57 protein-coding genes and 1 pseudogene (2 of these 58 running past the window's edge) are annotated in these 56,652 nt (G+C 68.5%); 32 read left to right on the top strand and 26 right to left on the bottom strand.

Features of this window, described 5'->3' with window-relative positions; translation table 11 throughout:
* The 5 genes from KO481_RS01405 to KO481_RS01385 form a co-directional block, all read left to right on the top strand.
* A protein-coding gene (locus KO481_RS01405) for a septum formation family protein (protein WP_215915861.1) crosses the window boundary here: on the top strand, positions 1-286 show its final stretch. It extends 830 nt beyond the left edge of the window; 286 of the gene's 1,116 nt are visible here — the last part of the coding sequence; the start codon falls outside the window, past its left edge; it ends in the stop codon at positions 284-286.
* A gap of 12 nt (positions 287-298) precedes the next feature.
* The gene (locus tag KO481_RS01400) at positions 299-652 is read left to right on the top strand and encodes a metallopeptidase family protein (RefSeq protein ID WP_215915088.1); all 354 of its coding nucleotides are present in this window, start codon (positions 299-301) and stop codon (positions 650-652) included.
* Positions 653-820: 168 nt separating this feature from the next.
* Positions 821-1,147: a PE family protein gene (locus tag KO481_RS01395; RefSeq protein WP_215915087.1), complete on the top strand. Its 327-nt coding sequence runs from the start codon at positions 821-823 to the stop codon at positions 1,145-1,147.
* A 35-nt stretch (positions 1,148-1,182) separates the two neighbouring features.
* Entirely contained in the window at positions 1,183-2,352 is a 1,170-nt protein-coding gene (locus KO481_RS01390) for a PPE domain-containing protein (RefSeq protein ID WP_215915086.1), read from the top strand.
* Between the two features lie 33 nt (positions 2,353-2,385).
* Positions 2,386-3,183 carry an ESX secretion-associated protein EspG gene (locus tag KO481_RS01385; RefSeq protein ID WP_245400217.1) on the top strand — a complete coding sequence of 266 codons (798 nt, stop codon included), beginning with the start codon at positions 2,386-2,388 and terminating at the stop codon, positions 3,181-3,183.
* 162 nt (positions 3,184-3,345) lie between these two features.
* Here KO481_RS01385 and KO481_RS01380 read toward each other — a convergent pair whose 3' ends face one another.
* The 3 genes from KO481_RS01380 to KO481_RS01370 form a co-directional block, all read right to left on the bottom strand.
* Complete coding sequence (locus tag KO481_RS01380; RefSeq protein WP_215915084.1) at positions 3,346-4,020, bottom strand: histidine phosphatase family protein; 675 nt, start codon at positions 4,018-4,020, stop codon at positions 3,346-3,348.
* Positions 4,017-4,937 carry a prephenate dehydratase gene (pheA, locus tag KO481_RS01375; RefSeq protein ID WP_215915083.1) on the bottom strand — a complete coding sequence of 307 codons (921 nt, stop codon included), beginning with the start codon at positions 4,935-4,937 and terminating at the stop codon, positions 4,017-4,019. Before pheA ends, KO481_RS01380 begins: the two co-directional genes overlap by 4 nt.
* An 822-nt stretch (positions 4,938-5,759) precedes the next feature.
* Positions 5,760-6,176 carry a hypothetical protein gene (locus KO481_RS01370; RefSeq protein ID WP_215915082.1) on the bottom strand — a complete coding sequence of 139 codons (417 nt, stop codon included), beginning with the start codon at positions 6,174-6,176 and terminating at the stop codon, positions 5,760-5,762.
* A gap of 105 nt (positions 6,177-6,281) precedes the next feature.
* Here KO481_RS01370 and KO481_RS01365 point away from each other — a divergent pair, with 105 nt between their 5' ends.
* Positions 6,282-7,049 (top strand): DUF2470 domain-containing protein, encoded by a 768-nt coding sequence (locus KO481_RS01365; protein WP_215915081.1) that lies wholly within the window; start codon positions 6,282-6,284, stop codon positions 7,047-7,049.
* Between the two features lie 60 nt (positions 7,050-7,109).
* A complete protein-coding gene (locus tag KO481_RS01360) occupies positions 7,110-7,904 on the top strand; it encodes a CPBP family intramembrane glutamic endopeptidase (protein WP_215915080.1) in 795 nt (264 codons plus the stop codon).
* Between the two features lie 52 nt (positions 7,905-7,956).
* Here KO481_RS01360 and KO481_RS01355 read toward each other — a convergent pair whose 3' ends face one another.
* Positions 7,957-8,880, bottom strand: coding sequence for a DUF5926 family protein (locus KO481_RS01355; RefSeq protein WP_215915079.1), 924 nt, complete (start codon positions 8,878-8,880; stop codon positions 7,957-7,959).
* A 148-nt stretch (positions 8,881-9,028) separates the two neighbouring features.
* On the opposite strand from KO481_RS01355, the gene KO481_RS01350 reads away from it, so the two are divergent.
* Positions 9,029-9,385, top strand: a complete 357-nt coding sequence (locus tag KO481_RS01350) for a YrdB family protein (protein WP_215915078.1) — start codon at positions 9,029-9,031, stop codon at positions 9,383-9,385.
* A 37-nt stretch (positions 9,386-9,422) separates the two neighbouring features.
* Entirely contained in the window at positions 9,423-9,677 is a 255-nt protein-coding gene (locus KO481_RS01345; RefSeq protein ID WP_215915077.1) for a hypothetical protein, read from the top strand.
* Between the two features lie 72 nt (positions 9,678-9,749).
* Here KO481_RS01345 and KO481_RS01340 read toward each other — a convergent pair whose 3' ends face one another.
* Genes KO481_RS01340 through KO481_RS01330 form a run of 3 tightly spaced genes read right to left on the bottom strand, consistent with a single transcriptional unit; the run spans position 9,750 to position 11,987 of the window.
* Entirely contained in the window at positions 9,750-10,517 is a 768-nt protein-coding gene (locus KO481_RS01340) for a glycerophosphodiester phosphodiesterase (protein ID WP_215915076.1), read from the bottom strand.
* A complete protein-coding gene (locus tag KO481_RS44245; protein ID WP_308166211.1) occupies positions 10,514-11,611 on the bottom strand; it encodes a DUF4328 domain-containing protein in 1,098 nt (365 codons plus the stop codon). The genes KO481_RS01340 and KO481_RS44245 overlap by 4 nt, the downstream gene beginning before the upstream one ends.
* 19 nt (positions 11,612-11,630) lie before the next feature.
* Positions 11,631-11,987 carry a rhodanese-like domain-containing protein gene (locus tag KO481_RS01330; protein WP_215915075.1) on the bottom strand — a complete coding sequence of 119 codons (357 nt, stop codon included), beginning with the start codon at positions 11,985-11,987 and terminating at the stop codon, positions 11,631-11,633.
* 489 nt (positions 11,988-12,476) lie between these two features.
* Here KO481_RS01330 and KO481_RS01325 point away from each other — a divergent pair, with 489 nt between their 5' ends.
* Positions 12,477-13,088 (top strand): hypothetical protein, encoded by a 612-nt coding sequence (locus KO481_RS01325; RefSeq protein WP_215915074.1) that lies wholly within the window; start codon positions 12,477-12,479, stop codon positions 13,086-13,088.
* A 31-nt stretch (positions 13,089-13,119) separates the two neighbouring features.
* Here KO481_RS01325 and KO481_RS01320 read toward each other — a convergent pair.
* Positions 13,120-13,221, bottom strand: a pseudogene (locus KO481_RS01320) (peptide-methionine (S)-S-oxide reductase); the annotation flags it as partial.
* A 358-nt stretch (positions 13,222-13,579) separates the two neighbouring features.
* Here KO481_RS01320 and KO481_RS01315 point away from each other — a divergent pair.
* From KO481_RS01315 to KO481_RS01305, 3 genes are all read left to right on the top strand, one after another.
* Positions 13,580-14,203 carry a superoxide dismutase gene (locus tag KO481_RS01315; protein WP_215915073.1) on the top strand — a complete coding sequence of 208 codons (624 nt, stop codon included), beginning with the start codon at positions 13,580-13,582 and terminating at the stop codon, positions 14,201-14,203.
* 241 nt (positions 14,204-14,444) lie between these two features.
* A complete protein-coding gene (locus tag KO481_RS01310; RefSeq protein ID WP_215915072.1) occupies positions 14,445-14,972 on the top strand; it encodes a peptidase in 528 nt (175 codons plus the stop codon).
* Between the two features lie 339 nt (positions 14,973-15,311).
* A complete protein-coding gene (locus KO481_RS01305; RefSeq protein WP_215915071.1) occupies positions 15,312-16,058 on the top strand; it encodes a TMEM165/GDT1 family protein in 747 nt (248 codons plus the stop codon).
* A gap of 42 nt (positions 16,059-16,100) precedes the next feature.
* Here KO481_RS01305 and KO481_RS01300 read toward each other — a convergent pair whose 3' ends face one another.
* Positions 16,101-16,802 (bottom strand): TetR/AcrR family transcriptional regulator, encoded by a 702-nt coding sequence (locus KO481_RS01300; protein WP_215915070.1) that lies wholly within the window; start codon positions 16,800-16,802, stop codon positions 16,101-16,103.
* A 161-nt stretch (positions 16,803-16,963) separates the two neighbouring features.
* Here KO481_RS01300 and KO481_RS01295 point away from each other — a divergent pair, with 161 nt between their 5' ends.
* Entirely contained in the window at positions 16,964-17,731 is a 768-nt protein-coding gene (locus KO481_RS01295; protein WP_215915069.1) for an SDR family NAD(P)-dependent oxidoreductase, read from the top strand.
* 295 nt (positions 17,732-18,026) lie between these two features.
* Here KO481_RS01295 and htpG read toward each other — a convergent pair whose 3' ends face one another.
* Both htpG and KO481_RS01285 read right to left on the bottom strand, forming a co-directional pair.
* The gene (gene htpG, locus KO481_RS01290) at positions 18,027-19,979 is read right to left on the bottom strand and encodes a molecular chaperone HtpG (protein WP_215915859.1); all 1,953 of its coding nucleotides are present in this window, start codon (positions 19,977-19,979) and stop codon (positions 18,027-18,029) included.
* A gap of 47 nt (positions 19,980-20,026) precedes the next feature.
* Positions 20,027-21,649, bottom strand: coding sequence for a TM0106 family RecB-like putative nuclease (locus tag KO481_RS01285; RefSeq protein WP_372451917.1), 1,623 nt, complete (start codon positions 21,647-21,649; stop codon positions 20,027-20,029).
* Positions 21,650-21,848: 199 nt separating this feature from the next.
* On the opposite strand from KO481_RS01285, the gene KO481_RS01280 reads away from it, so the two are divergent.
* The 7 genes from KO481_RS01280 to rraA all read left to right on the top strand — a co-directional run bounded on the left by KO481_RS01280 (position 21,849) and on the right by rraA (position 26,475).
* A complete protein-coding gene (locus tag KO481_RS01280) occupies positions 21,849-22,058 on the top strand; it encodes a hypothetical protein (RefSeq protein ID WP_215915068.1) in 210 nt (69 codons plus the stop codon).
* Positions 22,059-22,260: 202 nt separating this feature from the next.
* Positions 22,261-22,902 carry a DUF6474 family protein gene (locus KO481_RS01275; RefSeq protein WP_215915067.1) on the top strand — a complete coding sequence of 214 codons (642 nt, stop codon included), beginning with the start codon at positions 22,261-22,263 and terminating at the stop codon, positions 22,900-22,902.
* 225 nt (positions 22,903-23,127) lie between these two features.
* On the top strand, positions 23,128-23,724 hold the full coding sequence (locus KO481_RS01270; RefSeq protein WP_215915066.1) for a hypothetical protein: 597 nt from the start codon (positions 23,128-23,130) through the stop codon (positions 23,722-23,724).
* A 43-nt stretch (positions 23,725-23,767) separates the two neighbouring features.
* Positions 23,768-24,427 carry a YcnI family copper-binding membrane protein gene (locus tag KO481_RS01265; RefSeq protein WP_215915065.1) on the top strand — a complete coding sequence of 220 codons (660 nt, stop codon included), beginning with the start codon at positions 23,768-23,770 and terminating at the stop codon, positions 24,425-24,427.
* Entirely contained in the window at positions 24,424-24,972 is a 549-nt protein-coding gene (locus KO481_RS01260; RefSeq protein WP_215915064.1) for a copper resistance CopC family protein, read from the top strand. The genes KO481_RS01265 and KO481_RS01260 overlap by 4 nt, the downstream gene beginning before the upstream one ends.
* Positions 24,973-24,984: 12 nt before the next feature.
* Positions 24,985-25,923 (top strand): CopD family protein, encoded by a 939-nt coding sequence (locus tag KO481_RS01255; protein ID WP_215915063.1) that lies wholly within the window; start codon positions 24,985-24,987, stop codon positions 25,921-25,923.
* A gap of 66 nt (positions 25,924-25,989) precedes the next feature.
* On the top strand, positions 25,990-26,475 hold the full coding sequence (rraA, locus tag KO481_RS01250) for a ribonuclease E activity regulator RraA (RefSeq protein ID WP_215915062.1): 486 nt from the start codon (positions 25,990-25,992) through the stop codon (positions 26,473-26,475).
* Positions 26,476-26,481: 6 nt separating this feature from the next.
* On the opposite strand, the gene KO481_RS01245 is transcribed toward rraA, so the two are convergent.
* The gene (locus KO481_RS01245) at positions 26,482-26,706 is read right to left on the bottom strand and encodes an RNA-binding S4 domain-containing protein (RefSeq protein ID WP_215915061.1); all 225 of its coding nucleotides are present in this window, start codon (positions 26,704-26,706) and stop codon (positions 26,482-26,484) included.
* 133 nt (positions 26,707-26,839) lie between these two features.
* Here KO481_RS01245 and lysX point away from each other — a divergent pair, with 133 nt between their 5' ends.
* From lysX to KO481_RS01230, 3 genes are all read left to right on the top strand, one after another.
* Positions 26,840-30,205, top strand: a complete 3,366-nt coding sequence (gene lysX, locus KO481_RS01240) for a bifunctional lysylphosphatidylglycerol synthetase/lysine--tRNA ligase LysX (RefSeq protein WP_308166208.1) — start codon at positions 26,840-26,842, stop codon at positions 30,203-30,205.
* Between the two features lie 100 nt (positions 30,206-30,305).
* Positions 30,306-31,004: a histidine phosphatase family protein gene (locus KO481_RS01235; RefSeq protein WP_215915060.1), complete on the top strand. Its 699-nt coding sequence runs from the start codon at positions 30,306-30,308 to the stop codon at positions 31,002-31,004.
* Between the two features lie 114 nt (positions 31,005-31,118).
* Positions 31,119-31,463: a hypothetical protein gene (locus KO481_RS01230; protein ID WP_215915059.1), complete on the top strand. Its 345-nt coding sequence runs from the start codon at positions 31,119-31,121 to the stop codon at positions 31,461-31,463.
* An 82-nt stretch (positions 31,464-31,545) separates the two neighbouring features.
* On the opposite strand, the gene KO481_RS01225 is transcribed toward KO481_RS01230, so the two are convergent.
* A complete protein-coding gene (locus KO481_RS01225) occupies positions 31,546-32,457 on the bottom strand; it encodes a LysR family transcriptional regulator (RefSeq protein ID WP_215915058.1) in 912 nt (303 codons plus the stop codon).
* A gap of 177 nt (positions 32,458-32,634) precedes the next feature.
* Here KO481_RS01225 and KO481_RS01220 point away from each other — a divergent pair, with 177 nt between their 5' ends.
* Positions 32,635-33,549 (top strand): TIGR03620 family F420-dependent LLM class oxidoreductase, encoded by a 915-nt coding sequence (locus tag KO481_RS01220; protein ID WP_215915057.1) that lies wholly within the window; start codon positions 32,635-32,637, stop codon positions 33,547-33,549.
* A gap of 66 nt (positions 33,550-33,615) precedes the next feature.
* Positions 33,616-33,987: a hypothetical protein gene (locus KO481_RS01215; RefSeq protein WP_245400216.1), complete on the top strand. Its 372-nt coding sequence runs from the start codon at positions 33,616-33,618 to the stop codon at positions 33,985-33,987.
* A 79-nt stretch (positions 33,988-34,066) separates the two neighbouring features.
* On the opposite strand, the gene KO481_RS01210 is transcribed toward KO481_RS01215, so the two are convergent.
* The 4 genes from KO481_RS01210 to aroQ all read right to left on the bottom strand — a co-directional run bounded on the left by KO481_RS01210 (position 34,067) and on the right by aroQ (position 43,104).
* Positions 34,067-34,981 (bottom strand): cutinase family protein, encoded by a 915-nt coding sequence (locus KO481_RS01210; RefSeq protein WP_215915056.1) that lies wholly within the window; start codon positions 34,979-34,981, stop codon positions 34,067-34,069.
* Positions 34,982-35,325: 344 nt separating this feature from the next.
* Positions 35,326-36,795, bottom strand: coding sequence for a glutamate synthase subunit beta (locus tag KO481_RS01205; RefSeq protein ID WP_215915055.1), 1,470 nt, complete (start codon positions 36,793-36,795; stop codon positions 35,326-35,328).
* A 212-nt stretch (positions 36,796-37,007) separates the two neighbouring features.
* Complete coding sequence (gltB, locus tag KO481_RS01200) at positions 37,008-41,690, bottom strand: glutamate synthase large subunit (RefSeq protein ID WP_215915054.1); 4,683 nt, start codon at positions 41,688-41,690, stop codon at positions 37,008-37,010.
* Between the two features lie 862 nt (positions 41,691-42,552).
* On the bottom strand, positions 42,553-43,104 hold the full coding sequence (gene aroQ / locus KO481_RS01195) for a gamma subclass chorismate mutase AroQ (protein WP_215915053.1): 552 nt from the start codon (positions 43,102-43,104) through the stop codon (positions 42,553-42,555).
* A gap of 716 nt (positions 43,105-43,820) precedes the next feature.
* On the opposite strand from aroQ, the gene KO481_RS01190 reads away from it, so the two are divergent.
* Positions 43,821-45,785, top strand: coding sequence for a DUF4407 domain-containing protein (locus KO481_RS01190; RefSeq protein ID WP_215915052.1), 1,965 nt, complete (start codon positions 43,821-43,823; stop codon positions 45,783-45,785).
* Between the two features lie 21 nt (positions 45,786-45,806).
* Here the strand turns inward: KO481_RS01190 and KO481_RS01185 are convergent, their stop codons facing one another.
* On the bottom strand, positions 45,807-46,454 hold the full coding sequence (locus KO481_RS01185; protein ID WP_215915051.1) for a HEAT repeat domain-containing protein: 648 nt from the start codon (positions 46,452-46,454) through the stop codon (positions 45,807-45,809).
* Between the two features lie 239 nt (positions 46,455-46,693).
* Between KO481_RS01185 and KO481_RS01180 the strand changes: the two genes are divergently transcribed.
* The gene (locus tag KO481_RS01180; protein ID WP_215915050.1) at positions 46,694-47,335 is read left to right on the top strand and encodes a PhzF family phenazine biosynthesis protein; all 642 of its coding nucleotides are present in this window, start codon (positions 46,694-46,696) and stop codon (positions 47,333-47,335) included.
* A gap of 151 nt (positions 47,336-47,486) precedes the next feature.
* On the opposite strand, the gene KO481_RS01175 is transcribed toward KO481_RS01180, so the two are convergent.
* The 4 genes from KO481_RS01175 to KO481_RS01160 all read right to left on the bottom strand — a co-directional run bounded on the left by KO481_RS01175 (position 47,487) and on the right by KO481_RS01160 (position 51,283).
* Complete coding sequence (locus tag KO481_RS01175; protein WP_215915049.1) at positions 47,487-48,182, bottom strand: class I SAM-dependent methyltransferase; 696 nt, start codon at positions 48,180-48,182, stop codon at positions 47,487-47,489.
* Between the two features lie 300 nt (positions 48,183-48,482).
* Positions 48,483-49,688 carry a cytochrome P450 gene (locus KO481_RS01170; RefSeq protein WP_215915048.1) on the bottom strand — a complete coding sequence of 402 codons (1,206 nt, stop codon included), beginning with the start codon at positions 49,686-49,688 and terminating at the stop codon, positions 48,483-48,485.
* Positions 49,689-49,719: 31 nt separating this feature from the next.
* Entirely contained in the window at positions 49,720-51,069 is a 1,350-nt protein-coding gene (locus KO481_RS01165) for an NAD(P)/FAD-dependent oxidoreductase (protein ID WP_215915047.1), read from the bottom strand.
* On the bottom strand, positions 51,059-51,283 hold the full coding sequence (locus KO481_RS01160) for a ferredoxin (protein ID WP_215915046.1): 225 nt from the start codon (positions 51,281-51,283) through the stop codon (positions 51,059-51,061). Before KO481_RS01160 ends, KO481_RS01165 begins: the two co-directional genes overlap by 11 nt.
* 134 nt (positions 51,284-51,417) lie before the next feature.
* Between KO481_RS01160 and KO481_RS01155 the strand changes: the two genes are divergently transcribed.
* A complete protein-coding gene (locus KO481_RS01155; RefSeq protein ID WP_215915045.1) occupies positions 51,418-51,885 on the top strand; it encodes a winged helix-turn-helix transcriptional regulator in 468 nt (155 codons plus the stop codon).
* 162 nt (positions 51,886-52,047) lie between these two features.
* Here the strand turns inward: KO481_RS01155 and KO481_RS42650 are convergent, their stop codons facing one another.
* Positions 52,048-52,677 carry a DoxX family protein gene (locus KO481_RS42650; protein WP_215915044.1) on the bottom strand — a complete coding sequence of 210 codons (630 nt, stop codon included), beginning with the start codon at positions 52,675-52,677 and terminating at the stop codon, positions 52,048-52,050.
* 97 nt (positions 52,678-52,774) lie between these two features.
* Between KO481_RS42650 and KO481_RS01145 the strand changes: the two genes are divergently transcribed.
* A complete protein-coding gene (locus KO481_RS01145; RefSeq protein ID WP_215915043.1) occupies positions 52,775-53,635 on the top strand; it encodes a hypothetical protein in 861 nt (286 codons plus the stop codon).
* A 309-nt stretch (positions 53,636-53,944) separates the two neighbouring features.
* Here KO481_RS01145 and KO481_RS01140 read toward each other — a convergent pair whose 3' ends face one another.
* Together KO481_RS01140 and KO481_RS01135 are read right to left on the bottom strand one after the other, a co-directional pair.
* The gene (locus KO481_RS01140) at positions 53,945-54,274 is read right to left on the bottom strand and encodes an immunity protein CdiI family protein (RefSeq protein WP_215915042.1); all 330 of its coding nucleotides are present in this window, start codon (positions 54,272-54,274) and stop codon (positions 53,945-53,947) included.
* A gap of 119 nt (positions 54,275-54,393) precedes the next feature.
* Positions 54,394-54,972: a CGNR zinc finger domain-containing protein gene (locus KO481_RS01135; RefSeq protein WP_215915041.1), complete on the bottom strand. Its 579-nt coding sequence runs from the start codon at positions 54,970-54,972 to the stop codon at positions 54,394-54,396.
* Positions 54,973-55,048: 76 nt separating this feature from the next.
* Here KO481_RS01135 and KO481_RS01130 point away from each other — a divergent pair, with 76 nt between their 5' ends.
* Positions 55,049-55,474 carry a carboxymuconolactone decarboxylase family protein gene (locus tag KO481_RS01130; RefSeq protein WP_215915040.1) on the top strand — a complete coding sequence of 142 codons (426 nt, stop codon included), beginning with the start codon at positions 55,049-55,051 and terminating at the stop codon, positions 55,472-55,474.
* Positions 55,471-56,373, top strand: coding sequence for a phosphotriesterase family protein (locus tag KO481_RS01125; RefSeq protein ID WP_215915039.1), 903 nt, complete (start codon positions 55,471-55,473; stop codon positions 56,371-56,373). Before KO481_RS01130 ends, KO481_RS01125 begins: the two co-directional genes overlap by 4 nt.
* Positions 56,374-56,428: 55 nt before the next feature.
* On the opposite strand, the gene KO481_RS01120 is transcribed toward KO481_RS01125, so the two are convergent.
* On the bottom strand, positions 56,429-56,652 hold the end of the coding sequence (locus KO481_RS01120) for an MFS transporter (protein WP_215915038.1). 1,462 nt of this gene lie beyond the right edge of the window; 224 of the gene's 1,686 nt are visible here — the last part of the coding sequence; its start codon lies beyond the right edge, outside the window; it ends in the stop codon at positions 56,429-56,431.

Here is a 56,652-nt window from a genome sequence, read left to right as displayed (position 1 = left end):
GCAGTGCGCCCGCGTCGCCGCGAGTTACCTCGGCGGGTCGGACGCACTCATCAAGAAGACGCTGACCATCTTCTGGGACAGCATCGACCCGCGCAGCTGGCTGGTCGGCAGCCACCGGCTGAACTGTCTGGTCGGCAAGGGTGCCGCCGAGGGCTTCTCCGCGATCACCGGGGCGGCCAAGGGCAGCATCCTCATCGACGGTCAGGCCCCGGTCGCGCCGCCGAGCTCGGGCCGCTCGACCCCCAGCCCGCTGCCGGGCGCCGCACCCGCCCGGGTGCCGGGGTAGGCCCGGGCCGCGATGCCGGTATCGATGCCCGAGGACCGGTTCGAGGAACTGGTCGGCGACGCCCTGGATCGGATTCCCCCGGGGCTGGCCCACGCCATCGACAACGTGGTGGTTCTGATCGAGCCCCGCGATCGGCGGGATCCGCACCTGCTGGGCCTCTATCACGGCATCGCCCTGACCGACCGGATCGACAGCCAGTACGGCGGCGCACTTCCGGATACCATCACCATCTTTCGCGAGCCGATTCTCGAGATATGTGACACCGCACAGGAAGTGGTCGAAGAGGTGGCGATCACGGTGATCCATGAGATTGCTCACTACTTCGGGATTGACGAAGACCGGCTCCATGAGTTGGGATGGGGTTAGTCTGAACCCGCGAAGCGGGTCAAGGCCCGAAAAACTTTGGACTCGTGGGAACCGGATTGCGTGCCACCGCGTCCAAGAGCTCGTAGGGGGAATTCTCGTGGTTCCACCGAAGGGTCGGCACACGCCGGTCCAACAGTTGTTTAGTTGCCACTAGAAGGAGTTCGAGTCATGGCCGATCTCGTTCATTTCGACGTAGAAATCATTCAGGGGGCCATCGCCGAGTTGCATGCGCTCGCCGGGCGACTCGAGGCCGCCCAGGCCGCCAACAGCCCGGTGACCCACATCGTCGCCCCCTCCGGCGCCGAGGAGGTGTCGTTCCTGGCGATGAACCACTTCAACGAGGGCGCCGCCACGCACGACGCCTCGATCTCGCAAGGCATCGCCGAGTTGTACAACGCCGCACAAACATTGCAAGTGCAGCTCACGGAGTACATGGCCCAGGACGGCCTCCGTGCCGCGGGCATCACCGCCGTCCAGGCCGCCCTCGAGATCTGACTCGGGCCTCACCACTTTCTGACAGGGGATAAGCAATGGTTGCAGGATTTACCGGGGTGGTCTGGGAGGCCCGGCCGGTCGAAATGATGTCGGGTCAGCTCGAAGTCGGCACGCACGCGGTTCCAATGGCGGGAGCGATCGCCGGCTGGACCGGGTTGTCGGCAGCCTGGGTCGACGCCACCGCGACACTGACCCGCATTCTGGCCGAGCTCGGCATCGGCATGCTGGGCGCCAACGGCGTTGCCGCCGCAGCGCAGTTCACCGCCTTCACCGGCTGGTGCGGTGAGCAGACCGCCATGGCTATCGGCATGGCCGCCAAGGCCGAGGCCCACACGGCCGCCTACACGATCGCCTCGTTGGTCATGCCGACCCCGCCCGAGGTCGCGGCAGTGGACGCGGCCCGCGTCGCCGCGCACGTCTCGGGCGGCGATCTGATGGGCGCCGGTGAGGCCTCCGAGGCCGCCTACGTCGAAATTCAGACCCGCGCCGCGCTGGTGATGGAGACCTACGAGGCGGCCACCTCGCTCATGGCCGCCACCCCCGCCACCTTCCTGCTGCCGCCGCCGATCGCCATCGGCGCCGGACTCATCGGCGGCGCGCTGGATGTCGCGCAGGCCGCGCAGGCCGATGTGAACCCTGTGGCACAGGCGGTCTCGTCCGCCCAGACCGCGCTGGCGAACCCGGCTACCGCGGGCGCCGCCCAGCAGGCCGCCACCCAGGTTGCCGGCGTTGCCGGATCGGTCGTCAGCACTGGCGCCCCGATGGTGGGCGACGCGGCCCAGAGCGTCGTGTCCGCATCCACCGCCGGCTCGACGACCGTGGCCCCGGGCATGATGGGCGGCGCGGCCCTCGGCGGCGGCATGTCCACCGGCGTCATGTCGTTCTCCAGTGCCGGCTCGCTCAACATCGGCGGGGGCGCGGGCAGCCTGGAGATCCCCGAGGGCTGGGGCGCCGGACTCGGCAACCTGACACCCAGCACCGCACCGGAAATCCCCACGGCCACCACACCTGCCAGCGTCGGTTCCGCCGCCACCCAGCCCGCCTCGACCCGCCCCGTCAGCACCGGTAACCCGCTGATGGGTCACCAGGCCGAGGAGGAGGAAGAGGAGTTCCACAAGAACGAGCTCGTCCACGGTGAGTACTTCGCCGACGGCCGGATCATCGCGAGCGGCGTCATCGGCGGCGATCCCAACGCGGATCGCTAGGTGACGGTACTCGGCGCTGGAGGGGGGTCAGCCATGCTCGATTCGGTCGTGGTGTCGCTGGATGAGATGCAGTATCTGCGAGAGACGCTGCAGATCAGCCAGTTCCCGGTCGTCCTGGACGGGGGCGCGCGGTACGACAGCGACGTCACCCACAAGAAGATGATGGACGCGGCCGCGGAATCGCTCGCGGCTCGCGGCCTGCTCCACGGCGAGACCGTCGATCCGGATCTCGAGGACCGAGTGCGGGCGCTGGACCGCCCGCACTGGGTACTCGCGATGCGCTGGTACCACAACGGCCAGGTCAGCCGGCTGTGCATCGCCAAGGGCGAGGCGATGGATGTCGTCGCGCTGCTCGGGCCCGGCGCCTACACCATCAACCAGGCCGGCCACGACCTGCCGGGCACGGTGGTCGCCGCGCTTGGTGCGTCCGAACCGCTGCCGCTCGAGGGCATGAACGTGCTCACCGAGGAGCTCGAGCCGATCCTCAACGACTCGGGCGACAGCAATGCCACGCTGCGGCGGCTCACCGAAGTGGGCCGCCCACCGCGGGACGCGCAGACCCTGGCATCGGCACTGGTCGAGATAACGTCCCACGCGTCCATCGTGGGCGTGGTCTACGGCGACGGCACCCGCGAGACCGCGGACGGCACGATCAACGTCTTCAACACCCGCAACGGCCGGTTCATCACGACCACCACCCGCTCCGACGACGACGTGCACTGGACGTCGCTGGCCACCGGCACCAACGCGCGGCTGCGCACCGCGATCAGGGACCTGATCCACAAGCTCCCGCTGCGTGAGGAATTCAACCCGAGCGCCGGGATCATTTAGGTGGCCCCGCGGCGGCCTCGAAATTGCCGAGGCCGCGGTCCGGGGCGATCCTTGGCGTGTCCCGCGGTGCTGACGCTGACGATGCGGCACCGGCAGAATTCGGCGGCGGTCGTGCGTTGTTCGTATTGTGGGGGTTGCGGATTGCTGTACCCGGGGCCCGATTCACCCCATAGGGTCGTCGGCCGTGGGCGCGACGTCGGATCCGAATGGCGGTGTATAGCGACCCCATCGGGTGCATTCCCACCCGATGAAATCCGTTCCGGCATAGCGCGGTAACAGCTCGATCGTCTCGGTGTTGTCCAGGTGGTTGTTCGTCGTGAAGGGCGGCGAGACCCCGCCCATCGTCATTCCGACCAGCCGCATGGCCGCGCCGTGGCTGACCACGAGAACATCCGCGCCGGCCTCCGGTCCCAGATGGGTCGCCCGAAGGTCCTCCAGCACAGGCAGATACCGATCCAGCACCTCGCGGCCGGTCTCGCCGGCGGGCAGCCGCACATCCAGCTCACCCAGATGCCAGGACTTGTACACCCGCTGGAAAAGCTGGTGCGCCGCCTCGGAACCCTGGCCCTCCAGATCCCCGACCTGCACCTCGAACAGACCGTCCAACGCCTGCGCGGGCACTCCGGTCACCGATTCGATGTGCTGGGCGGTCTGCCGTGCGCGTAGCGCCTGCGAGCTGAACAGCCGCGCCGGCGGCTCGGGAAGATTCGCCGCGAAGGACTTCGCCTGTGCCGCACCGCGTTCGGTGAGCGGCAGCCCCGGGACGCGGGTGTCCAGGAGTTTGGCGACATTCCCCTCCGTCTCGCCGTGCCGCACGAGCACGAGTCTGCCCGTCATAGGTCGGCCACCCCCTTTCTCAGATCTTCCAGCCACGCCGCGGCGGGCTCGTCGGGCGGCGGTGGGGTGCCGCTCTGGGCGACCGCGGGCCACGAACCCAGGAAACGGATCGACCCCGCGGTGCGATGCAGCGCCTTGAGCGCCTCGGCGACCGCGGTATCGTCGATGTGGCCGACGCAGTCGAGATAGAACCGGTAGGTGCCGCGTACCGCGCGGGTGGGCCGGGATTCGATGAAGGTCAGATCGATTCCACGGGTGGCGAATTCGGCGAACACCCGCATCAGGGCGCCGGGCTCGTTGGCCAGCTCCAGCACCACCAGGGCGGTGCGGTCGGCCCCCGTGCGCGGCGGCGCCTGGCGGGGCAGCGTGACGAGCACGAATCGGGTGACCGCGCCCTCGTGGTCAGCGACGCCGGAGGCGAGCGCGGCCAGGCCGAGACGCTGACCCGCGAGCGCGGTGGAGACCGCCGCATCGGCATGCCCGGCGACCACGTCCTCCGCCGCTGCCGCATTGGAGGCCGAAGTGTACAACTGCGCCTGGGGCAGCTCCCGCGCCAGCCACATCCGGACCTGCGCGGCGGCCACCGGATAGGCGGCGACCGAACGCACCTGGGACAGCCCGGTCCCGGGACGAGCCAGAATCGTGAACGCCACGTCCAGTTCGGTCTCCGCGACGATCTGCAACCGCGATCCGGCGGCCAGCCCATCAAGCGTCGGCGCGATCGACCCCTCCACCGAACTCTCGATCGGCACCACCGCGCCCTCGACAGAGCCGTCCCGAACCATCTCCAACGCCGCCCCCTGACTGGGTGCGGCAATCCGCTCCACGGGCCCGTCGAAGACACCGGCGGACTCGAGCTGGGCGAGGGCCATCTCGGTAAAGGTTCCCGACGGCCCGAAATAGGCGATGCGCGGCACGGATACGACACTACCGACCACTCGGGACCAGCCTGGGCCTTTGCCCGATTGTCCGCCCCGACCGAAACGGGGCAAACACATCCCAACCAGCACGGATACCTCGCCGGCCGCATTCCGGCCACACGGTGGACGCGATGCTCCCAGCCCCGGTGATCGACCGCCGCGCACTCTGGGCATCCACCCAACCGACCATGAACGCGCGGCGCTGTTCACGTGTCAGCCCAACCCAGTGCTGCGACCGGCGACCAGAATTGCGAACGCACGAAATAGGCTCGAGCCCAATCCAGCATCCGCATACACGCGCCGGTCAGCGACAGGCGCAGCATCCAGAACCGTCGGCTGAGCACAGCTGCAACCAGCGTGTAGGCATTGGGCCGAAGCCCGCATGAGGCAGAGCCGATGCAGGCCGATCATCTCAGCCCGGCGCCCCAGGGCATCGCAGCCGCGGGAAGGCGCGATCAGCCGGCGCAAGCACATCCAATGTGCCGAAGTGTTCAGCGCATCCGGGCCCGGCGGCTGGGCCCCGGTCGACACCAGCAAGCAGACTCAGCGCCGACCGATCAACCCAACCCAGCGCCCCACGGCACCACAGCAGAGCGGGGACGGGCGATTAGCCGGGCGTTAGCACCTCCAATGTGCCGGTAGCGCACAGCACAACATCCAAGATCGTCGGCTGGGTGCACCTGCGACCAGCGTGGGCGCCTCAGGGCGCCAGGGCGGCCCGAATAGGAAACGCACACGCGACGAAACATGCAGCAGGGCTCAGCGACGGGTCGAATCCACGCGGCCGATTCGACACGGCAGCGGAGCAACGACGCGGGATCAGCAGGGTGTGAGCACTTCCACTGTGGCGGAGACGGTTTCGACGGCGTCGGTCTCGATGGCGAGCAGGACGCTGCGCAGGGCTTCGACGGCGGGGGATTTGAGGCCGCGGAGGAAATCCAGGTCGGGGTGGGTCAGGGCGCGGCCGATGTCCTCGCCGCAGAGGGCGGCGACCGTTGCGGCGATCAAGCCCAGTGCGCGGGTGCCGGATGCGGTGCGGGCGACGAATCCACCCGCGGAATGCGCGGCGGCGACCAGGAATTCGATGACCCGGGCATCCGGGGCATCGGCGTCGAGCACCGGTCCCATGTCGGCGGAGACCGGTCGGACCAGGCCGTCGACCAGGCTGGCTCGTGCCGCGGCGGGCATGGTCAGTGGCACCAGAACCGGTTCGGAGGGGGAGGAATCGTGCGGCACATTTTCACCGTAGCGAGCCGAACGGTTGCACAACCCACCGGCGTCACTTAGCTTAGGTTTACCTAATCGACTCATCATGGTCCGGAACAGCTCTGGAGGTAACGCATGCGCCGCACGAATCCGACATCCGCGCCGTCCGCCGCCGAACGGATCCGCAATGCCTGCGCACACGCCGACCAGGCGATGCTGGCCCTGCCCGGTATCGATCCGGCCCCCGTCGCGGTCCATCACCTGCGACAGTGCGGCGATGCGGTGATCGCGGTGCCCGCGGATTCCCCCGCCGTCGCCTCGACAGCCCTCGGCGGCGAGTGCGGCATCCAGGCCGTCCTCGAGCTCACCGACCGCACGCCACTGCCGCTGCGCGAGCCGGTGCGGACGCTGGTCTGGCTGCGGGGACGGGTTCGCGCGGTGCCCGCCGGAACCCAGCGCGTGCTGGCCTCCGCCGTCGCGGGCGAACATCCCCATCCGGCGCTGCTGGATGTCGGGCACACCACCACACTGTTGCGGCTGATGATCAACTCCGCGGTGCTGGCGGATTCGACCGGTGCGGAATCGGTCTGCCACGCGGATCTGCGAGCCGCGCGACCCGATCCGTTCTGGGAGCTCGAGGCGGCATGGCTGGAGCACATGGACGCCGACCACGCCGACGTCGTCGCCCAGCTGGCACGCCACCTGCCGATCCGCCTGCGCGGCGGGGCAATTCACCCGCTCGCCATCGACCGCTACGGCGTCAGCCTGCGCATCGAAACCCCGGACGGCGATCACGACGTCCGCCTCCCGTTCGAGGCCCCCGTCGAGGACGTCGAGTCCCTCAGCCGCGCGGTCCGCATCTTGGCCGGATGCCCGTTCCGCTACGGCATGCGCCGCCACTGAGAGTGCACCACCGGCCATCGCCCTGTCCTGCCGATCGATCGCGGACATTACATTTGCACCATGGTTTCGGCTGCTGATTCCGCGCCCGTGTGGCCCGCGCCCGCCTCCGATCGGGAGCGGCGGGCGGTGCGGCTGGAAGTTCTGATTGTGCTGGTCGTGACGTTCGGGTTGAGCGGGGCCAGTGCGGCACTGTCGCTGCTGGAGAGTGCGCTCTCACCCGGCGGGATTGGTGGGCAGTCGGTTGCGCTGAACCCGTCCCGGGCCGCGCAGTCGACGATCGATCTGGTGTTCCAGCTGCTGAGCGTGCTGCGGCTGCTGGGCTGGGGCGCGCTCGGGCTGTATCTGCTGTGGCGCAGCGGATCCGGACCGCGCCTGATCGGGTTGGCGCGAATTCGGTTGCGCCGCGACGTCCTTCCCGGGCTGGCGCTCGCGGCGGTGATCGGGCTACCGGGGCTGGGCCTCTACCTGGCGGCCCATGCGCTGGGCGTGAGCGTCACCATCGTGCCGAGCTCCCTGGCCGAACACTGGTGGCGGCTGCCGGTTCTGGTCCTGTCGGCCGTGGCGAACGCGGTCGCCGAGGAAGTTCTCGTGGTCGCCTATCTGATCACCCGGCTGCGTTCGCTGGGCTGGTCGGAGCATCGGTCACTGCTGGCATCGGCCCTGCTGCGGGGCAGCTACCACCTCTATCAGGGCCTGGGCGGCGGCCTCGGCAATCTGGTGATGGGCCTGGTGTTCGGCAAGTTCTGGCAGCGCACCACCCGGCTGTGGCCGCTGATCCTCGCGCACGCCACGATCGACAGCGTCGCGTACATCGGCTACACCGCACTGCACGGGCACGTGTCGTGGCTGCCGTAGCGAGAAGAGCCCAGCTCCAACCGAACCCGGGCCCTTCCCATCGGATGGGCAACTACCGCAGCGTGACCTGACGCGACCGCAGCCCGTCGCGGGAGCGCCGTTCGGCCGAGGTCAGCGGCGCATCGGAGGCCAGCGCCTGCGACAGCCGCTCGCCGAATTCGATGGCCGGGTTGGTCCATTCGCTGGCGTGCTGCTCGCGGTCCAGGTCGAAGACCGGCACCAGCAGCCCGTGGGTCCGGAACGACCCGGCGAACCGGGATCCCTCGCCCAGGTGCAGGCCGCCGTCGGCGTGCAGCCGCGCCAGCGCCAGCATCAACGCGTCCTCGTCCTCCGGACGGACCCAGCGCAGGTGCGCCTTCTCGCCGGCATCCACCCACCAGGCCGCACCGATCGAATTCGCGCCCAGCTGCAGCCGATCCGACGGCATGATCGCCTGATTGGCCTGCTCGATGGTCGCGGCGACCTGCGGATCGGGCTGCACGCCCTCGGGCACCCACCAGTTGAAGTCCTGGTGCACGGTCAGATCCAGTGCGGTGCCGGGGTCGAGGACCTCGGCCAGCACCGAAGCGTCCACGCTCGCCTCGGCCGCACTGTTCAGCGACTGGCCCGGCTCGCCGGTCTGCGTCCAGGCGATCGCGGCGGCCAGGTCGGCGGCCGGATTGTCGGACTGGAACTGCACCTGGGCGCCGACGAATCCCATCGGCTCGGCCGCGGCGCGGACCAGCGCGGCGACCGCACCGGGTAGCACCGTCGCCAGCGTGACCGGACGCTGCGCGGAGATCTGCGGCGCCAGCTTCAGCGTCGCGGTCGCGGACGGCACGAACTCCCGCAGTGCGACCAGATCGCATTCGGCGGCCAGCCCGGCGAACGGCCGCACCACGACCTGACTCGCCTGCTCCTGCGCCGCTCGCCGCTCGGCGAGACGCTGGGCCCGATTGCTGTCGGGCTTGGGACTGTTGCGCTTGCTCTTACCCACGAACGCAGAACCTACAGGGTCAACCTGTTCGGTATCCCCGCGACATCTCCGTAAAAAACCCCAACATCCAGTGAGCACTGCTCTTGACATCCGGATCGCAACAGTGAACACTGATCTCAACAGAGAGCACTAATCTCAGGAGCGCGACATGAACACCTCGATCTGGGGAACCGCCAACCTCGCATTCGCCTTCGGCATGGAGCTGGCCGCACTCGGCGCCCTTGCGTGGTGGGGCGCCCGAACCGGCGAGGGAACCGCAATGAAAATCGCACTGGCCGTGGGCATTCCGGTCGTCGCGGCCGTGCTGTGGGGACTGTTCGCCGCCCCCGAGGCCACCTACGGGATTCCGGCGCTCGCGGTCGCCACCAAGATCCTGGTCTTCGGCGCGGCGAGCCTGGCACTGTGGCAGCTCGACCACCGGATCATGGCGGTCGCATTCCCGATCGTGGTGGCCGCCAATCTGGCGATCATCCACTTCGGCGACCACCACGTACTGGCGCGCTGAACCGTACTGGCGCGCTGAACTATTGGGGTCAGCACAGGTGGGCCGCACCGATCGGGTGCGGCCCACTGTCGTGCGAGGCCCCGCTGGATCGGCAACTCCGCAACAACAACCGGTTGCGCGGATTCTCGAACCGGATTCCGACCGACGGCCTGCCTACGAGGGCAAATACGTCCGATTCGCCGCGAGCCGGGCACGGCCGAATCCGGTGCAGCGGCCGCGCGCGCCGATCCTGGTCGGCGCAGGCGGATCGGAGAAGATCATCGCCCGGATCGTGCGCTCGGCCGACGGCTGACACATCCACTGACTCGCTACACGCCGTTCTCACGGCCCGAAGGCGCCAGCAAACGATGGACCACGTGACAGGTCAGACGGTTGCGAGCAGCGCCTTGGTGCGACCGGGGTGGTTGGTGGCGATCCAGCTGACGCCCAGATCCGCGCACAGCCGCACATCGTCGGGCTCGTCGACCGTCCAGCAGTACGTGGCCCGGCCCGCCGCGGCCGCCTTGTCCACCAGATCCGGATGCTCCCGCAAGGTCCGCACCGAGGGTCCGACCGCGGTCGCCCCGACCGTGGTCGAGGCACTGCCGCCGAGATAGCGGGACGACTCCCCCAGCAGCACCGTCGGCAGCAGCGGCGCGGCGCGGCGGATCCGCCATACGGCCGTCGCGGCGAAGGACATCACGACCGCGCGCGAGTGATCGGCAGAGGCCGGGGTGGCGATGCCGAACCGCTGCAGCTCGGCCAGCACCTTGTTCTCCACCAGCGCGCCGTACCGCACCGGATGCTTGGTCTCGATGAACAGCTTGGTGGGGCGGGTGCGCCAATCCAGCACCAGCGTGATGAGCTCGCTCAGGGTCAGCACCGTCGCGGGTGCGCCTTCGGCGCCGAAGTCCAGCTCGCGCAGCTCGTCCAGGCTCATCTCGCTGACCAGCCCGGTGCCCGAGGAGGTGCGGTCCACCGTGCGGTCGTGCACGCAGACCAGATGGCCGTCGCGGGTCAACCGGACATCGCATTCGACGCCGTCGGCGCCCTCCTGCAGGGCCAGTTCATAGGCGGCGAGGGTGTGCTCCGGCAGCGCCGCCGAGGCGCCCCGGTGTGCGACCACGAACGGCGCGCGACTGCCCTGGTTCACTTCGCCATGACCTCCTCGTGCTCGGAGGCGGCGACTGATTCGGCCTCCGTGGGCACATCCTGCACGACCTCCGGTTCCGGCGCGCGGTCAGGCGTAGCGGGAGCGGCCTCGGCGGCGGGTTCGGGGGCCACGACCACGACCGGATGGACCGGCTCGATCAGCGGCGCGGCCGGTCCGCCGGTGGCGATCCAGCGCTTGGGCACCCGGATGCGGCCGCGGAGATCGCGGCCCTCGCACTGGCGAATCACCCACACCGACAACACCGCCACCGCCGCGGCCACCAACTCGGTGTACACCGTGAGAATTACCCCGTTGGCCTGGGCCTGCAGCGTTCCGGCGAGGTGCCAGAACAGCGCGGCGGTGACCATGACCCCATTCAGCACCCAGGCCGACCACCAGATCCGCACGGCGGTCAGCAGGCGGGGATCGCCGGTACGACGGGCCAGTTCGGTCAGGAACACACCCGGCCACAGCAGGTTGAGCACCGGGATGACGCAACCGCACAGCAGTGTCCACCGGCCCCGCGGATCGCGCTGCCCCTCCCGGGCATAGGCGCCGCGCCGGGCCTCGATCAGCCAGCCCACCAGCGCGACCGCGCTCAGCAGCGCCAGCACCAGGGCCGCGGCGGCGAAGATCCAGACGGACCAGTCGGACAGGTAGACCACGACCGGCTCGATCAGCCGGCTGCGGTTGAGCATCAGCAGCAGGTAGCGCCCGAATTCGGCGGCCGCGGCCACCAGGAACAGCACGATCGTGGCCCGCAGCAGTCCGTCGACGCGGTCGGTCAGCGCGGCCAGCCGGCGCCGCCGGACCGGGACCGGCTGCGGCGGGACATCGCGCAGCCCCCATCGCGGAATCTGGGTGTACTGCGGTGTCGGCCGGGCGGCCGCGACCGACCGCGGCGCCGCGCCGCGTCCGTCCCGCGCCCGGCCCGGCTGCCTGGCGACCCAGCGATAGTTGCGGCGGGGTGCGGGGGCGTCGACCGGGGCCGGGGACAGCAGCACGCCGCGGCAGCGCGGGCACCAGTGCATCGGCTTGCCCTGCACGGCCCAGCGCGAACCGCAACGGGCACAGGGCTGTACGACCGTACTCACCGCGCGATTCCCCCTCTCATCAGTAGATCTTCGCCTCGTGGTCGCCGTCCGCGGCGAGCGGGCGGCCCGCCCGCTGCCAGGCCACCATGCCACCCAGCACGTTGACCGCGTCGAATCCGACGTGCGTCAGATACCGCACGATCTGTATCGATCGCCCGCCCTGCCGGCAGACGACGTAGATTTCGGCGTCGTAGTCCAGTTCCTCGATGCGGGCCGGGATGTCTTCCATCGGGATGTGCACCGCGCCGGGAGCGTGGCCGAGCTGCCACTCGTCATCCTCGCGGACATCGAGCAGCATCGCCTGCGGGGTTCCGGCGGCATCGAATTCGGCAGGTACGGCATCGATCGGAACCGAGGGGACTTCGGGGCTCGTCACGGCTTCGATCCTGCCACGACCACCGGACGGACGGACAGTTTCCCCATGGCGTGGGCGGACCCCGCCGGGCGGTCAGCGGCCATACCCGGTCGCGAACCCGCGGTTTGTTTCTGCGATGAGAATCCTTCGGATGCCCGGTCGGAGCCCCTGACGCGCAGATCCTGGGCCGAGTTATCCACATAATCCACAACCTCATCCACAGGTCGAGGGTAGAAGACCGGTCGGTCCGACCGGATCCGGCGAAGGGGACGAGGAAGCATGCGGGCGACCGATCCGAAACTCCCCTCCTCATCCCGGAGCGGTCGCCCACCGCTGTGCGCCGGGACCTCGCCGCTTGCCGTGGTACGTATCCGAGACTGCGGCGAGCTCCCGACAAGTACTTGGACGGCGGTGGTGACGGATCGGTTCCCTCGTTTCGTAAAAAAACCGACAACACTGGCGAGAAACCGAAATCCCTGACTTGTCCGTGGGGATCGGTAGCCTGGTTCCATGGACGCGACCCGCGGGTTACTCGACGGATTGGATACGGCCGGACTCAACACCGCACTCGCCGAGGGCATATGCCTCGGCGTCGTGCCCGACGCCGGGGCCGCCCGGGTACGACTCGAACTCGAGGTGCTCACACTACCGGCCGACGGGCCGCCTCCAGCGGATCGCCGGGTGAGCCTGACGCTCACCGACGTCAGCCGGATCGCCGCCTCGCTGCGCATGCAGCGCTGGGACGATGCCGAGCCGCAGGTCTTCCCGCTCACCCTGGAGACGCTCGACGAGGCAGTGAGCGGATTCGGCGGCGGTTCCCTGCACGGCTGGGATTTCGTCGATGCCGACGACAGCGGCTGGGCGCTGTGGCGCGAGCTGCTGAGCTTCGACACCTCCGTCGGCGACGGGCCGGGCACGCATCTGCTGGAGTTCTCGCAGCAGGAGGGCATCGATCCGCGCGAGCTCGATGTGCGCATCTGGTTCGAGGATGTGTCCATCACCACACCCGACGGGGTCGAGATCCCTACCCAGGAGTTCGTCGAGGGCGGCAGGCGCTGGTGGAAGGCCCACGACGCCTGCGACCCGCGCACCATGCTCCCGGACGTCGCGCCTCCGATGTGAGATCGGCTGGTCCCGCGCGGGACCAGCCGAGCCCCAGCCCTACCGGGCAGCTCACGCCCGTTGCGTGCACCGGGCAGTAGCCGCCGGGATTCTTGGCCAGATACTGCTGGTGGTAGGCCTCGGCGTAGAAGAACCCGGGCGGGGTCACAACCGGGTACGGCTCGGACGGGGCGGGAAAGTGCTTGCCCGGCACCACGATCGCGCCCGCCCGGCCCGGCAGGGCCTGCTCGGCGGTGACCATTGTCGGTTCCGGAAGTCCAAGGCGCCCAACGATTTCGTCGTACCAGGAAATGATCCCGATGCTACTGCCGGACTTCCCCGCCGGACCGGCACTCTCTTTCGGGCCGGGGATCGAGCCCGGCGCGATCCACCATTCACCAGGAATTCTGGGGGCGTTGAGCGCGGTTGCACACGAGCGGGTGTACGAATGATGGTTGGGTGCGCTCGGCAATACTGGGTGCAGACGGCCTGACAGAGGAGGAAGGGACATCGTGGCTGAGTACACGCTGCCAGATCTGGATTACGACTACGGCGCCCTGGAGCCGCATATCTCCGGGCAGATCAACGAGCTCCACCATTCCAAGCACCACGCCGCCTACGTGGCCGGCGCCAACGCCGCGCTCGAGAAGCTCGAGGCCGCCCGGGAGTCGGGCGACCACAGCGCGATCTTCCTGAACGAGAAGAACCTGGCGTTCCACCTGGGTGGGCACGTCAACCACTCCATCTGGTGGAAGAACCTGTCCCCGAACGGCGGCGACAAGCCGATCGGCGAGCTGGCCGCCGCGATCGACGACCAGTTCGGTTCGTTCGACAAGTTCCGCGCGCAGTTCACCGCCGCCGCCAACGGCCTGCAGGGTTCGGGCTGGGCCGTGCTGGGCTACGACCAGCTGGGCCAGAAGCTGCTGACCTTCCAGCTGTACGACCAGCAGGCCAACGTGCCGCTGGGCGTCATCCCGCTGCTGCAGGTCGACATGTGGGAGCACGCGTTCTACCTGCAGTACAAGAACGTCAAGGCCGACTACGTGAAGGCGTTCTGGAACGTCGTCAACTGGGCTGACGTGCAGGAGCGCTTCGCGCGGGCGACCTCGCAGGCCAAGGGCCTGGTCTTCGGCTGATCGCGAGGCGGCTTCGCCGCTACAGCGACACACCCGGCCGCGAGGCCGGTGAACAACGCACCCAGTGGGCCCCCGAGCCGGAAGGTTCGGGGGCCCACTTCCCGTTTCAGCGTGGTTACCAGCGACTTAGCACTCTCTGGTACTTGTGTGCCAGACATTGTCCGGGCCATTCTCGGGTACTCGCAACTTCAGGACGGCTCGCTATTTCGGCAGCCATCCCGGTACGACTCGGGAGGCCACGATGCACACCAACGATCCGGTTCGAGTCACGCCGTTCCAGGCGCACGGATCACTGCGGGGGTTCCTCATCGGGGGCCGGTGGCCGGATACCACCAAGGAGTGGGCGCAGCTGCTCGCCCTGGCCGTGCGGGTCGCCAGCCTGCCGGGACTGCTGGCCACGACCACGGTCTTCGGCGCGCGCGAGGATCTGCCCGACGATCCCGAACCCGGCACCGTGGGCCTGGTCCTGGCGGAGGGCCCGATCCTGGGCGAGCGAGCCCTCGAGCCGGGACGGTTTGCCCAGCATGTGCCGTCGGCGCTGATGATGCTGCATCCCCCCTCGGAAACGCGGCCCTCGCTGCCCGAATGCAGCGGCGCCGCCTCGGGCTGTGTGCTGCTTCCGGGCCTGCCGCACCTGGGTCTGCAGCATCGCGCGGCCTGGGTGGAGGCCGAGCTGGACGGCACGGTGACCTCGATGGTCAGCCGGGTCGGCGTGGATCCGATCAGCGACCCGGACACCGCGGTGCTGGCGATGCTCATTGCCGCATAAGGCGATGCGCACGAAGCGTGACGGGTACCCGAAATCTTCGGGTTGGATCGCCAAACTTATTGTGCGCATTGCGATTTCGCCCACGCCCGGTTGGCATCGCGCGGCACCTCAGGGTAGGCTTGCTCGCAGCGAAGGGGAGTAGCCCCCAATCGCGCGGTCGACATGCTGATCCCATCGGATCCGGCCGCGCGAACCGGTGCCACGGCGGGTCATCACACCCGGCGCCGCCGGTGGGCGAGACCTTCGGCCGATAGCAGACCAACCGAATTCTCGGATGCGTTGTCGGCCGACAGGCATCCCCGTCTGCGGCCGACAGGCCGAAGACCTGGGAGCGCAATCATGATCGCCACGATATTGCTGAGTTTCGGCGTGCTATTCGTCGCCGAGCTCGGGGACAAATCCCAGCTGATGGCGCTGACCTTTGCCCTGCGCTATCGGTGGTGGGTCGTGCTGTCCGCCATCACCGCCGCCAGCGTGGCGGTCAATCTGATCGCGGTCGGCGTCGGGCACTTCCTCGGGGCCGCGCTGCCCACCCCCGCGATCGCCGTCATCACCGCCGTCGTGCTGCTCGCGGTCGGCCTGTGGACCCTGCGCGGCGCGCGCACACCGGAGCCGGATCCCGAGCTCGCCGAGGACGATTCCGCGCGCCGCTCCCCCGCCAAGGCGTTCCTGGTGGTGCTCTCGGCATTCCTGCTCGCCGAGCTCGGCGATCGGACGATGTTCGCTATCGTCGCGCTGGCCTCGGACCGGAACTGGGTGGCCGTCTGGGTCGGTTCGGTCGCCGGGATGGTCGCGGCGGGCGCACTGGCCATCGTCCTGGGCATCGCGGTGGGCAAGCACATCCCCGAACGGGCGATAGCGATCGGCTCGGGCCTGCTGTTCCTGTACATCGGCGCGGCGACGCTGCTGGCGGCGGTGGCACCGCACCTGGGACGGCTGCCGGAGTGCGCGCTCGCAGTGGTCGTCCCGGCCGTCGCGGGCGTTGCGCTGTGGGGGCTCGGCCGGGCAGATGCCCGTCGCCCGGAGCCGATCACACAGGCCGACCCGAAGCAGGACGATCCCCAACCGCTGCACAGCCGACGGTAACGGTAGCCGCGCACCGGCATTGGCCAGGTACGCCGGCCAGTCTCAACGCGCGGCCGACGCACCCGCCGCCGACCCGAACAGCTCCCCGCTGCGCCGCAACAGCCCCAGCAGCGGTTCGCGCAATGCGCGCAGTCCGTCCATATCGCCCGCGGCAACCCGGGCGGTGACCATCGCGCTCAGCGCGGCGACCAGCGTCTGACACGCGAACAACTGCTCCTCGGTGTGCGCGTCGAGAATGTCCGCGACCATCGCCACGAAGGACTCCTGCAGCCGCGCGCGCCGGGCGATCGCCTCGGGGCCGACCGCGTACACCTCGATCAGAAACAGGCGCGCATCGGCCGGTTCGGCGGCCAGCCCGGCGAGATACGCGCCCAGCATCGCCTCGATGCGCCCCTCACGGTCGTCCGGTGCGTCCGGCGACTGCGTGGCCGCCACGATCCGCGCGAGCAGCAGTTCCACCGCCCGCTCGTAGGACGCCTCGAAACAGTCCTCCTTGGAACGGAACTGCTCGTAGAACGTCTCGCGGGACACCCCGGCGCGCTTGATGATCGCCGCGACGGACGTGCCCACGTACCCGTTGTCGGCCATCGCCGCCCCCATCGCGCTCAGGATGCGGTCGCGCTGGGAGGCGACGACCGTCTCCCGCGGCAGGCCGTGCCGGCCCCGGGGTAGCCGGCGCCTAGGGGCGTCCGGGTCGGGCAGGGTGGCGTCCGGGTCCGGCAGGGTGGCGGCCGGGTCTGACATGGGTGCGGCTCCAGGTGCTTGCGAGCGGATTTGCTCCATTCTCGCCCAGCCGCGATCCGGCACGAACGACGCCGGGCACGCCCGCCATGGGGCGGCCGATTAGTGTGCGGTGTTGACGGAAGGCCAGCGAGGGCCGTCACAAACGAGAGGACCAAATCACCGTGGAGATTTCCGGCTCTGCCGCAATCATCACCGGGGCTGCGTCCGGCCTGGGCGCCGCGACCGCCAAGCGCTTCGCCGACCAGGGCGCGACCGTATTCGGCCTGGACCTGCAGCAGTCGATCGAGCGGGCCGGCGACAACGTCCCCGCCGGCGTGACCCTGATCCCGACCGATGTGACCAGCGGCGACGAGGTCGCGGCCGCGGTCGCCACCGTCGTCGAGTCCGGCGTGCCGCTGCGCATCGTCGTGAACTGCGCCGGCGTCGGCTGGGCCGGGCGCATTCTGTCCAAGAACGGCCCGCACGATCTGGAACTGTTCCGCACGGTGATCACGGTGAACCTGCTGGGCAGCTTCAACGTCATGCGCCTGGCGGCGGACGCGATCTCCAAGACCGAGGCCGTGGACGAGTACGGCCAGCGCGGCGTCGTCATCAACACCGCGTCGGTGGCGGCCTTCGAGGGCCAGATCGGTCAGATCGCCTACTCCGCCTCGAAGGGCGGCGTCGCCGGCATGACGATCCCGGCCGCGCGCGATCTGGCGCAGTTCGGCATCCGGGTCAACACCATCGCCCCCGGCATCATCGACACCCCGATGCTGGCCGGTGTCACCGAGGAGTACCGCAAGGGCCTCGAGGCGGGCGTGCCGTTCCCCTCGCGCCTGGGTCGCCCGGACGAGTACGCGCAGCTGGCGCAGTACATCACCGAGCACGACTACCTCAACGGCGAGACCATCCGCATGGACGGCGCCCTGCGCATGGCTCCGCGGTAGCCAGGTACGGCAATCAACTAGGCCCGCACCGGATTACGGTGCGGGCCTCGCTGTTTCGACACTGCACTGTTGCCGGACGCTCCCTCGTCACCCCTGCGCGCTGCGGGAGATCTCGCGAACAGCCGACCCCCGACTCGCCATCGGGTCCGGCGCCGGGCGCCTTCCGGCGGACGCGGCGGTGCCCGGCACATGGCCCGCTCGGGGGTCACCGCGGTCCCACGATCGGCTGGTTCGCAAATTCCAAGGCCCGCAACGGATTAGGCGAATCCGTTGCGGGCCTTGCCGTTTCGATGACCTACAGCGTGCGGGTGAGACGGTCGGTCAGGATCTGGGCGAAGTGCGCCGGATCCTTCAGCTCGCCGCCCTCGGCGAGAACCGCCGTGCCGTACAGCAATTCGGCGGTCTCGGTGAGATCGTTCGACTCGCCGGAGTCCGCGGCCTCCTTGTTCTTCCCGTACGCCTCACGCAGGCCCGTGACCAGCGGGTGGGTCGGGTTGAGCTCGAGGATCCGCTTGGTCTCCGGCAGCGCCTGGCCCGAGGCGCGGTACATGCGCTCGAGCTGCGGGGTGAAGTCGAAGACGTCGCCGACCAGACACGCCGGGGACGTGGTCAGCCGCGCGCTGAGCCGGACCTGCTTGACGCTGTCGTCCAGCGCCTGCTGCAGCCAGCCCAGCACGTCGCCGAAGTCCTTGTCCTGCTGTTCGCGCAGGGCCTCGGACTCCTTCTTCTCGTCCTCCGACTCGAGATCCACCTCGCCCTTGGCGATGGACTGGAAGTGCTTACCGTCGAAGTCGGTGACCGAGCCGACCCACATCTCGTCGACCGGATCGGTCAGTATCAGCACCTCGAGGCCCTTGGCCTTGAAGGCCTCCATGTGCGGGGAGCTCTCGATCTGCCGGCGGGACTCGCCGGTCATGTAGTAGATCTTGTCCTGGCCCTCGCCCATGCGCTCGACGTACTCCGCCAGCGTGGTCGGCCTCTCCTCCGAGTGGGTGGAGGCGAACGACGAGACCTGCAGCAGGGTTTCGCGGTTGTCGAAGTCGGACATCAGGCCCTCCTTGAGGACCCGCCCGAACTCCTTCCAGAACGTCTCGTACTTGGACTTGTCCTCGGCGCCCTGCAGATCCTTCACCGTGGACAGCACCTTGCGCACCAGGCGCTTGCGGATCGCCTGGATCTGCCGGTCCTGCTGCAGGATCTCGCGGGAGACGTTGAGCGAGAGGTCCTGCGCGTCCACCACACCCTTGACGAAGCGCAGGTACTCGGGCATGAGCTCTTCGCAGTTGTCCATGATGAACACCCGGCGCACATACAGCTGCACCCCGCGCTGGTGCTCGCGCATGAACAGATCGAACGGCGCGGTCGAGGGAATGAACAGCAGCGCCTGATATTCGAAGGTGCCCTCGGCCTTGAATGGGATGATTTCGAGCGGATCGTCCCAGGCGTGCGAGACGTGCTTGTAGAACTCCTTGTACTCCTCGTCGGAGACCTCGGAGCGCGGGCGCGTCCACAGTGCCTTCTGCGAGTTGAGAACCTGATCCTCGAGGATCGTCTTCTCCTGCGCCTCGTCGCCCTCACCCTCGGTGACGGTGCGCTCGACCTGCATGCGAATCGGCCAGGCGATGAAATCGGAGTACTTCTTGACGATTTCGCGGAGCTTCCACTCCTGCGTGTAGTCGAAGAGGTGATCGTCCTCGTCCGACGGCTTGAGGTGCAGCGACACCGAGGTGCCCTGCGGGGCGTTGTCCAGGGTCTCGATCGTGTAGGTCGACGAGCCGGCGGCGGACTCCCACCGCGTCGCCTCGGACTCCCCCGCCTTGCGCGTGGTCAGGGTGACCTTGTCGGCCACCATGAAGGTCGAGTAGAAGCCGATGCCGAACTGGCCGATCAGCTCCTCCGCGGCCTGGTCCGGCTTGGCCTCCATCAACTGCTTGCGCAGCTGGGCGGTGCCCGATTTGGCCAGCGTGCCGATCAGGTCTACTACCTCCGCGCGCGACATGCCGATGCCGTTGTCGCGGACGGTCAGCACCCGGCCGTCCTTGTCGACCTCCAGCTCGATGTGCAGATCGGAGGTGTCGACCTCGAGATCCTTGTCTCGGTACGACTCCATCCGCAGCTTGTCCAGCGCGTCGGAGGCATTCGAGATCAGCTCCCGCAGGAACGTGTCCTTGTTCGAATAAACCGAGTGGATCATCAGTTCCAGAAGCTGATGCGTTTCGGCCTGAAACTCCAGTTGTTCGACGTGCACCTCCGGGGTTGGAGAGCTTGCGGAGTCGGTGGGGCGAGTGGACTCAGTCACTCGGCGATAATACGTCGGGTGTAATCGGCGCCGCGAAAGTCCGCCATGCTGGGCACCTCGGCCTCGGCGCTGCGCCCTCCGGGCGTGGCGGGGACCATCCAGTCACGCAGGGCCTGGGTGGCTCGGACGTCGTCCTCGTTGTACTCCAGGAGCCGGGTGCGCTGGGAGAGATCGATCTCGGTGCCGTCGAAGCCGACCGCCAGGCGGTACCAGCTCATCGAGGCCTCGCCGCTGGCCTCCGGATCGCGCCAGGAGAATCCCGCGACGGGGGCAATCTTCTTCAGGCCCTTGCCGTTCGGGCAGATGAACTGCTCGGAGACCGCCTGGAACATGTCCACCCACTCCGGGCCGTCCACGAAATCGCGCACCTGCTGCTCGCTCGGCACCCCGGGCCGGCCCGCGAACCGGCGCGCCGACTCGTACAACCACTTGTCCTCGGCGGTGCGCGAATAGCAGTAGGCGGCAAAGGTTTTCCCGGCCGCGGTGGCCTCGGCCCGCACCCCCATCAGCCAGGTCCAGAAGTCGGCGAACGAGCGGGCCTCGTCGACGGTGGGTAGCGGATCCCAGGTGACGAACGGCCGGTACACCCCGTCCAGCAGGGTGCCCCAGAGGTAGGCGCCGTGCTCCTGGTAGCTCTCCAGATCCACGTCCACCTCGACATCGGCCCGGCGCACCCGCAGCCGCTCGACGCGGCGGACCAGGGGTGCACCCGAGATCCAGGCCCGCGCGGTGACCACCGTCTCGAAGAACGGCTCGTACTGCCAGTCGTCGGGGTCCTCCCCCGTCCACCCCGCCAGATCTTCGACGGTCTCCACATCGTGGCGCCGCAGCAGCTCCGCGCGCGAGCCCGGCGCCACCAGGCTGACGTCGCGGTGATCGGTGAGCCAGCGCTCGCAGCTGGGGGCCTCGGCGGTGCCGGAGCGGGACCACCACGGGCACTGGCGGCATTCGGGCACCTTGGACGGCACCGTGGGCAGCTCGCCGCGCACCACCGCGATCCGGTCGGCGTAGCGACGGTCGTACTCGTCGAGCAGGGACCCCAGATCGTGTATGAGGATGCGATCGAAGGCCAGTCCGATCGCGCCGCCGACCAGCGCCGGGCTGGCGAGCCCGTGCCGCTGCAGCATCCGGTACAGATGGGCCAGACGCTGCTGGTCGCGCGGCTGTGTGCGGGTGCGCACGTACCGGTCCGGCTGCGGATCCCAGCGATAGAGGTCCGAGGTGAGCGGGTGATAGTCGGCCGGGTCGGGCTGGCGGGGATCGGTCACCTTGTGATTGACCACGATCACCGGGATATAGCCGCCCCGATCGGCATCCCGCAGCAGGATTTCCACCCCGCCCCGGCGGCCGGTGTCGAACTCCTGGGGCAGTACCGCGCCCCAGATGCGCTGCGCGCCCTCGGCACACGCGCGCATGGTGGCCTCGGCGCGCGCGGCGGCCGGCTGCGCGTGCTCGATCACCACCCACTGCGAGGGATCGGCGGACACCAGGGTGTCGCGAACATGCTCCCGGTGGGCCACGGCCGCATCGCGGCGCTGGGTGACCCCCGCATCCTCCGCGACGCCCGTCAGCACCTCGGGGTGGGTCGCGGTCAGGTGCAGGCGGTGCCGGCAGCCGATGAGCGAGCGAGCATCGAGGAAAGCGGCCCGCCCGGCGCGGTCGGCATCGGAATCGGTATGTGCGACATCGGAATTGGTGCTCGAAGCATCGGCGCCGACCGGTCGGCCGTCGTGCGCCGCGGTGCTCTGCCGCTGCGCTCCATTACCGCTGCCCTCGCGACCATGCAGGTCGTCACTGCCCGAATACACACTTAGCAGTATGGTCCTCCCCACCGACAAGCCGGTGAACCGCACCGCACGGATGGGGCACGGCGGGGACGGCCGGTCGGCTCGCGGGTTGTGGGCACATACCCCCGTGCAGCGGTGCCCCGGTCACAGCTCCACCTCGCTGGCGCTCGGCTCCGCCGCGACCGAAGGTGCTGTGCTGATGGTTCCCTCGCTGCGCTCGGTCACAGCTCCACCTCGCTAGCGCTCGGCTCCACTGCAACCGAAGGTGCTGTGCTGATGGTTCCCTCGCTGCGCTCGGTCACAGCTCCACCTCGCTAGCGCTCGGCTCCACTGCAACCGAAGGTGCTGTGCTGATGGTTCCCTCGCTACGCTCGGTCACTTGTCGGGTATACATTTCACCGAGTACGCACTATGCGGAACAGCCGTACGTACAGGAGGGTGCAATGGGTTTGTTCACCAAACGCAAGCGGCGCACGGACCGCAAGGCCGAGGCCAAGGCCCTCAAACACAAGGCGGCCCTGGAGGCCAAACTCGGCGCGCGCAACGAGCGCAAGCGCGACCGCGCCGTGGCGCGCAACGAGCGCGAGGTGGCCAAACAGCAGATCTCGACGCTCAAGGCCGAGGAGAAGGCGGCGCTGAAGACGGCGGAGAAGGCCGAGCGCGAACTATTCAGCGCCGGTCAGATCAAGAAGTACCTGGGTGTGGCGCGGGTGCTGATCCCGGTGCTGGCCCCGCTGGCCTACCGCGCGGCGACCTTCGTGCGCGGGCAGATCGATGCCCGCCGCGCCCATCGCCTCGGCATCGGCCTGGACCAGCTGGGCGACTACAGCGGCCATGGCGCCAAGCTGCAGGCCCGCATCTCCGGGGCGTCCTCGGCGCTGTCCGAGATCGCGGACAAGGCCGGTAAGGACGCCGAGACCCAGAAGTTCGTCACTGCCTCGCGGGACCGGCTCGACAGCCTGACCGCCGCGATCCGCACCGCCGAGCAGATGCCCGCCCCGCGCCGGCGCGCGGTGCACACCTCGATCTCCAGCGAGCTGTCCGGCGTCGAGGCCGACGTGCTCGCGCGCCTGGGCGTGGGCTGAGCCCAGGATCACCCGACGATGCTCGACCGCGGTAAGGCAGGCAGGAACCTCAGAGGCGAATTCGCTTCCGGGGTTGCGGCCGTACCGCACGGTCGAGACCTCCCCGCACGATCGGACGGCGTACCGCGCCTCAGGCATCCGAACTGGCCCACCGCCTCGACGCTGAACTCTGCCCATGGATTCCGGCCGGGTGAACCGCATGTCCGGGCGGACCGTACAACCGCCATGCGTTGCAACAGCACTCCCACGCGCGACATTCAGGGATCGCTGCGCGGCGTGCTGGTCGGCCTGACGGTGGCGGCCCTGACTGTCGCCGCCCACGGCCTGGCCGGTGGCGGTTACCCCGGCTCAGCGGCGCTGACCCTGCTCCTGTTCACGGCCGCCGGTATCGGCGCGATCGCGAACCTGCTGCCCGCGCCCGCCGGAATGTCCTCGCGCGCAGCGCTGCTGGCCGTGCTGGGCGGCGGTCAGCTGGCCGCGCACGCGGCACTGTCCGTCGCGATCGGCGGCGACTCCATGGGTTCCATGGCGATGGGGGACGAATCCGCTGGCGCCGCAGGCACATTCCTGGCCGCGCTGCATCTGCCCACCGGGCCGATGGCCATCGCACACGTGCTCGCGACGCTGGTGTGCACCGCGCTCATCCTCGCGACCGAGCGCCTGTACGGCCTTGTCACACAGACGATCCGAATCATCGTCGGCCGGGCCCACCCGATCGCGCCACACCGCGGGTCCGGTCGCTGGCCCGTCGGCTCCCCTCCCTCGTACCGCTTTCTCCGCGCCGGAGCCCTGGGCTCGCGGGCGCCGCCGGTGCCGGCCTGATCGGCCGACACCCATTATTCGAGAGAAAGCACACACCACAACCATGTCCATCGTCATTTCGCGCGCCCTCATCGCGACCTGCGCCGTCGCCGGCCTGACCCTCCTGGCCGCCGGAACCGCCGCCGCCCACGTCGAGGTCTCCTCCCCCGATGCCAGCCAGGGCGGCGACGCGGTCCTGACCTTTCGGGTCCCGGACGAGTCCGACACCGCCTCGACGACCACGCTCAGCATCACCCTGCCCAATGTCGACGAAGCGCGCACCCAGCCCGTGGCGGGCTGGACCGCCAAGCTCGACAAGAATGCCCAGAACCAGTTCACGACGGTCACCTGGACCGCGGATCCGGGCAACGCCGGTATCGCTCCCGGCCAGTTCCAGCTGTTCCCGCTGCTGGTGGCGCCGCTGCCCAAGCAGGACAAGGCCACCTTCCCCGCCGTGCAGACCTACAGCGACGGCAAGGTCGTCAACTGGAACCAGACGCCCGGCCCCGATGGCAAGGAACCGGAGACCCCGGTGCCCACGCTGGTCCTGGCCGCCGCCGGTTCCGACGACGACTCGATGTCCATGCCGGCATCCACGTCGGCCAAGTCCGAGTCCAAGTCCGACGGCACCGCCCGCTGGCTGGGCGGCATCGGACTGGTGCTGGGCGCCCTCGGCGCGGCACTGGGAGTCGGCGCACTGGCCCGGAGCCGGCGGTCGGCATGATCCGGCGGCTCGTCTCGGGGCTCGCGGCCGCGCTACTGCTCGGCGGCTTCGCCGTGCTGGCCGCCGGTCCGGCCGCCGCGCATTCGGTGCTGATCTCCGTGGATCCGCCCGATGGCGCGCAACTCACCACCGGACCGTCCCGGGTGACGTTCACGTTCAACGAGAATCTGCAGCCCAGCTTCCCGTCGGTGACCGTGGTCGGCCCGGACGGGAATCTGTGGTCCACCGGCAAGCCCGTCGTCGACGGCCCGAAGGCGAGCATCGCGGTGAGTGAGCTGGGACCGGCCGGCAAGTACACGATGGCGTACCGCGTGACCTCCGCCGACGGGCACCCCGTCAGCGGGACCCGCAGTTTCACGCTCACCGTGGCCGGCCACGGCACGCCCGGCCCGAAGGCGAGCACCGTGGGCGAGGCAACCGGTAGCGGCGGCGGTTCCGGTGGCGTTCCGGTGTGGATCTTCATCGTGGGCGCGGTCGTCGTGTTCGGCGGCGCGCTGGTCTTCGTGCTGTTCAGCGGCAAGAAGAAGTCCGGCGGCAAGAGGTAGTAAGGCGAGCGGTTGAGAGAGACGACCGGCGGCAGTTCGACCGCCCTGCGTTCGATATTGCTGCTGGTCGTCCCGGCCGCACTGCTCGGCGCCGCGCTGGCCTGGGCGCTGGCGGCGCCGAGCCCGGTGCTGTCGGAGGCGCCCGTGCGGGCGCTGGCCGGCTGTGCCGGGGCCACCGTCATCGGCCTCGGCCTGCTCCAGCGGTTGCATCGGCGCATCGCGCCGCCGTGGCGGCACCTCGCGGTGACCGCGGGCATCTGGGCCGCGCTGGAATTCGTGCTGCTGGCCTGCGAGTCCGCGCAGGTGGTCGGGGTGCGGGTGACCGGGCTGCGGGCCGGGGAGTTCGGTGACTACCTGACGCACACCAGCGCGGGCCAGGTCGGCATCGCGATCCTGATCGGCGTCACGGTGGTCGCCGGATACTGCGCCGTGGCCTACCGCCGGCCCGACCGGGCCACGGTGGATCTGGTGCTGATGATCGCGGCCGTGGCGATCGAGCTGCGCCCGATCACCGGGCACATGTCCCAGGAACCGCTGGGCGCGGTGTTCGCGGCCGTGCACGTGCTGGCCGCGGCCGTCTGGTTCGGGCTGCTGCTCGCGCTGGCGCTGGTGTTGCGCAGCCGCGGGGAGTGGGCACAGGCGCTGCCCCGGTATTCGGCGTGGGCGCTGCCGGCGGTGGGCGCGGTCGTCGTGAGCGGGGTCATCAACGCCCTGATCAAGCTCGGCGGGCTGGCGCCGCTGGTCGACACCGGTTACGGGCGCATCGTGCTCGCGAAGACGGTGCTGGTGACGGGGCTGATGGCGCTGGGCTGGTGGTGGCGGCGCAGCTGGGTTCCCATCGCGGGGGACCACCGCATGTCCGCCGAATCCTCGCTGCGCCGTGCGGCTTTCGAGGTGATCGTGATCGCGGTGGTGTTCGGCCTGGCCGCGACGCTCGCGGTCACCGCGTGATTTCCGAACGAAGCTGACAGAAAGGTCCCAGGGAACGCCGACGAGCGTCATGGCAAGCTTGCAGCCGTGACCGAATCAGCTAATTTAGTCGCCACCGCGGACCTAGCCGACGAGATCGGCCCGGAGATTCGCAGCTGCGACACCCAGTTCACGCAGTTCGGCGGTCGCGACATGTTCGCCGGCCGCATCGTCACGATCCGTTGTTTCCAGGACAATCTGCTGGTCAAGCAGACCCTGGGCGAGCCGGGTGAGGGCCGGGTGCTGGTGGTCGACGGCGGCGCCAGCGTGCACACCGCACTGGTCGGCGACATCATCGCCGGGCGCGGCGTGACCAACGGCTGGTCCGGCGTGATCGTCAACGGCGCGGTACGCGACTCCGCGATCCTGCGCACCCTGGACATCGGACTGAAGGCGCTGGGCACCAACCCGCGCAAGAGCACCCAGACCGGTTCCGGCGAGCGCGATGTGCCCGTAGAATTCGGTGGTGTCACCTTCACGCCGGGCGACATGCTCTACAGCGATCACGACGGCATCGTCGTGCGCGCCGAGTAGCTAAAGCTAACCCCCGTCACTGACCCGGGCGCGGTGCCCGGCGATGGTGACCACGTCCCCGACCTGGAGCTGGCGACCGCGGCGCAGTTCGACCTCATCGTTCACGCGGACCAGGCCGGCGGCGATGACCGTCTTGGCCTCCGAGCCGCTATCGATGAGGTTGGCCAGCTTCAAGAATTGCCCGAGTCGAATGACCTCGTCATCGATCGGCACATCGACTGGATCCGACATGGGTTACATCTATACCAATCGCGCCCGCGACAGCGCATCCGGCCCCCGGGGTGATGGATCGACACGCCCGGGGACACAGGACATGCCCGCGAACGTTATGCATTCGAGCGAGGTCAACATTCACACTGGTGCGGTGACATCGACATCCGGCGTAGCGGCTCCCGAACGCCGGCGCTCCACACCCGATCGACAGCATTCCGACGAGCACAGACGGCGGTCGCCGGAGGTCCCGCACCGCGCGCACGGCCGGTTGAGCGAGGTCCCGCACGTGGCCGCGCTGGTCCTGGGCGTTTTCGCGGTGCTGTGCGCGCTGTGGAGCATCTCCCCCGGCCTGCGGTTCATCACCCAGGTGCCGCGCCACTACATCGACGACTACTACTTCGACGCACCCGAAACCTCGCTGGTGTGGGCGCTGATGATCGGCCTGCTCGCGGGCGCCACCGCGAGCCGCAAACGGATCGCGTGGTGGCTGCTGGTCGGCTACCTGACGCTGTTCGCGGTCGCGAACGCGCTGGAATTCGCCGACGACCACAGCGTCAGCTCGCTGGTGGCGCTGATCATCCACGTCGTGGTGATCGGGCTGCTGATCGCGGCCTGGCCGGAGTTCTACACCCAGGTGCGCCGCGGCGCGCTGTGGAAGGCCCTGGGCGTGCTGGCCGGTGGGCTGACCATCGGCAGCCTGCTGGGCTGGGGCCTGGTCGAACTGTTCCCGGGCACCCTGCCCCGCGGCTTCGAACGCCCGGCGTGGGCGGTGTCGAAGGTGACCGCGGCGATCCTGGTCAGCACCGACAACTTCGACGGTCACACCGGGCACCTGGTCAGCCTGCTGCTGGGCTTCTTCGGCTTCATCGCGCTGCTGGCCGCGACGCTGGTGCTGTTCAGCTCGCAGCGCGCCTCCAACGCGCTGACCGGCCTGGACGAGTCGGCCATTCGCGGCCTGCTGGAGCGCTCGGACGTCGAGGATTCGCTGGCCTACTTCGCCACCCGCCGCGACAAGGCGGTCGTCTTCGCGCCCAGCGGCAAGGCGGCGGTGACCTACCGCGTGGAGCTCGGCGTCTCGCTGGCCTCGGGTGACCCGATCGGTACGAAGGAGGCGTGGCCGCAGGCGATCGACGCCTGGCTGCGCCAGGCCGACCAGTACGGCTGGACCCCGGCGGTCATGGGCGCCAGCGAACTCGGCGCGCAGGCCTACCGCCGCGCCGGGCTCTCGGCGCTGCGCCTGGGCGACGAGGCCATCCTCGAGACGCGCATGTTCTCGCTGGCGGGCGCGGAGATGAAGCAGGTCCGCCAGGCCGCCAACCGGCTGCGCAAACAGGGCATCACCGTGCGCATCCGCCGCCACAACGACCTCAGCCGCGAGGATTTCGCCCAGGTCATCGCGAATGCGGACGCGTGGCGCGACACCGAGACCGAGCGCGGCTTCTCGATGGCGCTGGGCCGCCTCGGCGATCCACTGGACGGCTACTGCCTGCTGGTGGAGGCCGTGTCGAACGCCGGGGAGGCCGAGGAGCGCGTGCTGGGCATGCTCTCGCTGGTGCCCTGGGGCCGCACCGGCGTGTCGCTGGAGCTGATGCGGCGAGATCCCAAGGGCCCCAACGGCGTCATGGAGCTGATGATCTCCCAGCTGGCGCTGAGCTCCGAGCAGTACGGCATTACCCGGATCTCGCTGAACTTCGCGGTGTTCCGCGCGGTCTTCGAGGAGGGCGGCCGCATCGGCGCCGGTCCGGTGCTGCGGCTGTGGCGCGGGGTGCTGATGTTCTTCTCGCGCTGGTGGCAGCTCGAGGCGCTGTACCGGTCCAATGTGAAGTATCAGCCGCAGTGGGTGCCGCGGTTCTCGCTGTTCGAGGAGCGCCGCCAGCTGGTCCGCGTCGCCGTCGCGAGCGCCCTGGCCGAGGGCTTCCTGCCGCGCTTCGGCAAGCAGCCGGATCCGATGGTGCACACCGGTATTCGTTCGGCGGTGCCGCCGACGATGACCGGCCTGCACCCGGACGGCAGCCCGCCGGAGCTGCCGCCCGAGGAACTGGAGAACGGGGGCCCCCGCCGCCCCGAGCAGGTGCGGGTGCGCATGGACAAGGTGGCCCGGCTCGAGGCCAGGGGGCTGGACGCCTATCCGGTCGCCTATCAGCCGACCCACACGGTGGACTCCGCGCGGCGCGCCCCCAAGGGCACGACGGTGCGCGTGGCCGGACGACTGCTGCGGATCCGCGATTACGGCGGCGTGGTGTTCGCCGTGCTGCGCGACTGGTCCGGGGAGATCCAGCTGCTCATAGACCGCGGCCGGGTCGGGGACAAGCTCGCGCGCGAATTCGACGAGTTCTTCGATCTGGGCGATCTGATCGAGGTCAGCGGCCGGATCGGGAACAGCCGACGCGGCGAGCTGTCGCTGCTGGCCCAGGACTGGCGGATGATCGGCAAATGCCTGCATCCGCTGCCGGACAAGTGGAAGGGCCTGTCCGATCCCGAGGTTCGGGTGCGTCAGCGGTTCGTCGACATGGCGATCAACGTCGAGACCCGCGAGGTGATGACCAAGCGCAGCGCGGTGGTGCGCTCGCTGCGGGACACGTTGAACGGCTGGGGCTTCCTCGAGGTCGAGACCCCCGTGCTGCAGCAGGTGCACGGCGGCGCGAACGCCACCCCCTTCCAGACCCACATCAACGCCTACGACCTGGACCTCTACCTGCGCATCGCGCCGGAGCTGTACCTGAAGCGGCTGTGCGTCGGCGGCATGGAGAAGGTGTTCGAGCTGGGCCGGGTCTTCCGCAACGAGGGCGTGGACTACAGCCACAATCCGGAGTTCACGATCCTGGAAGCCTATGAGGCGCACAGCGATTACATGCGGATGATGCACGCCTGCCGTCAGCTCATTCAGGACGCCGCGCTGGCCGCGAACGGGAAAATGGTTGCGCTGCGGCCGAATTCGGACGGTTCGCTCCGGGAGGTCGACATCTCCGGTGACTGGCCGGTCAAGACCGTGCACGGTGCCATCTCCGAGGCCCTGGGCGAGACGATCACCCCCGATACCGACGCCGACCGTCTGCGCACCCTCTGCGACAAGGCCGGGGTGCCGCACCAGTTCGGCTGGGACGCCGGGCAGATCGTGCTGGAGATGTACGAGCACCTGGTCGAGGACCACACCCAGGAACCGACGTTCTACATCGACTTCCCCACCTCGGTCTCCCCGCTGACCCGCGCCCACCGCAGCGTCGAGGGCGTAGCCGAACGCTGGGATCTGGTGGCCTGGGGCGTGGAACTGGGCACCGCCTACAGCGAGCTCACCAACCCGCTCGAGCAGCGCCGCCGCCTGACCGAGCAGTCGCTGCTGGCCGCGGGCGGCGATCCGGAGGCCATGGAACTGGACGAGGACTTCCTGCAGGCCCTCGAGCACGGCATGCCCCCGACCGGCGGCCTGGGCGTCGGCGTCGACCGCGTGGTCATGCTCATCACCGGCCGCAGCATCCGCGAAACCCTCCCCTTCCCACTGGTCAAACCCCGCACCTAGACCGTCGCGCGGTGGCCGGGATCCATGACCCGTGGATCCCGGCCACACGCGTTCCGGGCCGGGCTGACGACGGCGATCACCGGTACGGCACAGTGGGGGTGTGCAGCTAGTTCTCGTGCGTCATGCCCAGCCCCATCGGGTCACCACCGCCTCCGGCTCCGCCGATCCGGGGTTGACCGAGGTGGGGATCGAGCAGGCGAGGCGCGTGCCCGACGCCATAGCGCGGCTCGAGGGCAACGGGCACCGCATCACCCGGGTGGTCTCGAGTCCGCAGGTGCGCGCCCGCGAGACGGCCGCGCCGACGGCCGCGAAACTGGGTCTGCCGGTGGATATCCTGGACGGTCTGGCCGAATACGATCGCGATCTAGCGGCGTACGTCCCTATCGAGGATGCGCGGCGGGCGGCGTCGCAAGTCGGTGCGGGCACGCCCGGGGATGCGCCGGCCGATGCCGCCCAGCAGGCGATCGCGGCCGTCTACGCCCGGATCAAGGCCGGCCATCTGCCCGAGCAGATCGACGAGGCCGCGTTCTTCGCGCGAGTATCGGCCGCCATCGAAGAGATCGCCGCCGATGCGGGCCCCACCGATACCGTCGTGGCCTTCGCGCACGGCGGGGTGATCAACATCATGCTGCAGCACTTACTTTCGCTGGGACGTCCGCTGACCTTCCCGATCGATTATTGTTCGATTACGCGAATCCTCTACTCACGCACCGGACATCGCACGGTGGCCACCGTCAACGAGAACGGGCACGTATGGGATCTGCTGCCACGTAACCTTCCGGCCCACGGAAACCGCTGAACTCACAGCAGATTGACAGATTGGCCGTACGCCGGTCTCAGAAATCGGTCGTTCGATGGGACACCGTGAGCCGCCGCAGGACGTGGTTCATGCTCTCCAGAGAAAGGCATTTCGTTGTTCTCCACGAGGAAGTCAACAGGATCCCGGCGCCTGGTCGCGCGCATCGCCGTCGCGGGCGCGCTCGCGGTGGTTCCGCTTGCGGCGGTCGCCGGTCCGGCCCTTGCCGACACCACTTCCGCGCCGTCGGCGACCCCGGTCGACTGGCACGACCACGGCGGTGACTGGTTCAACCACGGCGGGGACCACGACGGTGGCTGGCACCACGGCTGGGACCATGACGGCGGCTGGCACCACCACGGCTGGAACCCGGGTTGGGGCGGCGGCTGGAACCCCGGCTGGGGCGGCGGCTGGAACCCGGGCTGGGGCATGCCTGACATCGACTCCGGCTCCGCTGGTTAATTACCACCACCTCGGTGACCGCCGACGACACGGCCGCCGAGCCAACGAAGGGCCACTCCCCGACTTCGGGAGTGGCCCTTCGTTATTCGCCCGGACGGGTGATGTGCGTCTGGGCGAATCTGCGGAAGGCCGCGACCAGGCGGCTGCGGTCGTCGGCGCGCGTGGCCACCACCACGTGGCTCGGCTCGACGCCCTCCAGCGGGATCGTGGTGAGGCCGGGTCGCACGCAGGTCATACCGAGCAACCCCGGATCGGCCGGGATGATCGCCACGGCCTGTCCCCCGGCAACGAGCTCGATCTTGTCCTCCACGGCGGTAATGGGGGGCCCACCGGGCGCCGGGCGGCCGTCGGGCCGGGGGTCGACCCGCCAGAACGCATTCCAGATCGGATCCGCGCCCAGGGGCATCGGCTCGTCGGCAATATCGTCGAGGGTGATCGACTCCTTGCCGACCAGCCGGTGGTCGCTGGGGACCAGTAGGACCCGCGGCTCGTCGTAGAGCACCGCCACCAGCAGCCCGTCGGTCGGGAACGGCAGCCGCGTGACGACGACGTCCACCCGATGCTCGCGCAGGGCCGAGTGCGTCTCGCTCCAGTGCACATGCCGGGTGGACACCTCGGCGTCGGGATATCGGTGCCGCAACTCGCGTACGGCCGGCGTGATGATGATGTTCGAGGCGGTGAATCCGACCGTGATGCGGCTGGGTTCGGCCACGGCCCGGACGCGCGCGGCCGCCACGGCTGTCGAGTGCAGCACCTCGTGCGCGAGCGGTAGGAAGGTCTCGCCCGCCTCGGTCAGCCTGCTGCCGCGCGGACCGCGGTCCAGCAGCCGCGCGCCCACCTGCTGTTCGAGTCGATCCAGCTGCCTGCTGAGCGAGGACTGGGTCAGATGCAACACCTCCGCGGCGCGACCGAAGTGCCGCTGCTCGGCCAGCACGACGAAGCATCGCACCAGCCGCAGATCGAGGTCGGCCGGTGGCAATGCGGCGTCGGGCATACCGTCAGGATAGGCCGCCGTCCGGCCGGGCCGCATCCGATCGAATGGCCCTGAACTGCGGTGTTGCGCAAATCGAGATGCCTCTTGCGAAAGATTCATTGGATTGCGATCCCAACCCCGCAGCACAGTGGAACTGCGGGCCGACAACGACCGCACAACGCCAACTAGGAGAGTCTCATGGATGCCACCGTCGTCGAAGCGGCCCGCGCGGCGATCGGCCCGGTCGGGGTCGCGCTTCCGATCAACTTTGCCGCGCCGCCGCCGCTCGACCTGCAGCGCGATGCGGTTCGCCGGCTCGAGGCCGCCGGCTATCGCGCCGCCTGGACCAACGAGGTGCCGGGCAAGGACGCCCTCGCCCAGCTGTCGGTGCTTCTGGCGGCCACCGGACGGATGGCATTCGGCACCTTCATCGCCAACGTCTGGGTGCGCGAGCCCGAGACGGCACACGCCGCGGCGGCGGTGCTGGCCCAGGCGTATCCCGGGCGATTCGTCCTCGGCCTCGGCGTCGGTTACCCCGAGCAGGCCGCGGCCGTCGGGCGGTCGTTCGGCAGCCCTCTGACCACGATGCGCGACTACGTCGCACGGATGGACGGCCCGCAGCGGTTTCTGGCCCCCGACGTGCGCTACCCCCGGCTCATCGCCGCGCTCGGCCCGAAGATGCTCGCGCTGTCCGGCGAGGTCGCGGACGGGGCGATGCCCGCCATGCTCCCACCCGAATTCACCGCCTCGGCCCGCGAGGCACTAGGACCGGACAAGCTGCTGGTCACTGGGCTGTCCATCATCCCCGACACGGATCCCGACCGAGCCCGGCAGGCTGCGCGGGAGGCACTGTCGGGCTACCTCGCCCGCCCAACCATAGCCGCGGCGCTCACTCGGCTCGGGTACCCGGACGAGCGGCCGGGTGCGGTGAGCGATCGGCTGGTCGAGGCAAGCTACGGCTACGGCGGACCGGAGGCGATCGCGGCCAAGGTACGCGAGCACCTCGCGGCCGGCTCGGATCACGTCACGCTGTTGCTGCCGATCGGCAGTGACTTCGCAACGGGAATAGAGCAATACCTCGAGCTCGCCCCGGCCCTGACCGAACTCGGCTGAGCCGTCCCCGGTATCCCAGCCGATTGCCAGCCTGGTCCCAACCGATACCTAGCGAGGGCTACTTGAATGAAATCCAGCGCCACCGAGGAGGTGGCAACACCGCCCGGCCGGGCGGCCCCTGCACCGAAAGGTAAGCCCTTGTTCTCCACGACCAAGACCTCTCGCACCCGCCGGATCGTGAGCCGCATCGCCGTGGCCGGCGCCATCGCCGCCGTTCCCGTGGCCGCCGTCGCGGTCCCCGCCTTCGCCGACACCCCCAGCGCGACCCAGATCGACTGGAACAACCAGGGCCCCAACTGGAACAACAACCAGGGCTGGCACCACGACCGCGATCACGACCACGATCGCGACCACGGTCAGTGGCAGCAGAACCCCGGCCCGCAGTTCCCGGGCTTCCCGGGTGGCGGGTTCATGCCGTCCACCGGTTCGGCGGGCTAGGCAACAGACGACGAGGGCCACTCCGTACGGAGTGGCCCTCGTCGCGTGTTCGGGATAACTGTCGCCGTCGGTAGCTATCTCACGCCATACCGGCGAGCCAGCCGTGCATCCACGAGGTGGCGGTGGCCCCGCCGCCCACGTGGTAGTTGCCGTACGAGGTGTGCGCCCCGGACCCGTAGAACTTCTCGAGCTGCTTGGCCCGCTGCTTGTTCGCGTTGTCGCTGAGCTGGGACTGCAAAGTTCCGATGCCGCCGTGGGACATCAGATCGCCGACGATCGAACCGGCCTCGAGCTGGTAACGCCACATGTTGACCGGATTCGGATCCGAGGCGCCCGCGAGGAAACCGGCGAAGCGGGTGACGAAGTCGTCGGAGTTGGTGGAGCAGTACAGATCCTGGGGATCGCAGATGGTCCGAACCACGGGGGTCAGGAATCCGAAGCCACCCGGACGGGGCCCCTCGGCGCCCGCGCCACCGGCGAGCGGACCGACCTGGATATCGGTCGGCGAGCGCTCGGGATCGGAGATCAGGCCGACACCGGAGACGCGAGTCGGCGAAACCACACCCAGGCCGGTGCCGATCTGTGCGGCGACATCACCCGCGGCGTCGGCGCCCTGGCTGTAGCCCACGATCGCGATCTTGGTGGCACCGCAGCGCGCGGCCATCGCCTTGATCATGCCGCTCGCGTTCTGGGCGGCGATCCGCTTGGACTTGCCGTAGACATCGCCCTCCCAGGGGAAGGCGGTGGCCGGATACGAGACGTAGTCGACCCGGGTATTGCTCGGCAGATTGCCCGTCACGCCGGCGAGCATGCCGGGGTTGTGCATGCCCTCGTGCTTGTCCGGACCGGTCTCCCAGGTACCCGGGATCGCGACCACGTAGAGGCTCGGGCAACCGGGATCCGCAGCCGCGGAACCGCTCCCGAACATCACACCGGACAACCCCGCCGTCAGTGCAACCGCGGCCGCAGCCGCGACAACCCTTCTCAACCGCATACCGCTCCAGTTCCAACCTGCCCAGGCGACGGGCAATCCCGAGTGATTCGACCAATGGTGCGATAGCCGGATTGCAGTCTGGTTAACCGGGGGCGAACAAACTTTCAGCGCCCACCAGGGCACAGAAACAGACCGCGTGTCCACATCGTCATCGCACCGTGATCAAGAATAGGTGGCGAAACGCTTCTGTGCCATTCAGCGTCCGAAACCCGTCGGAAATCCGATTCGTCCCCCGGCGGCCCGGCAAATCCCGAAGCGCCCGCGAACACGAGGTTCGCGGGCGCTTCTGTGGATCAACGGTATCCGCGCGCGCCGGTGAGGAAGTCGGCGCGCTCGAACACTTCTCAGCGCTGCGGGACCGCCGAGGGCAGGATCGGCGACGGCAGCGCCGACTCGCCCTCGAGGTACGCGTCCACCGACGCCGCGGCCGCGCGGCCCTCGGCGATGGCCCACACGATCAGCGACTGGCCGCGGCCCATGTCGCCCGCGGCGAAGACGCCCGGGACGGTGGTCTGGAAGCCGTTGTCCCGCTTGACGTTGCCGCGCTGGTCGTAGCCGACGCCGAGATCCTCGAGCAGACCCGGCTTCTGCGGGCCGACGAAGCCCATGGCCAGCAGCACCAGATCGGCCTCGAGGGTGAAGTCGGTGCCCTCGACCTTCTCGAAGCGGCCGTTCACCATGCTCACCTCGTGCGCCTGCAACCCGGTGACCTTGCCGTCTTCGCCGATGAAGCGCTCGGTGTTGACCGAGTAGACGCGCTCGCCGCCCTCCTCGTGCGCCGAGGACACCCGGAACATGAGGGGGTAGGTCGGCCACGGCGTGGAGGAGGCACGCTCCTCCGGCGGACGCGGCATGATCTCGAACTGGTGCACGCTGGCCGCGCCCTGCCGGTGCGAGGTGCCCAGGCAGTCCGCGCCGGTGTCGCCGCCGCCGATGATGACGACCTTCTTGCCCTTGGCGTGGATCGGCGGCAGGCCGTCCGCGTCGGCGATGTCATCGCCCAGCTGCACCCGGTTGGACAGCGGCAGGAACTCCATCGCCTGATGGATGCCGTCCAGGTCCCGGCCCGGCACCGGCAGATCGCGCGCGATCGTCGCGCCGCCGGCCAGCACCACCGCGTCGAACCGCTCGCGCAGCTCGGCGGCGGTGATGTCGACACCCACGTTCACGCCGGCCTTGAAGATGGTGCCCTCGGCCTCCATCTGCGCCAGGCGGCGGTCGATGAAGCGCTTCTCCATCTTGAATTCCGGGATGCCGTAGCGCAGCAGGCCGCCGATGCGGTCGTCGCGCTCGAAGACCGTCACGGTGTGACCGGCACGCGTGAGCTGCTGCGCCGCGGCAAGACCGGCCGGGCCCGAACCCACCACGGCAATCTTCTTGCCGGTCAGGCGGGTCGGGTAGAGCGGGGTCACCCAGCCCTCGTCGAAGGCGTTCTCGATGAGCTCGACCTCGACCTGCTTGATCGTCACCGCATCCTGGTTGATGCCCAGCACGCACGACGCCTCGCACGGCGCGGGGCACAGCCGCCCGGTGAACTCCGGGAAGTTGTTGGTCGCGTGCAGGCGGTCGATGCCCTCGCGCCACTGGCCCTTGTAGACCAGGTCGTTCCACTCGGGAATCAGATTCCCCAGCGGGCACCCGTTGTGGCAGAAGGGAATGCCGCAGTCCATGCAGCGGCTGGCCTGTTTGCGCAGGGTCTCGTGCGAGAAACTCTCCTCGTAGACCTCTTTCCAGTCCATCAACCGCAGCGGCACCGGCCGCCGGGTCGGCAGCTCCCGCTTGGTGTGCTTCAGGAAGCCCTGTGCGTCACCCATTTTCGACTCCCGACGTACGCGCCAGCTCGGCGCACCCAACAGTTCCGGTGCGTCGCGCGTCAGTCATCGGTGTCTGCGCACGATCGAACAAAATCTGACTCTTTGATATGTCACAGCGCCTCGTCGACATTCCAGACGCGACCACTGCCCTACCCACGCGCGGCCTTGATATGTCACAGCGCTTCGTCGACATCACAAACGCGCTGACTGCCTTACCCACGCGCAGCCTCCATGATGGCTTCGTCGACATCCCGGCCCGACTTCTCGGCCTCCGAGATCGCCAGCAGCACCTTCTTGTAGTCGCGCGGCATGACCTTCACGAAGTGCGTCACCTGCTGCGACCAGTCGCTCAGGATGCGCTCGGCCACGGCCGAACCCGTCGCGTCGCGGTGGCGGGCCACGATGTCGTGCAGCCAGGTGAAGTCGTCACCGGACAGCGGCTCGACCTCCTCGGCCTGCTCGGGCGAGACATTCTTCTCGAAGGTCCCGTTCGGGTTGTACAGGTACGCCACGCCGCCGGACATGCCCGCGCCGAAGTTGCGCCCGGTCTCGCCGAGGATGACGACCTTGCCGCCGGTCATGTACTCGCAGCCGTGGTCACCCACGCCCTCGACCACCGCCGTGGCGCCGGAGTTGCGCACCGCGAACCGCTCGCCGACCACGCCGCGGATGAACACCTCGCCGCTGGTGGCGCCGAACAGGATCACGTTGCCCGCGATGATGTTCTGCTCCGCGACGAAGGCCTCCGACGCGTTGAGCGACGGCCGCACGACGATGTGACCGCCCGAAAGGCCCTTGCCCACATAGTCGTTCGCATCGCCGAACACCCGCAGCGTGATGCCCGCGGGGACGAACGCGCCGAAGCTGTTGCCCGCCGAGCCGGTGAAGGTGATGTCGATGGTGTCGTCGGGCAGGCCCGCGCCGCCGTACAGCTTGGTCACCTCGTGGCCCAGCATGGTGCCGACGGTCCGGTTGACGTTCGTGATCTTCGTTTCGAACTTGACCGGCTTGCCGCGCTCGAGGGCGTCGGCCGACTCGGCGATGAGCTGGTTGTCCAGCGCCTTGTCCAGCCCGTGGTCCTGGCCCTTGGTGTTGCGGCGGTCCTGGTACATGAACGCGGTCTCGACGTCGTCCAGGATCGGCGACAGGTCCAGCTTCGCGGCCTTCCAGTGCTCCTTGGCCTTGGTGGTGTCGAGCAGGTCGACCCGGCCGATGGCCTCGTCGAGCGTGCGGAAGCCCAGCGAGGCCAGGAGTTCGCGCACCTCCTCCGCGATGAACAGCATGAAGTTCTCGACGAATTCCGGCTTGCCCGTGAACCGCTCGCGCAGCACCGGGTTCTGCGTCGCCACGCCCACCGGGCAGGTGTCCAGGTGGCAGACGCGCATCATGACGCAGCCCGAGACCACCAGCGGCGCGGTGGCGAAGCCGTACTCCTCGGCGCCGAGCAGCGCGGCGATCATGACGTCGCGGCCGGTCTTCATCTGACCGTCGACCTGCACCACGATCCGGTCGCGCAGGCCGTTGAGCAGCAGCGTCTGCTGGGTCTCGGCCAGGCCGAGCTCCCAGGGACCGCCCGCATGCTTGAGCGAGGTCAGCGGCGAGGCGCCGGTGCCGCCGTCGTGGCCGGAGATCAGCACCACGTCGGCGTGCGCCTTGGACACACCCGCGGCGACGGTGCCGACGCCCGGCTCGGCAACAAGTTTCACGTGAATCCGCGCCTGCGGGTTCGCGTTCTTCAGGTCGTGGATCAGCTGGGCCAGATCCTCGATCGAGTAGATGTCGTGGTGCGGCGGCGGCGAGATCAGCCCGACGCCCGGTGTCGAGTGCCGCACCTCGGCGACCCACGGGTACACCTTGTGCGCGGGCAGCTGACCGCCCTCGCCGGGCTTGGCGCCCTGGGCCATCTTGATCTGGATGTCGGTGCAGTTGGTCAGGTAGTGCGCGGTCACGCCGAAGCGGCCCGAGGCCACCTGCTTGATCGCGCTGCGCCGCCAGTCGCCGCTCTCCTCCGGCTCGAAGCGCGAGGGCGACTCGCCGCCCTCACCCGAGTTGGAGCGCCCGCCGAGGCGGTTCATCGCGATGGCGAGGGTCTCGTGCGCCTCGGCCGAGATCGAGCCGTAGCTCATCGCGCCGGTGGAGAACCGCTTGACGATCTCGCTGGCCGATTCGACCAGGTCGATCGGGATCGGATTGCGCTCGTCGCCGCGGAACTTGAACAGCCCGCGCAGCGAGGCCAGCCGCTCGGACTGGTCGTCGACCAGCTTGGTGTATTCCTTGAAGATCTTGTACTGGCCGGTGCGGGTGGCGTGCTGCAGCTTGAACACCGTGTCCGGGTTGAACAGGTGGTACTCGCCCTCGCGACGCCACTGGTACTCGCCACCGATCTCGAGCTCGCGGTGCGCGCGCTCATTGTGGTTCTCCAGGAACGCGATCCGGTGCCGCGCGGCGACCTCGCCGGCGATCTCGTCCAGGCCGATGCCGTCCAGCGGCGAGCGCAGGCCGGTGAAGTAGCGGTCGCACAGCTCCTGCGACAGGCCGAGGACCTGGAACAGCTGCGCGCCCCGGTAGGAGGCGATGGTGGAGATGCCCATCTTGGACATCACCTTCAGCACGCCCTTGCCGGCCGCCTTGTTGTAGTTGCGGACCGCCGCGTCGTAGTCGTCGCAGATCACGCCGGTGCTGCCGGGCATCTGCAGCGCGCCGCGCTCGATCATGTCCTCGATCGACTCGAAGACCATGTACGGGTTGATCGCGGCCGCGCCGAAGCCGACCAGCAGGGCCATGTGGTGCACCTCGCGGGCGTCACCGGCCTCCACGACCAGACCGACCTTGGTGCGGGTGCGCTCGCGCACCAGGTGGTGGTGCACCGAGGCGGTGAGCAGCAGCGACGGGATCGGCGCCAGCTTCTCGTTGGACTCGCGGTCCGACAGCACGATGATCCGCGCGCCGCCGTCGATCGCGGCCGACACCTGGTCGTTGATGGCCTCGAGCGCCTTGCGCAGGCCCTTGCCACCCTTCTTCACCGGGTACAGGCCGTGCACGACCACCGAGCGCAGCTCGGGGCGGGAACCGTCGTCGTTGATGTGGACGAGCTTGGACAGCTCGTCGTTGTCCAGAATCGGCTGGGTCAGCGTGATCTGGCGACAGGACTCCGCGCTGGGGTGCAGCAGATCGCCCTCTGGGCCGATCATGCTGCGCAGGCTGGTGACGACCTCCTCGCGGATGGCGTCCAGCGGCGGGTTGGTGACCTGCGCGAACAGCTGGGAGAAGTAGTCGAACAGCAGCCGCGGGCGCGCCGAGAGCACCGCGATCGGGGTGTCGGTGCCCATCGAGCCCAGGGCCTCGCCGCCGGTGGTGGCCATCGGCGAGATCAGCAGGTTCAGATCCTCGATGCTGTATCCGAAGATCTGCTGCCGGATCTTCACCCGGTCGTGCACCATGTGCTGATGCGGGCGGTCGGGCAGGTCGGAGAGCTTGATCGGGCCGGTGTGCTCGGGGTCGCCGTCCAGCCATTCCTGGTACGGGTGCTCGGTGGCGAGCTGGGTCTTGATCTCGTCGTCGCCGATGATGCGGCCCTGCGAGGTGTCGACCAGGAACATGCGGCCGGGCTGCAGGCGGACCTTGCGGACGATCTTCGACGGCTCGATGTCGAGCACACCGACCTCCGAGGCCATGACGACCAGGCCGTCGTCGGTGACCCACACGCGCGAGGGGCGCAGACCGTTGCGGTCGAGCACCGCGCCGACCACAGTGCCGTCGGTGAAGCACACCGAGGCCGGGCCGTCCCACGCCTCCATCAGGAAGGAGTGGTAGCGGTAGAAGGCGCGCCGGGCGGGGTCCATGGACTCCTGCCGCTCCCACGCCTCGGGGATCATCATCAGCACCGCGTGCGGCAGGCTGCGCCCGCCCAGGTGCAGCAGCTCGAGGACCTCGTCGAAGCGGGCGGTGTCCGACGCGCCGGGGGTGCAGACCGGGAAGATCTTCTCGAGCCGGTTGCGGCCCTGGTCGTCGCGGCCGAAGACGTCGGAGTTGAGCAGCGCCTCGCGGGCGCGCATCCAGTTCTCGTTGCCGGTGACGGTGTTGATCTCACCGTTGTGCGCGACGCGGCGGTACGGGTGGGCCAGCGGCCAGGACGGGAAGGTGTTCGTGGAGAAGCGCGAGTGCACGATGCCCAGCGCGGAATCCACCCGGTCGTCCTGCAGGTCGAGGTAGAACGCCCGCAGCTGCGGGGTGGTGAACATGCCCTTGTAGACGAAGGTCTGCGCCGACAGGCTCGGGAAGTACACGGTCTCGCGGCCGACCGCGCCTTCCCCGGGACCGGACTTGCCGAGCTCGTGCTCGATCCGCTTGCGCACCACGTAGGCGCGGCGATCCAGATCCATGCCGGTCAGCTGCTCGTCGCCGTTCTTCGGCGAGGCGATGAAGATCTGACGGAACGTCGGCATGGCGTCGCGGGCCAGGGCGCCCAGGGAGGACTCGTCGATCGGAACCTCGCGCCAGCCCAGGACGGCCAGGCCCTCTTCCTTGACGATCTTCTCCACGACGTAGCAGGCGCGGGCGGCCTCGCGGCGGGCCTGCGGCAGGAAGGCGATACCCGAGGCGTACGCGCCCTCGGCGGGCAGCTCGAAACCGGCGTTCTCCTCGGCGAGGACCGCGCGGAAGAATGTGTCCGGGAGCTGGATCAGGATGCCCGCGCCGTCGCCGCTGTTCGGCTCGGCGCCCGCGGCACCGCGGTGCTCCAGGTTCAGCAATGCCGTAATTGCCTTGTCGACGATGTCGCGGCTGCGTCGGCCGTGCATGTCGACGACGAACGCGACGCCGCAGGCGTCGTGTTCGTTCGCCGGGTCGTAGAGCCCGATGGGTCCAGGTGACCTATGGCCAGGAAGTTGCGTCATGCCTCTGCCTTCAAAATCAGGCCTTCGATGAAATATGGCCTTCGTCGAACGCCTCCGTCAGACTGCGCCCGGAGGGTTTTCGTCAGACCAGCGGCGCTGATGGTCGTCCCGTGCAGTCAACTCTCCAGTTGTCCACCCGCGTCTGGTTTCATCGTCGGGTGCTCGGCGGTAGCGGTGCCCTAGCATGTTCCGTACACGTGGCGCCAAGGTTCGCCCGTCAGGCGGAGAGGTCCCTGCCGAACGTCGTTATGACCATCGGCTCGTGACCGAATTGGGCGATATAGCCGGGCATTTCGTACCCGGCGTAAGAGCAAACGATAAGTCAGGACCGTGGCCCAACCAACTCAGGCTCTCCTAATTACGGCGCCTACCTGGGCTTCTCCATCGGTCCTCCACTACCTGCGCGTTCTCCAGTGTAAAGCAGAGATTGGCGATCGCTCAGTCGTGTATCCCACTGTTGCCCGGAACCACGGGTCCGTGACCGCGCGGCGTGTACATAAGCTGCTAGATGCCCTCTAACCTGCACCGATCAGGAATTCCCCGCCCACGGACCGGACAAACCGCCTGTAAGGCGGCTAACTTTCCGGACACACGATCGAGACCTTCCGGACATGGAAACATCGAGCCAGAGCAACGTTCAGACCGTACGGACTTGTTCATCCAGTTGCGCCATAGCACACTTTCAGCAAACAATCGACTGTGCACTATCTCACACATTTCGCCCACCGCGGAACATGCAGCAAAGAAGGCCAGCCGCATCGATCGGCCGCATGAGGTGCCGAAAGCGTCACCAGTGCGGGGCTCCGGTCGCCGGGGCTCCGGTCGCCGGGGCGCCGGGGCGCCGGGAGTGAGGTGACCAGACTCAGGCGCAGAGCGCGGCGGCTGCCCGGACTAGCGCCGCCTCGTGCAGTCCGTCGGACCTTCCCCCGCCGAAGATCGCGAACACGCTGGCCGACAGGCGCGGCGCGCACCCCGGACCGCTGAGTTCGGCGCGGTGCAGCGCCAGCTGTCGCACGATGCCGTCGTTCGCCCGGTCGATCAGCGGACGGACCGCGGCCAAGTTCGGAGAAGCCACCGGCGCGGCCGCCGGGTCGAAGCGCCAGCGCGCGATGAGTCCGCGCTGCACCATCTTGTTGGCCTCGATCTGACCGAAGAACACCTGCCGCACCCACGGCTGCGGCAGCCCCAGCTCGGCGCCGGCACGCCCCATGGAGTCGTAGACCTCGCGCTCGCGCGCCGGATCATCGACCGCCGGAGCCTGCCCGCGCGCGCCCACCCACTTGGCCGCGATCACGGCGTCCGCGGTGTTGAGCCGCTGCAGCACCAGCGCCACCAGTGAATCCAGACCCGCCGGAGCCTGCACATCCGCAGGCGCCTGAGCCTGCGCGACCGGAGCCATCCCGTCGATCGTCATTGGCGCCACCTCCACCGACATCGCCCCGAAGACGGCCGTGGCCGCCAATACAAGCGCGGATATACGCACTTTCGATCCTCCCGTCCTGCCCGTGTGAGGACGCGGCATGTTTCCGAATGGTAAGGCCGTGTCCGACGCCAATCATCGCCAATGGCCCAGAGATTCGCGAGGGACCGGCCCCAAATGCACCCCTGTGATCGCCGCACACCCGGCCGCAACCTGCGGTTTCCGCTCGCATACCCGCAACATCAAGGGTGCGGACCGAAGCCACGTTGCCCGTGAGTGCGGGGGCAGGAGACGAGAGCATCGACACTCGGCGTCCGACTATGGGCAAACCTCACCTGTATTTGATATTTGGGCAGAGCTACGGCGTGCCGCTGGCCGGAGACGCCGACAGCGGCACCGGTCTGAAGCGCATTCACGCCGAAGGGCACGGCATGGCGCAGCCGCACCAGGAATCGTCGCGCCCGCACACGTTGGCATCCGGGGCGGGCGGACCGAGGCCGCGTGTGAGGCTGACCACATCCTTTGTCCCACACTCGGTAGATCCGGGGTCAGCCTGTCAGTCTGAATCTCGAGCGCGTGGCTGGGGTTGTGCGCAGTGAGCCACGCTGTCACCCTGGGGGCCGAATCAGTCCACGCGCGGGCGTGACAGACACACTCGAGGGTTTCGCCGAGCCGCGAAAACGCTTGGGACACAGAGGATGTGAGCTCCCATGACCGCCCATGAACCGTCCGATTCGACCTACCCGGCGGCAGGCGCCGACCGCGAGGACCAGTCCGCAGTCGGCGGCGGCGCCGGGGCCTTCGCGGCATCCGGTGGCGGGACGCGCGCTTCCGGCGCCGGGGGCTCGGCGACGACCGGCGAAGGGACCAGGACTTCCGGCGCCCGGATCTCCGCGGCCACCCGCGCATCCCGCATCTGGATCGGCCGCCACGAACTCGGCCGGGCATTGCGTACGCGCGCGGAGCATCTGCTGACCTGGCTCGGCGGCGCGAGTTCCGATGCCGCCGAGCGCCACGAGCGCTCGAGCTATGCGATCACCGGCGCGGTCGTGCTGCTGTTCGCCGTGATCGGCGGCGTGGTCGTCACGCTCGCGAGCGCGGCCGGGCACTGGCCCGCCCTGCTGGTCATCCTCGCGGCGCTGATCACCGCGCTCCTGCTCGGAGCCGTCGGCCGCGCGCTGGCGACCGCGCCGCTGCCCGATACCCACGACGGATCGCGCGCCCGGTGGGATCGCGGGACGATCGGCCGGGTCGCGATCGCCGCCGTGGCGGGAATCGTGGTCGCCGAGCTCGCGAGCACCGTGCTGCTGGGCGGCACGGTCGACCGTCAGCTCGACGAGACCTCGCGCCGCGCCGCCGATTCCGCGCCGGCTGTGGTCAATGCCCGCGCCGCGCTGGATCGGGCGCAGTCCGACCGCCAGGCTCTCGGCGGCACGATTACCGCCGCACAGACGGACATCGATCAGGCGCTGATCATCGCCCGCTGCGAATACAACCCGACCCCGGCCTGCCCGCAGGACAAGATCACCGGCGTGCCGGGCCGCGGTCCGGAGACCCAGACCGACAACAGCATGCTCGACGACGCCCGCGCCCGGCTGGCCGCCGCGCAGGCCCGCGTCCAGCCGCTCGATGACGCCGTCACCAGGGACCAGCAGGCGCTGGATCAGGCCCGCACCACCGCGTTTCGGACCGGCGACCGCGGCCTGGGCGCGCGCTGGGTCACGCTGAACGACTACACCCTGTCCCACCCCGGCGCCCTGGCGCTGCGGCTGGCGACCATCCTGATCGCTGTGGCCCTGGCCCTGCTGCCGCTGCTGCTGCGCCGCTGGCGCGGCGAAACCACTCTGGACCGAAAGCTATTCGCGCACGCCGCCGCCGATCGCGCCGAGCGAGACGCCACCGCCGCGATCGCCGTCCGGCAGGCGCAGGCCCGCGCCGAGGCCGAAATACTGCGCACCGACCAGGAATTGGCCGCCGCCCGCCTGGCCGTGCACGCCGACACCGTCATCGATCGCGAGCAACAGCGCCGCCGCATCATCGCCGCGATCGGCGGCGTCGAGATCGGTGTCACCGCACCCCAGCGCCGCGCCGTCGCGGAATTCGAGGCGCTGGCCGAACTTCCGGCCGCCAACCCGGCCGACCACACCCAGGAGGGCACCGTGTCCGTACCGTCGAATCTCCCCGCAACCCGGACCTCGAACGCCCTGGCCCCCGCCACTCCGGGCACACTGGAACCCGCGAAAAAGGCTGGCGGACTGGAACTCCCGATCATCGGCACGGTCCCCTTCACCGACACCGCGGCCCGCTGGATCCGCCCCCTGGTCCCCTCGTTCGTCACCGACGCGATCGACACGGCCATCGACACCGCCACCAGTCCCCTCCGCACGGTCCGGCAGGTCTTCGAGGAATCCGAGGAGATCACCTTCACCCTCCGCCGCAACCGCAAGGTCACCGTCGACTCGACGGAACTGGGCGTCCCGGGGAATCCCGCCCACGGCAACACCGTCATCGACGCCGCCCCCCACGCCGCACAACACTCTGCCCTGTCCCGGAGAACCGGCGAGCACAACAGCCTGTCTGCCTCGGACCGCCTGAACGCCCTCACCCCCCGCCCCGGTGACACTGAACTGGAATACCGTGGCGCGCGCCAACTTCCGCCGGGACCCGGACGGTAGCAGCCAGCTCCCCCACACCGGTCACGTCGCCACGTCACGCACATCGGGATCGGTATCTGCGGCCAGGCGAACGAGGAGCCGGCGAGCCTCGCCACCGCGGTAGCTGCGCAGCGCCAATGCGAGAACGTAACGGACATCCGGGTTGGGGTGGTCGACGAAAGGTGCGACGTCGGCGACGTCGCCACGGCTCTTGCGACCCAAGCCGCAGAGTGCGTCGATCAGATCGTCGTCGCAGTCCGGGTTGTGCAATCGGGCCAGCAGTTGAGGCTTCGTTAGCTCCGGGGGTTCTGTGGCGAACCTGCGACGAAGGTCGGCGGCCTTGAATTCGCCGCGTCCCAAGCACACCGGACACGCACAGGGCCGCTGACCGTGTGCGTTCGGGCGATACCGCCACCCGGTGACCTGCCGTACATGCCGAACCCGATGCAGTTCAGCGGGTGCGATCGCGCGAGGTACCAGGATCTCGTACCCGCGCGCGTCCTCGGCGTGGAGAATGACCGAAACAGCCTCGGCCACACGCATTTCCACCTGGCCTGCCGAGTAGTGTCCGACGAGAACCCTTTCGTCATCGCGTATCCGGAAATCCACCGCGACGATCAGCCGCTGCCCGCCGCGACGCAGCTCGCGCAACCATTGGTGTGACAGCACATAAGACGGCATCACCGGCATACAGAACACTCCCTTCCGAGAGCCACTCGCGGCAATGCCCGCACGGCGGATTCGCCGGGCGTTCTTCTCCGGTGTCAGGTGCACTAGCAAGGCCATAGGACGAGACCCTAGCGACGGCGGTGGCCCCCGCATCGGCGATGAGCGGTCTCTACTTCAGCGACGAGCTATAAGACGGTGTAGACCGCCGAACCGCACGGCAGCCCGATGCACCAGGGGACCGGCAGGGTTAACTGTTCGGGGTGGTCGATTATGAGGTGGTTCGGGTCTTCTGCGGGCCCGACGGGCGGTTCGGGAATCAGCTCGGCGTGGTACGCGACGGCGCGACCGTCGCGGACGATGAGCGGCTGGAGTTCGCGCGGCGGCTGGGGTTCAGCGAGACGGTGTTCGTCGACGATGTGGACGCTGGCGAGATCGATATCTGGACGCCCTCGGTGCGCATGACCTTCGCCGGGCATCCGTGCGTGGGCACCGCGTGGCTGCTCGGAGTGGACGAGCTCGGCACCCGCGCGGGCCGGGTCACCGCTCGCCGGGACGGCGAATTCAGCTGGATCACAGCGCAATCCGAGTGGGCGCCACCGCGCACGCTGCGCCGATTCGGGTCCGCCGCCGAGGTGGATGCGCTCGAGGTGCCGCCGCCAGGAGAGTGGATCTACGCCTGGGCCTGGGAAGACGAGGTCGCGGGCACGGTGCGGGCCCGGGCATTTCCCGGGCGCGGTGACGGCATCGACGAGGACGAGGCGACGGGAGCGGCGGCGATAATTCTCACCGCGGACCTCGGCCGCCCACTCACCATCACGCAGGGGCGGGGCTCGCAAATCGTGGCGAAGCCGCTGTCAGGCGGGCGGATCGAGATCGGCGGGCGGGTCCGCCGGTCCCGATGACCCAGTGACCTGCTCGCTGCCGACCTACTGTGCATTCCCCCGGGGCGCGCGGCTCACAAATTCTGGCGAGGCGACATCTGTGGTGTGTTGAGACGGCGGACGAAACCTGGTGGCGGGATCGAATTCGGCGGGCGGTGTCGCGATGACGAAATTACCCCGCGGCCTGCTCACCGTTCGCCTGTGCTGCAGGGCTCGACGCCGAAAACTGCGGGCGCACAGGTGATTCCGTCCCATGCGAGTAGTGCCCCATGACCCAACTGCGGCGCCCCGGCGGCTCGATCTCCGTGACCGCAACACCGTCCTTGATCAGTTCCTCCTGCACGACGTATCCCCCGGCCACCGCCTGCTGCCACGCCAGCGTCGGTCCCACTCCCCACTCGTGCCACGGGGTGATGTCGTCCATGACCAGCACCGTGTCCGGTCCCGCGAAGGCTCGCATGTTGGCCAGGTCGCGGATCGCGAGATCGTAGGTGTGGCCGCCGTCGATGAAGATCAGATCGAATGTCAAGTGCGGGTTGAGTTTCCGGAAGGTCGGCACGGTATCCATCGAGTTGCCGACGATCAGCGTGTGCCTGCCGGGGAAGGTCTGATCGATGTGCTGCTTCGCCTCGCTCACGTACACGTGCTCCGCGATGTCGAACGAGCACACCATCACATCGGGATTCGCCGTCAGGAACGCGTGGCTCGAAAATCCGGCATTGAAGCCGATCTCACCGATGAGCTTCACGTTCGGCGCGGCAGCGAGCGCGGCCAGATACTCCAGCTCCGCCGGATCCGAGGCCCCCGAGATGGGCAGGCCCGCATGCGCGGCCTGCCGGACCAGCCCCACCAGAAAATCCAACGACACGGGACAACTCCAGCACACCGACGAGTATCGAACCAACCCGGTACACGGTATCGAGGATAATCGCTTGCATTCGAACAGGATTCGTGAAACACCAGCTGGGGGCGGCTCGGCCCGCGGCGAACGGGCCGCCCCCAGTTGCCCTCGATCCGAGCTGCCGATCGTCAGGACGGGGTTCGCTCGACCTCGAGCCACAGGTCCGCATGCCCGCACAGCGACGCGGTGGGCGGGTACGACGGCAGAGCCCCGGTTCCAGGGACCGAGGGCCCTACCGTCCCGGTGCCTCGACCGAGATCCAGGTTGTCAGGGCAGAATGCGATCGACGTCGAGCCACAGGTGACGAGGACCCCGCAGCGATGCGGTGGGCCGGTACGGCGGCGGGTCGGCGACCAGGCGCGGATTGTCCAGCCGACGCACCAGTTCCGGAAGCACGATCTGCGCCTCCATCCGGGCCAGCGGCGCGCCTATGCAGTAATGGATCCCGCCGCCGAAACCGAAGTGCTCGTTGGGAATTCGGTCGGGTATGAACCGCTCCGGATCGGTGAAGCGGCGCGGATCGCGACTGCCCGCCGCGAACAGCAGCACCACGGTCGCGCCGCGGGGAATGGTCCGGCCGCCGATCTCGATGTCCGCCAGGGCCGCCCGGTGCCGGAACTGCACCGACGGCTCGTAGCGCACCAGCTCCTCGATCATCGGCACCACCAGCTCGGGCTCGCCCCGGAAGCGCGCCAGGATGTCCGGATGGCGCAGCAGGGTGAGCATTCCGTTGGTGATGAGGTTGACCGTCGTCTCATGTCCGGCGATCAGCAGCAGCCGGGTGGTGGTGACCAGCTCCTCGCCGATCAATGGAGCACTGCGATCGCCGCCCGCGAGCAAGCCCGAGATCAGGTCGGCCCCCGGATCATCGGCGCGCTGGGCGACCAAACCCTCCAGATACCCGCCCATTTCGACCGCCGCCTGCGCGATGGCCGCGAGTTCGGCCTGGGACATGCTCGGGTCGAGGTCCAGGCCGCGGGCCAGCGTGTCGGCCCAGACGTGGAACCGCGCCTCGTCCTGCTCGGGAATGCCCAATAGCGCGCAGATCACGCTGACCGGCAGGGGATAGGCGATCTCGTCGACCAGATCCAGGCGGGTCCGGGACCCGACGGCATCGAGCAGGCGGTCGATCAGATGGTGTACCTCCGCGCGCAACGATTCGACGCGCGCCGGGGTGAAGGTGGTCATGACGGCGCGGCGCAGCCGATCGTGGCTGGGTGGATCCTGGAAGATCAGCGACTTGCGGACCTGCCTGGGCGACGCCTGCGCGGCATTGTCCATATCCGAGCTGATGCGCGGATCGTGTAGCAGCGCATTGATTTCGTCGAAACCGCTGACTACCCAGGTGCCGTCGGCCTGCTGGGACACCGGTTCCTCGCGCAGCTCGGCATAGAGCGGATAGGGATTGGCACGGCTCTCCGGATCCAGGACCCGGGCGAACAGATCGTTTCGTGATGTCGTCGGTGCGGACATGTGTCACCTTCTCGAATTACCGCAAGGAAACTTAGTGGAGGGCAAGGGAATTGCCGCCCTCATCTGCTGATCGCAGCTGAAGGACGCGGACGGGATCGGGTCCGTCAGCGGCGTTGAGCACGGGCGGGAAGCTCGCCCGCTCGGCGATCATCGCGGCATAGGCATCCAGCGCCCGGGGCGTATCGACCGCCAGCGCCCCGACGACCCGGCCACCGCGGCCGTACGCGGCGACGAAGGCCCCGTCCTCGACGGACCCCTGCACCACCGCGACCTGATCGGCCCGGCTCGGCACGCCGACCACCTTGATATTCACCCCGAATTGGTTGGACCAGAACGTCGGTAGCGCGGTGTGCGCGCGGACGGGACCGTGCAGCATCGTCGCGGCCGCGATGCGGGCCTGCCGGATCGCGTTGTCCCAGTGCTCCACCGCCAGCGGGCCCTCGTCGAACAGCGGGTGCGGCCAGCAGGCGACGTCACCGGCGACCAGGACGTCGTCGTCCGGGACACCGTTCGTATCGATCGCGCGGCAGAACGAATCGCAGTGTGCGCCAAGGTCGCTGACTGCGAGACCGGAGCCGTCCAGCCATTCGACGTTGCGGATCGCGCCCAGTGCGACGACCGCGATGTCGACGTCCAGCGCGGTGCCGTCGGAGAGCAGAGCGCGGCACAGCCGTCCGGCGTCGTCACCCTCCAGCGCCAGCACAGACGTGCCGGTGCGCAGGTCCACGCCGTGTGCGCGCTGCAGCCGCGCGGCCGCGATCCCGGCCGGAACACCCAGCGCACCGGTCAACGGGGCCGGGGATCGCTCGACGACGGTGACCTCCAGACCCAGCTCCCGGCAGACCGATGCCGTTTCCGAGCCGATGAAGCCCGAGCCGATCACGAGCACCCGCCGGGGTCGCGCGGCGAGCCGGGCCGCGAGCGCTCGGGCGTCGTCGCTGGTGCGGATGCCGAACACCCCATCAAGGGCTGCCTCGGCAGGATCCGGCCAGGACCTGGCCCGGGCGCCGGTGGCGATCAGGAGTTTGTCGTATGTGATCGAGGAGCTGTCGGCCAGATGCACCGTCCGCGATTGCCGATCCAGCCCCTGCGCCGCGACGCCGAGTCGCCACTGCGCGTCGAGATCTCGCGATCGCGGCAGGCCGGTGTCGTCGGCGGACAGCCGTCCGGTCAGCACTCGCTTCGACAGCGCGGGCCGATCGTAGGGCGGGTGCGGCTCCGCGCCGACGAGTGTGATCCGGCCGCCGAATCCGTACTCCCGCAACGCTTCCGCCGCGTGCAGTCCGGCCAGTGACGCACCGGCGATCACCACGTGTTCGGTACCCGCGGAGCGATTGCCGAAAAGTCGTTGCGCACCTGAGGATTTCACGTCAGTTGTCATGTCCGGCCCCGTCGACAGGACCCGCCGCGGGCCCGAGCACGATCGCCTGCACCGGACATGCGGCGCGGGCCCGCTCCAGATGCAGCCGCCACTCCTGCGAGGGCGCACTGTCGTACTCCAGGACCTCCTGGCCGGTCAGCTCGAAGACCTCCGGCGCGGCGAACACGCACTGCCCGTAACTCTGGCATCGCGCCAGATCGACCATCACTCTCATCGCCGCTCCTCCTTTCCCGAATCGGAATGGGGCGCTTCGCGATCCGCCGCGACGCCCTACAACTACTATCAATTAAGAAGTACAGCCTGTCTAGGAGTACTTCTATGAGAATAGTGTGAGGTATCGTTGTGAATATGCAGGACGATCCCGAACCGCACCCGGCCCAGGAGGTGTTCACACTCCTCGGCGAGCGATGGAACAACGCGATCCTGCGCGAGGTCTACTGGGGTGTACACCGCTTCGGCGCACTGCAGCGCAAGCTGGGGATCGGCCCCAACACCCTGACCAGCCGCCTGTCCACGCTGGTCGAACTCGGCCTGCTCGAGCGCCACCGCTACCGCCCGGACAAGGAGTGGTACGACTACCGGCTCAGCGAAAGCGCCCAGGAACTCGTCCCCGCGTGGATCGTCATGGCCCGGTGGGGCCACGCCCACCTGCACACCGGCCTGCCGAACCGCCGCGTCCGGCACACCACCTGCGGCGAACTGGCGAATCCGCAACTGATCTGTAGTCATTGCGGAGAGATCGTCACCGGCCGTGATCTCGAGCCCATCGAACTGTCACCCGAGGAGGCGGCCGCCGGCGCGGGCGCGACGAACTGAGCGCCAGTGGGGTGTCCCGGTCCGGCACCGATCGGCGGCACGCCGTCGGCGTCCGCATCGCCCCCGTCGTTCCTGCCCTTTGTCACTCTTGGGGGTGGCGCTGCCCGCCGGGGGTCACATCTCACGAGTTGGCGAGCGCAGTCCAAGAGCTCGCCCACCCAGCTACGACCACTGCCCGGGCCGAATCACGTCGATCCAATGAGTCGGCCAGGTGGCGAGAGCGATGATCACCATGATGACGAGATGCACCGGCGCCGCAAGGCTTTCCTTGGGCCCGTGGTGATTGATGATGTGGGTGACCACAGCGCCAGTCAGCACAAGTATCAGCACCGCGGCACCGAGGAATCGCGGCTCGTGGTACGGGATCACCAGCAGCAACGCGCAAACGCCCTCGATGCCGCCGACGACAAACCGGAACCAGGCGGGCCAACCCCACTCGACGAACTTGACCGAGTACGGCGGCCCGAAAAACGTAGGCCCGGGCCAAAACTTGGTCACCGCCCCCATCATGAACTCGAGGGCGAGGAACCAAAGTAAGCCGGTCGCGACCCATCCGGGCCAGGTGTGCGCGATAGTCATATCGTCATGACCAGCCACACGGCCGAAGTGTGACGGCGTGCGACCGCCTGCACGTGATGGGTCAGTGCAGTCGTGTATCGGGAATGTCTGCGCGACAACCATATTCGCCGGACCGCTGCGTGTGCGGAGGGTCAGCGGACGCAGCGTCGCCAGATCGAAATCGGCGCGGATGCGTTCGGGGTCGTGGTTCACCTGAACCAGATCGGGCACCACGATGGCCGCCGCACACATTCCGCGGCAATGCCGAGCCCGTAGCCGACCGGGTCGGCGATCCCCTCGTGCGGGCGCACGGAGCCTCGGCACCTCCGCCGTGGCCGCGGAAGCCGCCATCGACACCGATGTCATCGCCACCGCCGAAGCCATCCAAACCGCCTACCGCACAAGCCAGATGGCTAAAGTCATCGGCCTGACCGGCCTGGCCGCCGGCGCGGTCGGCGTCATCGACGCCTTCCACGCGCTCCCCACCGTCGACCTCGACAAAGCCATCAAAAATCTCGCGGCCATCATCGCCATGAAGGCGTTCATCGACGATGGCAACTCAAAACCTGCCCCCTCGACGGGCAACGGAAGCACCAGCGGTCCAAGTAACGCTGCGGAGGTCGAAGAAATACTGAACGCTCGCACGAGCCCCGGCAAGACTGATCCACATCGCGAGATGGGTACCGACGACGAGATACGTGAGTTGTACAAGGATCTGACAAAAGATGGCAAACCGATGGATGTCGGAACCTATCCAGGGGAAGGCAGTCAGCTTCCTGATGGCACTCAAATCAGAATTAGAGATGGAAGTAAGTCGGGTGGTGTTACAATTGACATCAAATATCCCGGAATGGTGGCGCAAATCACTCCGGAAAGCTACTCCCGAGCTCATGTTCTCGATGTGATCCGAGAGCTTGCCGATAGAGGATACATCCGATTCGGCGCCTTCCCTGGAGGCGGGCGGCCGTGGGAGCCCTGGGATGTTTCGAATGATGAATCGCTGCAGCGAATTGCCCGTGGTTACAACAGTGTCGATGGATATCTAGACATACCTAGTAACCAAATCGGCTCCAATGAGGTATTCCGGGCTGATCTCTTAGAACGAGGCGAGCAGCGGCTGACCGAACTTGGTAATCCATACGAAAAGTATGGCGACCCCTGGACCGATACACCCCGTCGAATCCACAACTGAAAGTCTTATCGTCGATGGATCACGTCTACGTCGTGCAGCATTGTCGCGAACTCGATGACGGATCCGAGGGTGCAGTCGGTCGTGTTCGGCAGAAGCCGGGCTTCTCGATGCATCCCAGGGGATTCAGTATCGATCGTTACGAAATAGACCACGATTACTGGAGTGACGGATTCGCTTAACACTGAAGGCAGGTCGTGAGGTCGATGACCTGCCTGGCCGGGATGACCCGGCCCGAGGTCGACTGCGCGACTGCCGCCACCTCCTTAATCACCCGTCCGCACGGCGAGACCGGTCATATGTCGGACCTGTTCAGTTCAAATCCTCGGACTCGAAATGAACGTTCCATTCGCGATACAGTTCTTCAGTGAGGCGAGTTACGAGGTGATGACCGTCTTCCCAGAATTGGCGTTCGATGTCCGGTGAGCTGAAATGTGGGTTTGCGGGGTCGTTGGCGAGATCGTAGGTTGCGTCCCAACGGTCGGCCCACTCGTGCAGCGCAGCGACAAGGTCGTCCGATACATTCAACGACTCTGGAGAAATGTTCTCGTACCCCCCGTCCCGGTAAACCCAGGTGGGGTAGCATTGAATCTCTGGCTGAAGTTTTAAACGCCGCATCCCACTCCTCAGGATATTCATCATCTCTATGACGGAACAATGAACAGGGTCGGCGCGACAACCGCGCTCTAAACTGCGAAGAGCCGGACATGCGGGCTACCCGGAAGGGGGATTGCTGTTTGCCTCGTGGCTCGCGTTCGGCGTTAGCGGTCTCGGCCGGAGACCTGATCAGCCGCCCGCCGCGCACGCATCGCCCGGACTCGACCCCGGCTCGCGCATGCGGGTGACGGGCACCAGCGGCGGCGGCCGGCGTTGTCGATGAATACGCCTCGGCAGTCGTGTTCGGGGCAGACCTTCAGCGCGGCGCGTTCGATACCGGTCAGGCAATCGACGGCTTGGCGGGCGATGCGGGTGAGCGCGTCGGACGCGGTGGGTGGGGGTTCGCGCCGGAGCCGGTCGGCGGCGACCAAGTGGACCGGGTCGTCGTGTGCGGCGAGGAATGCGCTCAGGTCGGTGATTGCGTCGGGCGGGGGTGTCGTGCCGTCGATGGTGGCCAGCACCAGGACGCGCAGCGTCTCCCGTAGTCGGATCGCCTGGGCCAGTTCGTCTGTCGAGGGCGGGCGAGCAGGCAACAGCTCACTGCGGTCTAGCCACTCGGCGAACCGTGCGGGCGAGTCGAGCCGCTCCACCGGGTCGGGGCTGAAGCTGCGGCCCCTGGTGGCGAGCAGATTCAGCCAGGTGGACCCGCAATCGAACCGGAACGCGTGCTTGTCTTCCGTCATCGGAAAATTGTAACGCTTTACTCGTTACATCTGCTACGGTCGTAACGCTTGACCCGTTACGAGAGGTTTCCTGATCATGACGAACACCCACGACCTGTCTCAGCAGCTGACCCCGGCCCGGTTCGACCGCGAGGAGGGGTACCGAATGCTGGACCTGCTGCAGGACCAGGCCACCCAGCACGCCGCATTGCCCGGCTTGGAGCAGTCGGTGCCCGGATTCGCCGACTGGATTGTCACCGCACTGTTCGGCGGCACCTATCTCCGCGGACAGCTATCGCTGCGAGATCGTCAGCTGGTCAATCTGGCCGCCCTGACCGCACTCGGCGGGGTGGACCCGCAATTGAACGGACACGTGAAAACCTCTCTGCGGGTAGGACTTTCCCGCGAGGAGATCCTCGAGGTCTTCGCGCATCTGGCGCCCTACATCGGAGTGCCCAAGACGCTGGCCGGTCTGCGAGTGGCCACCGCAGCGCTCGCCGAGACCGAGGAGCAGGCCCGATGACCGCCATGATCCGCACCGTGCTCGGCGATATCGAGCCCGAGAGCCTTGGTGTCTGCAACGCACACGATCACCTGTTCATTCGTTCCCCCCAGCTACCCGGCGAGGAACTCGACGACGCCGATGCCGCACTGGCCGAATTGAATTCGTTCGCGGCGCTGGGCGGGCAGGCGGTGGTGCAGTGGACACCGTGGGGCATGGGACAGCGCCTGGAGGACCTACCCGAGCTGTCCCGGCGATCCGGTGTGCAACTGGTGGCCGCCACCGGGATGCATCAGGCCAAGCACTACGATCCCGCCGAATTGGCCTCCGTCCGTGACGATCTCGCCGAGCTGTTTGTACGCCAGCTCACTTCGGGCCCGGTGCGCGCTGGACTCATCAAGGTGGCGGGCGCCTTCCACCACATCGACGAACACGCCCGGCACGTGCTGGCCGCCGCCGCGACCGCCCACCACGCCACCGGAGCGCCGATCGGCGTCCACCTCGAGGCCGGCACCGCCGCGCTGGCGGTGCTGGACGAACTCGCCGGAACCCACAATGTGGCACCGCGTCACATCATCCTCGGCCATCTGCACCGGTTCCCGGACAGCGCAATTCACCGGCAGGTCGCCGCCGCGGGCGCATTCGTCGGGTTCGAAGGACCTTCGCGAGCCCACCACGCCGTCGACTGGCGCCTGCTCGACAACATCGCGGCCCTGGTCGACAGCGGGCACGCCGACCGGATCCTGCTCGGCGGGGACACCGTCACCCCCTCGGCGCGTTCGACCGCCGACGGCCCGGGGATGCCCTTCCTGCTCCATACCTGTCGGCCCCGCATCGAACGCGAACTCGGTCCCGAGATCGCCACCGCTGTTTTCGTCACCAACCCCGCCCGCGCCTTCAGCACGGACTGGAAGGGGTGACAACCACATCCGAGATCCTGCCGCGGCGAGGACACGAAGCGTCGTGCGGCTGTGATCAGTGGACGCCCTTCACCTGCGACTTGACATCGCTCCGGCCATCCGCCGACTGATCCGGACGATCCATTGCGCGCCAGGCGATCACAGCCGATACCGCGAGAATCAGCCCGACGATGATCGCCGCCACGTGAACACCCGAGACGAACGCCTCGTGCGCCGAGTTCAGCAGCGCGACCGCCGGGTGTTCCGGCAGGGCCGACGCGGTTTCCGCTGCGCCGCCGA

Origin of the sequence: Nocardia albiluteola (assembly GCF_018860155.1) — a bacterium.
Lineage (GTDB): Bacteria > Actinomycetota > Actinomycetes > Mycobacteriales > Mycobacteriaceae > Nocardia > Nocardia albiluteola.
This window is presented reverse-complemented; position numbering and strand designations above follow the sequence as displayed.

Bases quoted from the DNA above. Each gene is read 5' to 3' on its own strand.
- KO481_RS01400 (WP_215915088.1), top strand. From the start codon at position 299: ATGCCGGTATCGATGCCCGAGGACCGGTTCGAGGAACTGGTCGGCGAC.
- KO481_RS01395 (WP_215915087.1), top strand. From the start codon at position 821: ATGGCCGATCTCGTTCATTTCGACGTAGAAATCATTCAGGGGGCCATC.
- KO481_RS01390 (WP_215915086.1), top strand. From the start codon at position 1,183: ATGGTTGCAGGATTTACCGGGGTGGTCTGGGAGGCCCGGCCGGTCGAA.
- KO481_RS01385 (WP_245400217.1), top strand. From the start codon at position 2,386: ATGCTCGATTCGGTCGTGGTGTCGCTGGATGAGATGCAGTATCTGCGA.
- KO481_RS01380 (WP_215915084.1), bottom strand. From the start codon at position 4,020: ATGACGGGCAGACTCGTGCTCGTGCGGCACGGCGAGACGGAGGGGAAT.
- KO481_RS01365 (WP_215915081.1), top strand. From the start codon at position 6,282: ATGCGCCGCACGAATCCGACATCCGCGCCGTCCGCCGCCGAACGGATC.
- KO481_RS01360 (WP_215915080.1), top strand. From the start codon at position 7,110: ATGGTTTCGGCTGCTGATTCCGCGCCCGTGTGGCCCGCGCCCGCCTCC.
- KO481_RS01350 (WP_215915078.1), top strand. From the start codon at position 9,029: ATGAACACCTCGATCTGGGGAACCGCCAACCTCGCATTCGCCTTCGGC.
- KO481_RS01325 (WP_215915074.1), top strand. From the start codon at position 12,477: ATGGACGCGACCCGCGGGTTACTCGACGGATTGGATACGGCCGGACTC.
- KO481_RS01310 (WP_215915072.1), top strand. From the start codon at position 14,445: ATGCACACCAACGATCCGGTTCGAGTCACGCCGTTCCAGGCGCACGGA.
- KO481_RS01305 (WP_215915071.1), top strand. From the start codon at position 15,312: ATGATCGCCACGATATTGCTGAGTTTCGGCGTGCTATTCGTCGCCGAG.
- KO481_RS01300 (WP_215915070.1), bottom strand. From the start codon at position 16,802: ATGTCAGACCCGGCCGCCACCCTGCCGGACCCGGACGCCACCCTGCCC.
- KO481_RS01280 (WP_215915068.1), top strand. From the start codon at position 21,849: ATGGTCCTCCCCACCGACAAGCCGGTGAACCGCACCGCACGGATGGGG.
- KO481_RS01275 (WP_215915067.1), top strand. From the start codon at position 22,261: ATGGGTTTGTTCACCAAACGCAAGCGGCGCACGGACCGCAAGGCCGAG.
- KO481_RS01270 (WP_215915066.1), top strand. From the start codon at position 23,128: ATGCGTTGCAACAGCACTCCCACGCGCGACATTCAGGGATCGCTGCGC.
- KO481_RS01265 (WP_215915065.1), top strand. From the start codon at position 23,768: ATGTCCATCGTCATTTCGCGCGCCCTCATCGCGACCTGCGCCGTCGCC.
- KO481_RS01260 (WP_215915064.1), top strand. From the start codon at position 24,424: ATGATCCGGCGGCTCGTCTCGGGGCTCGCGGCCGCGCTACTGCTCGGC.
- KO481_RS01245 (WP_215915061.1), bottom strand. From the start codon at position 26,706: ATGTCGGATCCAGTCGATGTGCCGATCGATGACGAGGTCATTCGACTC.
- KO481_RS01225 (WP_215915058.1), bottom strand. From the start codon at position 32,457: ATGCCCGACGCCGCATTGCCACCGGCCGACCTCGATCTGCGGCTGGTG.
- KO481_RS01220 (WP_215915057.1), top strand. From the start codon at position 32,635: ATGGATGCCACCGTCGTCGAAGCGGCCCGCGCGGCGATCGGCCCGGTC.
- KO481_RS01215 (WP_245400216.1), top strand. From the start codon at position 33,616: ATGAAATCCAGCGCCACCGAGGAGGTGGCAACACCGCCCGGCCGGGCG.
- KO481_RS01210 (WP_215915056.1), bottom strand. From the start codon at position 34,981: ATGCGGTTGAGAAGGGTTGTCGCGGCTGCGGCCGCGGTTGCACTGACG.
- KO481_RS01205 (WP_215915055.1), bottom strand. From the start codon at position 36,795: ATGGGTGACGCACAGGGCTTCCTGAAGCACACCAAGCGGGAGCTGCCG.
- gltB (WP_215915054.1), bottom strand. From the start codon at position 41,690: ATGACGCAACTTCCTGGCCATAGGTCACCTGGACCCATCGGGCTCTAC.
- aroQ (WP_215915053.1), bottom strand. From the start codon at position 43,104: ATGACGATCGACGGGATGGCTCCGGTCGCGCAGGCTCAGGCGCCTGCG.
- KO481_RS01190 (WP_215915052.1), top strand. From the start codon at position 43,821: ATGACCGCCCATGAACCGTCCGATTCGACCTACCCGGCGGCAGGCGCC.
- KO481_RS01185 (WP_215915051.1), bottom strand. From the start codon at position 46,454: ATGCCGGTGATGCCGTCTTATGTGCTGTCACACCAATGGTTGCGCGAG.
- KO481_RS01170 (WP_215915048.1), bottom strand. From the start codon at position 49,688: ATGTCCGCACCGACGACATCACGAAACGATCTGTTCGCCCGGGTCCTG.
- KO481_RS01165 (WP_215915047.1), bottom strand. From the start codon at position 51,069: ATGACAACTGACGTGAAATCCTCAGGTGCGCAACGACTTTTCGGCAAT.
- KO481_RS01160 (WP_215915046.1), bottom strand. From the start codon at position 51,283: ATGAGAGTGATGGTCGATCTGGCGCGATGCCAGAGTTACGGGCAGTGC.
- KO481_RS01155 (WP_215915045.1), top strand. From the start codon at position 51,418: ATGCAGGACGATCCCGAACCGCACCCGGCCCAGGAGGTGTTCACACTC.
- KO481_RS01140 (WP_215915042.1), bottom strand. From the start codon at position 54,274: ATGATGAATATCCTGAGGAGTGGGATGCGGCGTTTAAAACTTCAGCCA.
- KO481_RS01135 (WP_215915041.1), bottom strand. From the start codon at position 54,972: ATGACGGAAGACAAGCACGCGTTCCGGTTCGATTGCGGGTCCACCTGG.
- KO481_RS01130 (WP_215915040.1), top strand. From the start codon at position 55,049: ATGACGAACACCCACGACCTGTCTCAGCAGCTGACCCCGGCCCGGTTC.
- KO481_RS01125 (WP_215915039.1), top strand. From the start codon at position 55,471: ATGACCGCCATGATCCGCACCGTGCTCGGCGATATCGAGCCCGAGAGC.